This is a genomic window from Priestia aryabhattai B8W22 (assembly GCF_000956595.1).
GTDB lineage: Bacteria > Bacillota > Bacilli > Bacillales > Bacillaceae_H > Priestia > Priestia aryabhattai.
The window spans coordinates 57,672-115,342 of the sequence record NZ_JYOO01000006.1 but is presented as its reverse complement, the minus strand read 5'-3'; the positions used below and the strand labels follow the sequence as shown (position 1 = coordinate 115,342).

Here is a 57,671-nt window from a genome sequence, read left to right as displayed (position 1 = left end):
TCTAAATAATAATCCAAATCAGCAGGAGAAACTGGAAAAGATTAAAGGAAGCATTCAAGACTGGATTGAAGCTGCTGGTGAACCGACCATTGCATTAAAAAAAGAAAATAATACAAAAGAGCTTCAGCAATTTTTTGAGAAAGATCCTGGGCGCCAGTATATGGACGATATACGCAGCCAGTTTACTTCTTTTCGAAATGTAGAGAAGAAATCCACTGAAACAAGAGCAACAGAGTTAGACGAGAAAAATCAAAAAATTAAAATCGGTCTTTACGGTTTGCTGTTTTTTGTTACGCTTATTTCACTTGTTATTGCTGTTGTTTTGTCCAATTCTATTGTGAATACGATTAAAGAAGTTACGCAAACGATCAAACGAATTACGGCTTCAAAAGGCGAGTTAAAAGGAAGAATTAAAGTTAGATCTAATGATGAAATTAAAGATTTAGGGCTAGCTACGAACGCGCTGTTAGAAAATATTGAAGAGCGAAACTGGCTTCAAACGAACCTTGCACATGCTGTAACAATGTACCAAGGCATAGCATCCGTAGACAAGCTCGCGGAGAAGTTTCTCTTTACGATTTCAGAAATGACAGGAGCTTCTTTCGGGGCATTTTATGTTCGAGAGGAAAATGATAAAGGAAACCTATTCGTCAAACAAGCTGCTTTTGCAGATCAAAAAAGTGAAGCGGGAAGAGCGAGCTTTTTGATAGGCGAAGGGCTTATCGGACAAGCTGCTTTAGAAAAAAGAACCTTTGTCATAAACGATGTCCCTGACACGTATCAGCTCATTGCTTCAGGATTAGGAGACGTAAAACCTAAGAGTATTTTTATTGTACCCGTCTTGTTTGAAGATGAAGTGATTGCTGTTATTGAGCTTGCATCGCTGCACGAATTTACAGCTTTAGAGCAAGAACTTATTAGTCAAGTGATTGAAACGTTTGGTCTGACTATCAATGGTGTAATCAGACGGATGGAAATTGCTCGTTTATTAAAGGAATCTCAGGCGATGACAGAAGAGCTCCAGGCTCAGTCTGAAGAACTTCAAACACAATCAGAAGAACTGCAAATGCAGTCTGAAGAGCTTCGCATGATCAATGAACAGCTAGAAGAAAGAACAAAAGATGCAGAAGAAAAATCGTTTGAATTAGAGGCTGCAAAGGAAGATTTGGAAGAAAAAGCGCATCAGCTGGAATTGAATTCTCAATACAAATCCGAATTCCTTGCTAATATGTCGCACGAGCTTCGAACACCGCTTAACAGCATTCTTATTCTGTCTGAAATGCTTGAAGAAAACGCGGCTAAAACGCTATCTGAAGATGAAGAAGAATATGCTCGTATTATTCATTCTTCAGGAAAAGACTTGTTGGCATTAATCAATGACATCTTGGATTTATCAAAAGTAGAGTCTGGAAAACTAGATGTTTTGCTTGCCGAGATGAATATGAGTGAGCTTCCAGATCAAATTGAACGTAATTTCAGCCACGTTGCTGAACAGAAAAACGTACAATTGAAAATTAATAAAGAACAAGATGTACCGGACATCATTCACACAGATGAAAAGAGATTCCAGCAAATTGTGAAAAATCTTTTATCAAATGCATTTAAATTTACGGAATCGGGATCTGTCACAGTATCCATTCAACGAGTAGCTGACCATCGTCTTACAACAGCTATGCGTACAATTGATACGGATTGCTGGCTAGAAATAGCTGTAGCTGATACAGGGATTGGTATACCAAAAGAGAAGCATCAGCTTATCTTTGAAGCGTTTCAGCAGGCAGATGGAGCTACGGTTCGCAAATACGGAGGAACGGGACTTGGCTTATCTATTTGCAGTGAGTTTGCAAAATTGTTGGGCGGCTGGATTTCACTGAGCAGTGAAGTAGGAAAAGGAAGTACGTTTACACTCTATCTTCCTAGCCTTTCTAACGGTCTTATTGACTATGAAAAAGTGAATTTTGCATACGAAGAAGTAGCGGTATCTGTAGAAGAAGCTGAACCTGAAGCAGAAATAACTGAAATTGACCATCCTGTACAACCAGTTGAACCTTCATTGCAAGATGATGAAAATGTGTTTCAGGATAAGCGAGTGCTCATCGTAGATGATGACCAGCGCAACATTTTTGCCTTAAAAACTGCGCTAGCTAAACAAGGTATGACCATTATGACAGCTCATAACGGAATAGAGTGTCTTGAAATGATGAAGAATAGTGAACCATTTGATCTCATTTTAATGGATATTATGATGCCGCAAATGGACGGATATGAAGCGATGCAGAAAATTAGAGGAGAGCTCAAGCTTGTTGATTTACCTATTATTGCACTAACCGCTAAAGCGATGAAAAACGATCGTGAAAAATGCTTGGAAGCTGGAGCATCAGATTATATCAGCAAACCTTTAGATTTAAATCAGCTGTTCTCCGTTATGCGTGTATGGCTAGTAAATTAAGCGGGGTATGAAACATAAATGGATATGAAGCACCTAGATTTAAGTGAAGACTTAGTTATGAATAAAAAAACAGATTTGGAGATTGATTTACTGCTGACGGCTATTTATCGATTAACAGGATTCGATTTCAGACAGTACGCTAAATCTTCTATCTGTCGCCGAGTCTATAATCGAATGAAAATTGAACGTATTCCAACCGTGTCTCGATTGTTAGAAAAAGCGATTCACGAAGAAGAATTTATGAATCAGCTTTTAAATGATTTTTCGATAAATGTAACAGAAATGTTTCGCGATCCAAGCTTTTTTAAAGCATTTCGCACAAAGGTGATTCCCGTATTAAAGGATTATCCGGAAATTCGCATTTGGCATGCTGGCTGTGCAACGGGCGAAGAGGTATTTTCTATGGCGATTCTTTTAGAAGAAGAAGGGTTAATGGATAAAACGGTCATTTACGCAACCGATATGAACGAGGATGTATTAGAAAAAGCCAAACAAGGTGCCTTTTCTTTACGTAAAATGAAGTCATATACAAAAAATTATATTCAAGCTGGTGGAAAGAACGCCTTCTCGGAATATTATCAGACGGATCATCACTATGCATATTTTCATCCGTCGCTGCTAAAAAATATTATCTTTGCTCAGCATAATTTAGTCACGGATCAGTCATTTAATGAATTTCACGTCATCATTTGCCGAAACGTCCTTATTTATTTTACAGCTCAGCTGCAAAATCAAGTGTATAATTTATTTTCAGAAAGCCTGTGTACAAAAGGATTTCTTGGACTTGGTGATAAAGAAACGCTTCGCTTTTCCGAAGGGTCCGCTTCTTATACAGAGTTTGCAGGTAACGAACGCATCTATCAAAAGCAATAAGAAAAGGACCTCATGGTGAGGTCCTTTTCTTACTGTGCTTGCGCTTGAATCATGAGTACACACATATCATCAGGCTGATTTAGCTTTTGTTCTTCTGAAAAAATTTCATTCATGAATGTTTTTGGATTGGTCCACTTTTGTTCGGTCAATTTCTGCAGACGAAGAGCGGATTCAATTTCGCAAGGACCCATTGATTCGAGAGCTCCGTCAGTAAATAGTAAAATTTGCACATCGTTTTCAAAGCTGACAACAGATTTCTGCACGTCCATTTCTTCAAAAAAACCTACGGGGCAGCTGCCACGCTGAAGAGGAACAAGCGTATGTTCATCTACTAACATATAACCTTCCGGGTGCCCGGCATTCACATATTCTACCGTTTTAGCTTCCGTATCAATAACTAAATAAATAGCAGTGAAATAGTATGGAATTTCATCTTTTTCACTGTGCAATAGTTCCATGTAGCGATTTAATTCTGTAATAACCTGCTCAGGGTCTATAAGGGACTTGATAGCTTCTCTGAGCACAGACGAAATAAACATACAAACAAGCGAGGCAGAGATGCCGTGCCCCATCATATCAAAAAGAATAATTCCGTACCGGTGCTCGTCAATTTTGTGCCAATAGTACATATCACCCGCTAATTTAAAAGAAGGGTAGTATGAAACTTCCATTTGAATATCTTTTTCTCGTAAAGGGGGACTGAGTAAGTTTTGCTGTACGTGTGTAGCTAAATCCAACTCATTTTGAATTTTCTTTTCATGTTCCGTGTGCCAGTCAATTTCTGCTTTAAGGCGTAAAGCTACCCGCATACGAGCCAGCAGTTCCACTTTATTAATCGGCTTTGTTACATAATCTGTTCCGCCGGCGTCTAGAGCTTCTACTAATTTGCTGCTATCTTCTAGAGCTGTGACAAAGATAATTGGAATATGTTTCAAGCGTTCTACCTGTTGAATTCGCCTGCACGCTTCAATTCCATCAATTTCGGGCATCATAATGTCAAGTAAAATCAAATCGACTGAATTTGTTTTTAAGTTCTCATCGTTCAGGTTAAGATAGTCGAAAAGGGCATGGGCAGATGTAAGAGACACGCAGTTATCGTAGCCAGCGCCTTTTAAAATTTTTTCAATCACAAATAGATTGACTTGATTGTCATCTACTAGAAGAATGGTCATGCTTTATTTCCCCTTATTATGTTTGAAGACTAATGATTGAGTATGTAGTTTTCAAGCATCTTTATACTTTTTCTGTTTTTCTATTTATCTATTATACAGAAAAGACAGCGTTTAGGGTATTTTTTAAGATTATTCTTTTCTATTAAACAAGTCACTTGTCCCAGAAAAGGAGAGAAATGACTTTTTATAGCAATTTGTATAACGCAAATATCCCGAAGGCCAGTACAACCGCTCCCGAAATACGATTTACCCAGATCAAGCTGTTATTCGTAAACTTCGACCGAGCAAGACTAATAGCAAAACTGAGCGAAAGCCACCAGCAGGCCGATCCTAAAAATACGCCTGTAACCATTGTCAAAGCAGAAGCAGCATCAAATGCCGATTTACTAATGCCTACACCAGAAAACACGCCGATAAAAAATAAGATGGTCATTGGATTCGTAACGGTTAAAAAAAGAACGGATGTATAAGAACGAAGCAAACCCCCTCCTTTAGCAGCGGCAGCGTGCTCTGCAGGTTGAGAACGGAATGTTTGAACACCTAAATAACATAAAAATAATCCCCCAATCAGCTGAAGCCAAATCTTTTGGGTTAATAAAAAGGTTGTAATGAACGTTAAGCCAAACGCAGCGATGCATCCATAAAGAGCATCTGCTGTAGCTGCTCCCAGCCCGGATACAAATCCGTGTAATCGCCCTTTAGATAACGTGCGATTGATACATAAAATACCAATGGGACCGACGGGAGCAGCAACGGAAAAACCGATCACTAACCCCTTTAGAAAATAAAATAAGTTCATCTTTTACGTTGCTCCTATGAAGTTTTTCTTTAGTATAGTACAAAAGAAACTGTGAATGAAGCCAATTTTGAGAAAGTTGTTAACACATATTTTTAGTCTGTGCGGGTACATTGTAATGGTGTTATAAAAAACACGCTAGTAAATTTATTTTAGTCATTAAAAAGTTTAAAAACTAAATTATTTTACACAGAAAATTAAATGTAGTAAAATAATTCACTGTTACATATATAGAAAGATCTACCACTAAAAAGTAGCCATTCGTAATGAGATAAAGAGAGGTTAGTCATCATGAGTAATCTGTTTGCAAAAAAAGATGTTAACAAGCTGCTAGAGGAAAATGCAGCAAAAGAATCAACCAAGACACTAGGGTTATTTGATGTTATTTTGATGGGAGTAGGAGCAACTATTGGGACAGGAGTTCTGGTAATAGCTGGGCTAGTTGCTGCGAGGGATGCAGGGCCCTCGGTCTCCATTTCCTTTGTTATTTCTGCAGTAGCCTGTATTCTTGTTGCGCTGTGTTATGCGGAATTTGGTTCAGCTGTTCCAAGTTCAGGAGGCGCATATACATACATATATGTTTCATTAGGAAAATTTGTAGCGCATTTAATAGGGTGGTCCATTGTAGGCTGCTATACGGTATCTTTAGCTTCAGTAGCGGGCGGATGGTCATCTTATGTGAATAATGTGCTTACTGAATTTGGTATTAGACTTCCTGAATCGTTCACGGCCATACCAAGCGACGGGGGTCTTATTAATGTTCCGGCAGTATTTATTGTACTGTGCATGTCGTTTTTATTAACAAGAGGAGTAAAAGAAAGTAAAAAAATAAATAACTTAATGGTTTTAATCAAGATAGGTATTGTTCTTTTATTTGTAGCGGTGGGCGTCTTTTTTATTCATACAAATAACTGGCACCCATTTACTCCTTATGGTGTGAAAGGGATCTTTGCAGGCGCAGCTTCCGTCTTTTTTGCTTATAACGGGTTTGATGCCATTTCTACTTCGGCAGAAGAAGTAAAAAATCCGCAAAGAAACTTGCCGCTAGGTATTTTGATTGCACTAAGTGTTTGTGCAGTCATTTACGTAGTAATTGCATTAGTATTAACAGGAATGGTTTCTTATAAAGAGCTAAACGTAGGCGATGCGTTGTCATATGCGCTCAATAGTGTAGGACAAGAATGGGCAGCGCTCATTGTATCTATAGGAGCGGTTATTGGTATTATGGCCGTCGTGTTTGCTTATTTGTTTGTCGTGCCTCGCATACTGATGTCAATGAGCCATGATGGATTATTGCCGTCTCTTTTTGCGAAAGTGGACCGAAAAAACAGCGAACCTGTCATATCTACATGGCTTGTCGGGGCATTAGGCGCGGTCGTAGCTGGTTTTGTTGATTTAAAACAGCTGGCGGATTTAGCAAATATGCTAGCGATTGTTACGTTTGCTGCCGTTTCATTTTCAATTTTAGCTCTTCGACAAAGTCAGCCTAACTTAAAGCGCGGTTTCAAAGTACCTTTTGTACCGTTTATTCCAATTCTTGCTATTCTGTGCTGTATCTTTCTGATGTTTAACTTATCAATGCAAACGTGGATTTATTCAATCGGCTGGATGCTGATTGGCGTCTTTATTTACGTTGGATACGGTAGAAATAAAAAGAGCGTTTAACCAAAAAGACTCTAAGACAACGAGCTAGAGTCTTTTTGGTTTATATATTTTTCTTGAAAGTAGTCCATGCGCACAACGTAAAGAATAAAATTTTATTTGGGACATATGTCCTTTTTATTTTAGGGAGTGTTATTGTTTAATAAAAAGAAACCGTTATGATGGAGAGGAAAACATGAGGGAAATTACAAGTCAGAAACAGCTGCTGGAGTATATAAATACTTATAAATTAGAGTCAGTTTTCAAGAAAGACTTAATACCGCATTTGTCACTGTATGAGGTTGAAGCAGGAGAACGCGTTTGTTCTCAAGGAGATGCGTCTCATTGTTTGTACATATTGGTGAAAGGCAAGGTTAAAGTTTATACCATATCGCCCGAAGGCAAGACGCTTGTTCTTTCTTTTAAACAGCCCCTTGAAGTAATAGGCGATATTGAGTATGTACAAGATGTTGATATTATGAATACGGTTGAAGCCGTTTCACCTTTAGTTGTGATCGGTATACCATACAAACGATTAAAACAATATGCGAGCAATGACCCACAGCTGCTGACGTTTTTACTGGAAATGCTCACAAAAAAGTTTTGCGCAAAATCGAACTCGCTCAGCTTTAATTTAATGTATCCAGTTGAAGTGCGGCTAGCTAGCTATTTACTTTCTATTTTTTGTGAAGAATCACATTTGGTTATGAACCAAAAAACAGAAAGTTTAAAAGATATTGCTAATTTAATCGGAACGACTTACCGGCATTTAAATCGTGTTCTTCAGAAATTTGTAGCACAAGGAGTTATTGAAAAAAAGAAAGGCTCCATTATTCTCAAAGATAAAGAAAAACTGAGCTGTCTAGCAAACGACAATATATACGAGTAGAAAAAGCAATAGATTAGTTGAAGGGGAGAGAGAAGAATGAAAACATACCGAACGCTGCTATTTGACATTGATAATACGCTTTTAGATTTTAATGCAGCTGAAGAGCAGGCTTTAGAGCTTCTTTTTGCTAACCACGATATTCCGCTGACTGAGGAAAGCAAAAAACGTTATAGTTTGATAAACAAGGGATTATGGACAGCTTTTGAAGAAGATAAAATAAGCCGTGAACAAGTTGTAAATACTCGCTTTTCCATTCTATGTAAAGAATATGGAATAGAGAAGGACGGTCAGCTGCTTGAAGCAGAGTATCGAACGTATTTGAACAATGGTCATCAGCTAATTGACGGAGCAATTGAGGTAATTAAAAACCTGAGCGGTTACTATGAGTTATATGTTGTTACAAATGGCGTATCGGCTACACAATATAAGCGCCTTCAGGACTCAGGTCTATATCCTTATTTTAAAGAAGTATTTGTTTCAGAAGATACAGGTTTTCAAAAACCTATGAAGGAATATTTTGATTATGTTTTTTCACGTATAAAAGAGCTGTCCGTACATGAAACATTAATTGTTGGAGATTCTTTGAGTGCAGACATTCAAGGCGGGGAGCTGGCGGGTATTGATACGTGCTGGTTTAATCCTCAGAAAAACAAGAATGATACAAAGTGGAATTCAACCTATGAAATAAGAAGGCTTCAAGAGCTTTATAACCTGCTGAACGTAAATAATGAAGTAGCTTCGGTACAAGTGTAAAAGTGTATAAACGGTAGAAAAACTAAAAAAGCGCCAGCTCTTTTGTTAAATAAAAAGAGCTGGCGCTTTTTCTGTTTTATAGATTTCAAAGGGCTTAAAATACTCTAGGGATATCGGTCTAGGTAAAGTAATTAATACAAATTTAAACAGTTTTATCTCAAATGCAATAGGGTATTTTACCAATATCCCAGATAAAGTAAGTGACTAGGAGGTCGTAAAAGATGATTAATGGAAAAAGTTTATCTCGTTCAGGAAAGAGTTCATATAGAAGAGAAACAGCGGTTGGAAAAACAGGAATGGTAGCCAGTGCTCATCCAATTGCAACAGACGCCGGAGAACAGATACTAAGAGCGGGAGGCAATGCAATTGATGCGGCAATTGCCGTTCAGTTTGGGCTCAATGTTGGAGAACCGATGATGACCGGTATTGGAGGCAGCGGCTTTTTTATGGTATACCACAATGAAAGTAAAACAACTAAAATTTTTGACGGGCATTCTCAGGCTCCTAAAGCAGCTTATCCTGAAATGTTTCTTGATGAAAATAAAGAAGTTATTCCGTTTAGAAAGCGTTCTACTCATGCAACGGCAATTGGAATTCCAGGGATTTTAAAGGCGATGGAAGCAGCTCGTAAAGAATATGGAACAAAACCCCTTGCTGAATTAATTGAACCGGCTGCCAAAGCAGCAGAAGCAGGTGTGGAAACAAACTGGGTGCTTGGAGATATTTTAAAAACATACGCCTACCGGCTAGGAGAACATGCTAAGCAGCTATATTCCCCAAACGGCAAGCCTATGCAAGAAGGAGATATGATTAATAAAAAAGATCTGGCTAAAACATTCCGCATTCTTCAAGAAAAAGGTATCGAGGCTTTTTATGAAGGTGAAATTGCAGAAGCCATTATTTCAACGATAAAAGAGCACGGCGGTTTTATGGAACTGTCGGATTTGAAAGAATACGAGATTAAGATCGATGAGCCCGTGTGGGGGGATTATAAAGGATACCGAATTGCCTCTTCTAACATGCCTAGTGCAGGAGGAGCCACCGTGCTGCAAATCTTAAAGCTATTAGAGGACTTTGATGTGTCTCAGTACGACGTGAAATCTTGGGAAAAGTATTATTTGTTTGCAGAGGCTATGCGCATTGCATTTTCAGATAAAATTGCATTCTCAGGAGATCCAGCCTGCAGTGACATTCCATTAAAAGGGCTTTTAAATGACGAATATATAAAGGAACGTCAAAAACTAATTAATTGGAAGCATAAAAATGAGAAAGTTGATTTTGGCAACCCATGGGATTATGAGAAAGGCCAAAAAGTGAACGTTGTGCGTCAGCCTTATGAACCTGAACGTGAGCTTAGTGAAACAACTCACTTCACGGTAGTTGACCGCTGGGGCAATATTGTCGCTTGTACATCAACTGTAGAACATCCTTTTGGTACAGGAATTATGGTTAAAGACCATGGATTTTTACTCAACAACGAGCTTACTGATTTTGATGCTATTCCTGGAGGGTTAAATCAAGCGGATGCAGGAAAGCGTCCGGTTAGCTGTAAAAGCCCAACCATCGTTTTTAAAGACAGTGATCCTGTACTCACTTTAGGGTCTCCAGGCGGACCAACGATTGTAGGGTCTGTGTTTCAAACGCTTATTAATGTCTTAGACTATGGAATGGATATAAAAGAAGCGATTGAAGAACCAAGAATTTTTAATAGTACAGGATCACTTATCGGTTGGGAAGCCGGAGTGGATATGAATGCCAAAGGAGAGCTAGAAGCCATGGGGTTTAATTTTGGAGATGAACCATTCCCAATCGGAAATGTTCAAGGTATTCAAATTGATAAAGAAAACGGTCGTTTATTTGGAGCAGCTGATTCCAGCCGTGAAGGAAAAGCAACTGGCTTAGACTCTTAATATTTAAAAAATGCATCATACGCTCTCTCTTTTGTAAAAAGGGATGGCGTATGATGCATTAAAAAAGATAAAAATGAGTAGGTAAAAAGAAGGAATATTTTTTTCTGAAAACATACTTTAGACCTTTATTATTATCATTCTAATCTCCATAAAGGAAAAAGAATAGAACGTTTTCATGTCCAAATAATAAAAAAGAGTACTGATTTTTCAAGAGATTGATGAAAACACAATGATTGAAAAACATAAAAAAAGGAATAGCGCTTTCAATGCTAGAAAGATAGAGTATTTAATCATGTGAAAAAGATAAAACGCAACGGCTGGAAAACGTGGTTTGGAATGTAAAAAAGTCGTACACTTTTTTTTTGAAAAACGGTTACATAAAAAGTCTCTTACACGTAAACTTTGGTCCTAGTTACAGCTCAATGAAAAAGATGAAAATGAAAAATAGCTACATTTGGCATGTTTGACTTTCGTCATTTATCCAAGTAATCTTTTGGTTGAACGGAACCGGTTCTGTTTTCGGATTTTTGATAGCTAATTGAATTAATAAATTTATATTCTTTACTAACCCAAAAGGAGAAAACATATGAAAATGAAACGAGTTGCTAAGCATACAACTGCTGCTACACTGGCTGCAGCCCTACTAGTAGGCGGGGGATACCAAACATTTGCTAAAGGAAATGACAGCAAAGACTTTAATAATAGCTACGGAATTTCGCATATTACTCGCGATAATATGGTGAAAATTCCACAGCAGCAAAACAGTGATCAGTTTGAGGTTCCTGCTTTTGATGAATCAACTATTAAAAACATTGCTTCTGCTAAGGGAAAAGATGCATCGGGAAATACAATTGACTTAGATGTATGGGACAGCTGGCCATTACAAAATGCTGACGGAACAGTGGCGACTTATCATGGATATCAAATTGTGTTTGCCCTAGCAGGTGATCCAAAAGATTCTAATGACACGTCTGTTTATCTTTTTTATAAAAAAGCTGGAGACAAATCGATTGACAGCTGGAAAAATGCTGGAAGAGTATTTAAAGATAGCGATAAATTCGTTCCGAATGACCCGCATCTTAAAAATCAAACACAAGAATGGTCTGGTTCTGCCACATTAACGAAAGATGGGAAAGTTCGTTTATTCTACACGGATTATTCAGGTAAACAATACGGAAAACAAACGTTAACGACAGCTCAAGTGAACATGTCTCAGCCAAACGATAATACGTTAAAAGTTGACGGAGTAGAAGATTACAAGTCAATCTTTGATGGTGACGGAAAGATTTATCAAACGGTTCAGCAGTTTATTGATGAAGGCGGCTATGACACAGGGGATAACCATACGCTAAGAGATCCTCATTACATAGAAGACAACGGACATAAGTACCTTGTTTTCGAAGCTAACACTGGAACAGAAGATGGCTATCAAGGCGAAGACTCTCTTTATAACAGAGCATACTACGGAGGAAACAATCCTTTCTTCCAATCTGAAAAGAAAAAGCTTCTTGAAGGATCGAATAAAGAAAAAGCTTCTTTAGCAAACGGGGCTTTGGGCATTATTGAGTTAAATGATAACTACACGCTCAAAAAAGTAATGAAGCCGCTTATTACATCAAACACAGTTACAGACGAAATTGAACGTGCAAACATTTTCAAAAAAGATGGAAAATGGTACTTGTTCACTGATTCTCGCGGATCTAAAATGACGATTGATGGAATTGGACAAGATGATGTGTATATGCTAGGCTATGTTTCAAATACGTTAACAGGAAAATATAAGCCTTTAAATGATACGGGATTAGTTCTTCATATGGATTTAGATCCTAATGATAAAACATTTACGTATTCTCACTTTGCCGTACCGCAAACAAAAGGCAATAATGTCGTTATTACAAGCTACATGACAAACAGAGGCTTTTATGAAGACAACCACTCTACATTTGCACCAAGCTTCTTAGTAAATATTGACGGTTCAAAAACATCTGTTGTAAAAGACAGCGTTCTTGAGCAAGGTCAGTTAACAGTGGATGAAGACTAAACGCTTTGTAATAGCAACAAAAGAAAATGGTGATTGTAATCACCATTTTCTTTTGTTTTATTCGATGTAGACAAAAAAGAGAAAGGCGGGGTTTGTTTGAAGAAAAAAGGTGCTTATAAATGGATAACGCTTGCCGTTCTTTTAGTTGTAATAGCCGGACTCATTATAGCAGGCGTATCCAAAAAAGAGGATACAAAAGATCAAGGAAAAGAAAAAGGGAATAAAAGTGAATCCACTTATCGCCCGGTATATCATTTTAGCACGCCTGATAAATGGAAAAATGATCCTCAAAAGCCTATTTATTTTGACGGAGAGTATCATTACTATTACTTATACAATCATGATTACCCTAAAGGGAACGGGACGGAATGGCGACATGCAACGTCTAAAGATTTGGTTCATTGGAAAGATAAAGGAGTAGCTATTCCAAAGTATACAAATAAAAATGGCGATATATGGTCCGGATCCGTTGTAGAAGATAAAGAGAACACAGCAGGTTTTGGTAAAGGCGCAATTGTAGCGATTATGACCCAGCCTTCTGCTGATGGACAAAAGCAAGAACAGTATCTATGGTATAGTACCGATAGAGGAAAAACCTTTAAATCATATAGTAAAAATCCTATCATGCCTAATCCAGGCACCAAAGATTTTAGAGATCCTAAAGTTATATGGGATCATGAACATGACAAGTGGATACTCGTCATGTCAGAAGGTGAAAAAATCGGATTTTATGAATCTTCTGATCTAAAGAATTGGACGTATACAGGAGGATTTGTAACCAAAGATATTGGTATTACAGAATGTCCAGACCTTTTTCAAATGAAGGCCGATGACGGGACAATCAAGTGGGTTCTCGGGACAAGTGCAAATGGAAAAGAAAGCGGAAAACCAAACACCTATGCTTATTGGACTGGAAATTATGATGGAACAACATTCACTCCTGATATAGACGAGCCACAATGGCTAGATCATGGCTTTGATTGGTACGGAGGAGTCACGTTTAAGGACGGTAAAAATGAGGATTCTTTAGAAAAACGCTATGCTTTTGCATGGATGAACAACTGGGATTATCCCGATAAGACACCAACGATGAAAGATGGGTTTAACGGATTCGATTCAGTAACCCGTGAAATTACGCTTTCGAAACAAGACGACGATCAGTACAGTCTGTTATCAAAGCCTGTCGAAGAATTAAATCAGCTAATTGATTCAACAAATTCTCTCAAGCAAGTAGAAGTGAACGGGGAGAAAAAGTTAAAGATAAAAGGCGAAGCTTATCAGCTTGATACAGATATTTCGTGGTCGGACGCAGAGAATGTAGGCTTAAGGCTAAGAGAATCCACAGATCAAAAGCGGCACATTGATGTGGGCATTTTTGCAAAAGATAACGTCTCATATGTGAATAGAAGCTATAGTAATCAGCCTGATCAAAGCAAAAAATATGTAGAAAGCCGCGATTACTTTGATGCAGGCAAGAAAAATGTTCATTTGAAGATACTGGTAGATAAAACAAGTATTGAAGTCTTTATTGATGATGGAAAAACAGTGCATTCTAGCGAGGTATTTCCGCGTCACAATGACCAAGGAATTACGCTTTTTTCCCAAGGGGGAACGTCTTTCTTTAAGAATATAGAAATCAAACATTTTCGTTCCAGTCAGTAAATTCCCTATTTTCAAAAAGAAGGAATAGAATATCACCTTATTATGGTTTAGGACTCGTTCAAAAGGGTACATGTCTACTAACAGTAAATGAAAGGGTGTTTATTCAAATGGAAGAGAAAATGAGACAACTAATAGAGGGACTTAATACCGATTTAGCGGGTGAATATTCAGCGGTTATTCAGTACACTTACTATGCGTCTACAGTAACCGGCCTAGAATATCAAATTTTAAAACCTTTCTTTGAAGGAGAAATTCCTGATGAGCAAGGACATGCCCTTTATTTATCAGAAAAAATTAAAAACCTTGGCGGTGAGCCAACAACAAAGCCGGCTGAGGTAAAGCACGTCTCAAACGTGACGGAAATGCTTAAAGAAGCAAGCAGAGCTGAAAAAGAAACTATCGAGCGCTATGAAGAGCGAAAAAAGCAAGCAGAAGAGTTAGGATTAACAGAACTTGTTGTCAAACTTGAGGATATGATTGCAGATGAAACAAATCATATGGAAGAAATGGAACGTTTATTAAAAGATCCGCGACTAAGTTAATCATACAAACCATAGAAAAAGCATCCCGTAGCATCTGTTGCGGGATGCTTTCTTGTGGTTTGAAAAAGAAATAAAACATCGTTTACGCATGTTTTTATAAATGAGAGTAAAGTCATATTTTTGAAATTCTCTATCGCTTTGAAAAAATTTATAGTAAAATAATTATTTGGCTGCATATGGCAGTAACTATATGCGGAGCATCACATACATATAAAGGCTAAAAGGGTATAAGTATATTGAAACCGCTTTTATCTTCTGTAAGAAAAACGATGGTATGCCCGCAGTTGCAAGGAGAGAAAAAGATGAGGAAACGAATCATGACAGCGCTGCTGCTTGTCACTGTTTTAGCTGCAATGGAAGGAACCATTGTCAGTACGGCTGTTCCAAGAATTACAAGTGATTTGTCAGGTATTGAGCTAGTTAGCTGGGTGTATGCCATTTATATGCTGACAACCGCTGTATCTACACCTATATACGGAAAGTTAGCAGATTTATTCGGCCGCAAAAAAGTTATGCTTGTTGGAATTATTATTTTCTTAATCGGATCGATACTTTGCGGACTTAGCTTTTCGATGCAACAATTAATTGTCTATAGAGCAATTCAAGGGCTAGGCGCCGGGGTCGTTATGCCGCTTACAATGATTATTATTGGCGACTTGTATGAAGAAGCAAAAGAAAGAGCTAAAGCGCAAGGATGGATTAGTGCAGTGTGGGGAGTTGCTGGAGTTCTCGGTCCTCTTCTTGGGGGATTTTTAGTCGATACGCTGTCTTGGCGCTATATTTTCTTTTTAAATATACCGTTTGGCCTAATGGCTTTTATTGTTCTTCTAGTAAACTATAAAGAAGAAGTGGTAAAAGAAAAACGCTATATCGATTACATTGGAGCGGTGACGTTTTCAGTTGGAACCATTGCATTTCTATACGCGCTTTTAACCGGAAGCCAGCATCAAAACTGGGGAGATCCGGTCATTATAGGATTATTTGTTCTAGCTGTTCTGACATTCATTGGCTTTATTTATATCGAAAAGAAATCGCCGGAACCTCTTATTCCGCTTGAGTTGTTTTCCATTCGAAGTGTATCTGTTATAAACTTATTAACACTTCTTGTCGGATCAGTAGTTATTAGTATTACGGTTTACCTTCCAATTTGGAGCCAAGGAGTGATGGGAAAAAGTGCAACCGCTGCTGGTTTTGTCTTAATGCCCATGCCAGTATGCTGGACAATTGGTTCACTGCTTTCAGGGAATTTAGTAGGGCGTCTTAAAACGCACTCCATCCTTACGCTAGGAACGGCAATCGTAAGTACGGCATGTTTTATGCTGTTTTTAGTCTCCACGCACTCACCCGTATTTTTAATTTATGTAGCCGTTGGGGTTCTTGGGTTAGGAATGGGGATTATTACGCCTATCTTTATGTTGGTTATTCAATCAGCAGTCCCAGCTAGCAAAAGAGGAGTAGCGGTGGCTCTTAATACGTTTACAAATACATTCAGTCAAACGCTAGGTTCTGCGGTGTTTGGTACAATTTTTAACTTAGTGACGCTTTCACAAGCAAAGAAATTAGGGCAAGAAAATTTGAATGCTTCGTTTGAAACAGGCGGGGTACCAGCAGAAGAACTGTCAAAGCTTCATGAAATTCTTGCATCAGGTGTTCACATTATTTACAGCGGAACGTTTTTAGCTGCTTTGCTAAGCTTTGCTGTCTCATGCTTATTAGTAAAAAACGGACATAAAAAAATAAAGAACATATCTGTGCAAAAGTAACGGAAGAGACTGCTACAAAAGTATTTTAATTGAAGGAAAATCCGAACGAGTTTGATTAAGGACCAAACTCGTTCGGATTTTTTTATTGGTATGGTGAATGTAGGTTTCATGTATGGAGGTGCTTTTAGCTGTTGATTCAGTTATGTATCAGTCTCTTTTTTAAAAGAATTATCAAAGAGAGAAAAGAAAAAAGATATTGTCTAATAACGTTCCGGAAAAATCGTTAACAGAAGGAAGAATTTTTATTATTGCCGAAAATTTCTTATTTTTTGTATTTTTAGTATGGACATTTACTGGGTTGTTGATTATTATAAATTCTATAAGTGTTGAATTTTAAGCGCTTACAAAAGAAACATTTGTCTTTCTCAGGAATACACTTGATTTTTAATTCATATACTATAAGTGCTTGAATTAATCTTTTAATGGGGAAAAGAGAAGTTTATAAGACGTGTTGAACAACAATGAGGGGGTATGGAAGATGACAAGCAGACGTTTAAAAGAATTCTTGAATAATAATTTAGAAGATTTAAAAGATAAAGGGCTATACAACGTCATTAATCCAGTAGAGGGACCAAACGGACCTGTTATTCAAATTGATGGAAAACAATTAATTAATTTATCATCCAACAACTATTTGGGGCTTGCTACAGACGAAAGGCTTATTAACGCGTCCAACCAAGCCACTGAAAAATACGGAGTGGGAGCTGGAGCTGTCCGAACGATTAATGGAACTCTAGATATTCATATTAAGCTAGAGGAAAAGCTTGCCGAGTTTAAGCATACGGAAGCAGCTATAGCTTACCAATCTGGCTTTAACTGCAATATGGCAGCCATCTCTGCAGTTATGGATAAACATGACGCGATTTTATCAGATGAGCTGAATCACGCTTCAATTATTGACGGATGTCGGCTATCAAAAGCAAAAATTATTCCTTACAAGCATTCGGATATGGAGGATCTTCGTGCAAAAGCAGGCGAAGCACAAAAGTCCGGTGCCTATAATAAAATAATGGTAATTACCGACGGTGTATTCTCAATGGATGGAGACATTGCTAAGCTTCCCGAAATTGTAGAAATTGCAGAGGAATTTGATTTAATCACATACGTAGATGATGCTCACGGGTCGGGCGTATTAGGTAACGGTATGGGCACAGTCAAACATTTTGGCTTATCTGAAAAAGTAGACTTCCAAATTGGAACCTTGTCAAAAGCGATTGGAGCTGTAGGTGGATACGTAGCTGGAAAAAAAGACTTAATTGACTGGTTGAAAGTACGAAGCCGCCCGTTTTTATTCTCGACTGCTATTACACCAGGCACGGCTGCTGCATGTATGAAAGCGATTGAAATTCTAAGCACAAGTACGGAGCTGCAGGATCAAATGTGGGAAAACAGCCGTTATTTAAAGCAAGGATTAAAAGAGCTGGGCTTTAATACCGGCGAAAGTGAAACACCTATTACTCCGTGCATTATAGGAGATGAAAATCAAACGCAGGTTTTTAGTGAGAGATTAATAGAAGAAGGGGTATACGCTAAATCAATTGTTTTCCCTACCGTTCCAAAAGGAACAGGACGCGTGCGCAATATGCCAACGGCTGCTCATACAAAAGAAATGTTAGATGAAGCACTTCGTATCTACAAAAAAGTAGGCAAGGAAATGAAATTAATCTAATCGTTGAATTTAGGCAGTACATGAGGAGGATATTGAGATGAAAAAAGTATTAATAACGGGGTCTCTAGGACAAATCGGTTCTGAATTAACAATGAAAATGAGAGAGATGTACGGTTCAGAAAATATTATTGCCACTGATATTCGCAAGACGGCGAGCGATGTTGTGACTTCAGGTCCATTCGAGATTTTAGACGTAACGGATCAGACTGCTTTATTTGCGATCGCCGAAAAGCATAAAGTCGATACGATTATTCACTTGGCTGCGCTGTTATCAGCGACAGCCGAGCAAAAGCCGCTTCTGGCGTGGAATCTCAATATGGGCGGATTAGTAAACGCGCTCGAAGTAGCGCGTGAGCTGAAGTGCCAATTTTTCACTCCAAGTTCAATTGGTGCATTTGGTCCAACGACTCCAAAAGACTGGACCCCTCAGGATACGATTCAACGTCCTACCACGATGTATGGTGTTAATAAAGTAGCGGGTGAATTACTTTGCGATTACTATCATCATAAATTCGGAGTCGATACACGAGGGCTGCGTTTTCCAGGCTTAATTTCATACGTAACGCCTCCAGGTGGAGGGACAACGGACTACGCTGTTGAAATTTATTATGAAGCCGTTAAACATAAGCGTTATACGTCTTATATCGACAAAGGAACATATATGGATATGATGTATATGCCTGATGCACTAAACGCTGTTATCCAACTAATGGAAGCAGACGGTTCTAAGCTGAAGCACCGAAATTCATTTAACGTTTCTGCTATGAGCTTTGATCCAGAACAAATGGCAGCGGAAATTCGAAAAACGATTCCGGAATTTGTGCTGAATTACCAAGTAGATCCTGTTCGACAAGCAATTGCTGAAAGCTGGCCTAACCATATAGATTCCAGCTGTGCTAAGGAAGAGTGGGGGTTTAAAGCAGAATATAACCTAGAAAAAATGACGAGAGAGATGCTGGGAAAGTTAAAAGTTGAATCACAGCTTGTCTTAACGTAAGCAGAGAAAAATGATTTCTTCCTCGAAAATAAAGTAAGCGCTTACTAAAAGGCAGATTGCTTGTTTATGCAAGTTCTACTTCGTAACAGTGGTGGACAGTACACATAGATCTTCTGCCCCTTTAAGTGAGCGCTCGTTCGTTGAATAATCAGCACCCTTTTAGGTATTCGTCTGTTAAAATAATAAGGGGATAGAAGGGAGGGAATGACAGTTGAACAATAAATTTCAACAAGTTAATGATTTTTCAATGGGAAGATTAACATCTTTACTCGTTCTTTTACACAATACGGAACTAGCTGAAGGTATTGAAAAGGAAATCAATGAGAGAGGATATAGCTACACAGTAGGAAAAGTCGGAGCGATGGAACTGTCTAAAGTCGTGGCGGCAATTGAAACGAGCGCCAAGACAAACAAAATTATTAATGCCCAGTCGTACCGGGAAGTTCACGCTCTTTATCATGCTATACTTGAAGCCATTCAAGGAGTGAGTCGAGGAACGCTGCAGCTAGGTGATATTTTACGGACAGTAGGACTCACATTTTCAATTGTGCGCGGAAAAATTGAGTTCTCAGGATCAAGCGAGGAATGGATTAGTGTTTGTGTGTATGGAACAATAGGTGCGCCTAAAAAAGGCTTTGAACATGATACGTTAGGCTTTGGTTTTAACCATATCTAAAGAGTAATTGATGAAATAGTATGATAATAAAAAGCGAGTAGCAGATGTACATAGCTGTTTTAAAGAAGATATTTTTCTTATTGAAAGGTTCTGTGCGGCGTGTTAACATAGTGATTAATATAATAACTGCCTTTAAGACGGTCCAGAGAGGCCGAAAAGGACGGATAACTTGTTTGCTGCTTCTATGCCTATCTGTGCCCTTTTGCCCTCTGCGACAAAAGGGCTTTTATGCGTTACTTACCTCTTTTAAACGAAGTCCAGAGAGGCTTCAAAAGAGAATGGACATATATTATTTATCCATTCCTTCAAAAAAGAAAGAGCGTTTATACAGACAGAATACAGTGGAGGGTGGAACAACATGAATTATCGTAACAAGACAGTTGTAGCATCAGTAGCAGGTTTGACGTTAGAAGGGATGGACATTATGTTTATCTCGTTTGCTATGTCAATGATTATTGCTGAATTTCACATTGATTTAGCAACAGGTGGACTTATTTCTTCTATTACAAATATAGGAATGCTCATAGGCGGCGTAATCTTCGGAATTTTAGCAGATAAGTTTGGAAGAGTGCGGGTTTTTACCTACACGGTTCTTTTATTTGCAGTCGGAACGGCATTAACAGGTTTTGCAGCAAATGTGGAACAAGTGTATGCTTCACGATTTATTGCCGGAATTGGGGCTGGAGGAGAGTACGGAATCGGTATGGCTCTTGTTGCAGAAGCGTGGCCGAAACATAAGCAAGGAAGAGCCTCATCTTATGTTAGTATTGGCGCACAATTTGGAGTTATTCTTGCGGCGCTTTTAAGTTCTCTGATCCTGCCGATGTTCGGATGGAGAGCCTTATTCTTTGTCGGAATTATACCCGTCATTTTTGCTTTTATCGTACGAAAAAATTTAAACGAATCTCCTGAGTGGCTAAAAACTCAAAAAGAGAAAACAGCGGTTGCTAAAAACAATGGCAAGCTTCGCCAACTATTTGCTACGCCTAAGACAGCGATGACAACCATTTCGCTGGCAGTGATGGCTACCGTTCAAATTGCAGGCTATAACGGACTCATGATATGGCTTCCGTCTATGCTTCAGCAATCACAAGGCCTCTCTGTTTCAAGTTCAGCTCTTTGGACAATCAGTACAGCCGTTGGAATGATTATAGGCATGCTAACATTTGGGCAATTTATGGATCGTTTTGGATCCAAACGTACCTTTGGAATCTTTCTTCTTGCTTCTGCTTGTGCGGTATTTTTATACTCGTATGCCGAAGGAAGTGCAGGGCTGCTTATAGGAGGAGCTGTGGTCGGATTTTTCTCAAATGGAATGTTTGCGGGATACGGAGCATTGATAAGCAGCCACTATTCAGTAGAAGTTCGCAGTACTGCAACGAACACCATTTTTAACTTTGGGCGAGCGCTCGGAGGCTTATCACCAATTCTTGTCGGCTATCTTTTGCAAAGCTATGATATGACGGTAGCGATGACGTACTTGGCAGGGCTGTACTGTATTTCGTTTGTTTTTATGGTGAGTCTTAAAAAAACGGGAGAAAAAAAAGTAAAACAAATGAACGCTCAGTCTGCTCTTTAAAATAAAAAATAGATTCTATGCTTTTCTGGAAAAACCGCGCTTACTCAAAAGGGCGGTTTTTTGAGTGTATAAAAAAATAAGTTTAGATGTTGTAACGTTGTTTCTTTCGCAGATGCTTTATTAACAAAGATGTCTACATTATCTATAAAAATATTTATGGATAAGCAGATATTTTCTAATTTGTATTATAGTAATTCCTCTCTTACAATATGGTGTGTAAGGCGGAAACAGAAAATACTATCTTTATTTGCAGGAGGACGTTACTATGTCTAAACATATATTAATGGTCGTAACAACGGCTGACAAAATGAAAGAAAATCATCCAACAGGCCTTTGGCTTTCAGAATTTGGTGAAGCGTACGTAGAGTTCGAAAAAGCTGGATTTACGATTACTGTAGCAAGTCCTCTAGGAGGAAAAGCGCCGGTGGATGCTCGCAGCCTTGAAGGAGAGACTTCTCAAGAAATCTTAAATACAGCTAGGCATCTAGAGAATACCCTAAAACTTGATACAATTACAGACAGTGCTAAATTTGATGCTGTTTTCTTACCAGGCGGTCACGGCACAATGTTTGATCTGCCAGATAATCAAACGCTCCACGCTTTAATTCGTGAACTATACGAAGGAGACAAAGTAGTAGCCGCTGTATGCCACGGACCCGCAGGCTTAGTAGGTGTTACATTATCAGATGAAAAGCCGTTGGTCGAAGGAAAAGATGTCGCTGCGTTTACAGATGGTGAAGAACGTGAAACAACATTGGATCGCTTCATGCCGTTTCTTTTGGAAACACGTCTGCGTGAACTTGGGGCAAATGTAGTAACTGCTCCAAACTGGACAGATAATATACAAGCAGATGGAAACTTGATAACAGGTCAAAATCCTCAGTCAACAATCAGTGTAGCAAAAGCAGTCGTGAAAAAATTATTGAAATAAGATGTAAAAAAGCCTGTAGGCTTATAGCCTACAGGCTTTTTTATGAACAGCATGAAGAAAGAACGCTGTAGATAATGTGTATGTTTTGCTGTCTTGCACTAGAGAGATTAATCATCGTACAAAAAAATGATGGTTAGTGTAATGAATACCAAAAGAGGGAAGCTTTTTATAAAGAATATTTTTTAAAAGAAATGAGGAAAAACGATGTCAGAAATTATTGTTAACGCCATTTTGCAAGCCAAGCCAGGAAAAGAAGAAGAGCTTCGATCAGAGTTAGTAAAAGTTATTGAACCATCAAGAAAAGAAAAAGGATGTATTCAATACACTCTCCACCAGGATACAGACAAAGCAGGCACATTTGTTTTTTATGAGAAATGGGAAAGCAAAGAAGATGTTGAAGCTCACATTGAAACACCTCACTATCAAGAATACAGACAGCAAACAGAACCGTTAATTGAAAGCAGAGCGGTACATCGTTTACAAGAAGTACTTTAATACAAAAGAGGCTGGAGCAAAAGTGTTTTAGTTGAAGGAAGATCCGAACGAGGAATCAAGATTCTTGATGGAGAATCAAACTCGTTCGGATTTTTTTGTGGTAATGGTGAATGTGAGTTTCATTTAGTGAGACCAAACAGGAGCGTAAGCGAGGAGGCTCATCGACCGCCTACAGAAAGAGAAGGCTTGCAGGGAAACCAGCAGCGGTATCACAAACAATCCATACTAGCTCCTTTATCCAATTTGTTCATCTTTTAGATGTGATTGATTTCGCTATGACTCCATCCCTGTTTGTTATAAAGAACTAAAAAACTTCAGGGGGAAAATAATTTCAGCTGCGAAAAGCCGATTGGAGCAGTGAAAGAAACAAAAAATAATAGAAGCGGCGTTTGAGAAGCAGACAGGCGGGTAGATAAAAACTAGATGACATAGTTCAACAATTAACAAACTAAAAGGAGAGATCAAATCAATGCGTACAAATTTAAAACACTTTATTAACGGAGAATGGGTTGAATCAACAGGAAACGAAACGTCAGATGTGATCAATCCTGCTACTGAAAAATCAATTGGTAAAATTAGCTTAGGTACAAAAGAAGATTTAGATAAAGCCGTGGCAGCAGCTAAAGCAGCGCTTCCCACATTTTCAAGAACAACAAAAGAAGAGCGAATTAAAATGCTTCGCAATATTGCAAAAGGGTATGAAAAGCGTAAACAAGAGCTTATTGAAGTTATGACTGAAGAGCTTGGCGCTCCTTTAAAAATTTCAGAAGAAGTGCACTATGAAATGGGACTTAGCCACTTTAAAGAAGCAGCTAATGCACTTGAAGATTATACATTTGAAAAAGATCATGGAAGCTACAAGGTCGTAAAAGAGTCTATTGGAGTAAGCGGACTTATTACACCATGGAACTTCCCAACAAATCAAACGTCTACTAAAATTGCAGGAGCTATCGCAGCAGGAAGTCCAATGGTATTAAAACCATCAGAACTTACACCGTATGCAGCGATGATATTAGCAGAAATCATTGATGAAGCTGGTGTACCAAAAGGTGCCTTTAACCTTGTAAACGGAACGGGAAGCACAATCGGTGACGGTATTAGTTCTCACCCGGACATTGACTTTGTATCATTTACAGGGTCAGGTGCTGTAGGCGAGAAAATTATGCAAAACGCGGCTAAAACAATCAAAAAAGTAGCCCTTGAGCTAGGCGGGAAATCACCGCTAGTTGTATTAGAGGATGCGGATGTAGAAGAAGCGGCTAAAATAGCAGTTTCACACATTGCAATGAATACAGGACAAGTATGTACGGCAGCAACGCGCATTATCATTCCTGCCTCTATGAAAGAAAAATTTGAAGAAGCAGTGAAGAAGGTTCTACCATCATTCCCGGTTGGTGATCCATTAAATAAAGACAATGTAACTGGACCGCTCGTAGCGGAAAAGCAGTGGGATCGCGTACAGGATTATATTAAAAAAGGAATGGACGAAGGTGCAAAACTTCTTACTGGCGGAACGGGCAAACCAGACGGCTTAGAGACAGGATACTTTGTTAAACCGACAGTCTTTACTGACGTTTCAAATGATATGGTTATTGCACAAGAAGAAATCTTTGGACCTGTAACCACTATTATTACGTATGATGATCTAGAGCAAGCTCTTGAAATTGCAAACGATACAATTTATGGACTTGCAGGCTATGCGGTCGGAAAAGACCAAGAAACACTTGACTATGTTGCTAAAAACATTAGAGCTGGTCAAATCATCGTCAACGATGCCGAGCAAGACAGAGCTGCCCCATTCGGTGGATTCAAACAATCTGGTATTGGACGCGAGTGGGGAGCATTTGGTATTGAAGAATATCTAGAACCAAAGGCGATCATGGGCGTTAAAGTTCCGGCAAAAGTATAATTGATGTAAAAAAGAAAGGAGTTTTTCTCCTTTCTTTTTTTATGGATACATAAAAGAGAGCCAGTTAAAGAAAGAATAACGAAAGCAAAGGTGGATAGCATAAACGTGTATCACATATATGAAGTGACACGTTAAAGGAGGGAATTATAAATTGAATAGAGAGATGCACGGAAGTTCATCAACGGAAAGTTTCATTCCCATGAGCTCTATAGCCAGTGGAAAAGGAGTCGAAGTGGCACCGGATATCTACAGCTACACTACACAGATTGTTAACGTATGTTTTATAGGAAATCCAGACAAAGAAAATAGTTTTGTACTTGTGGATGCGGGAATGCCTAATTCGGCTTCTATGATTATCAAAGAGGCAGAAGAAAGGTTTGGAAAAGAAAAAAAACCAAAAGCAATTATTCTTACACATGCACATTTTGATCATATTGGATCTATTATTGAACTAGTGGAGAAGTGGAACATACCGGTATATGCACATCCACTTGAACTTCCATATGTGACGGGTAAAAAAAATTATCCTACACCAGATGGCACAGTGGAAGGCGGGCTCGTGGCAAAGCTTTCTCCACTATTTCCAACGGAAGCCATTGATTTAGGCTCTCACGTGCAAGCTTTACCAGCCGACGGCTCTATACCTCATATGCCGGAATGGGAATGGATTCACACCCCTGGTCATTCTCCAGGACATATTTCTCTTTTTAGAAAGCAGGATCTGGCGCTTATCGCAGGAGATGCTTTTGTTACCACTAAGCAAGAATATTTACTGGATGTACTAGAGCAAGAATTGGAAATTAGCGGTCCTCCTCGTTATTTAACTACGGACTGGGCATCTGCCAAAAAATCAGTTGAAGTGCTTCAGTCACTTCATCCATCTGTGGCGGTGACAGGACATGGAAAACCGGTTTCCGGCGAATGGCTTTCAACTAATTTATTGAAGCTTACGAAGAATTTTGATGAGATTGCTCGTCCTGATTACGGAAAGTATGTATAAGGCTAAAGAAAAAAGTTTACTCTTTAAGCAGCTCTTAAAAGCTGCAGGTGAAGATCAAAAGCTCTACGAACTCAGTGAGTTCGTAGAGCTTTTTAGTTTTTCGTATAAAAGTAAAAAAAGTTATAACTACCCTTATTAAAAATTTTGCTGAATAGCCTGCTGCGCTTCGCGTAAGTGTCTTAAGTGTTCTTCCATTCGTCTTAATTCTTTATCACCAGACGCCGCTTCTTTTTGTTCATTAATTTGCTGCTGAACGATATTCAAATGCATTTGAGCATTTTGAAAATTAGCTCCATTCAAATTCATCTGTCCTTGATAAACAGCCTGCTCAGCTAATTGTAGTGCTTCTTTAATATGAGTGTATGAATTCATGCCTCTCATCCTTCTGTATAGTATTTACAGTTAACATGCGCTGGTTTTTCGCAGCTATACAAAAGGATTTAGAAATAAAATAAAAATTACGTAGTACAAGCTAAGTAGGCTGCATACATTTATCATAGTTCAATTTATAAAACCTCAGAAGCAGGGAGGGATACATGTGGGAGCTTTTTTCAGCTATATGTTGTTAGGGCTATCGTTAGCCGCACCAATCGGCCCTATCAACGCCGCTCAGCTTGACAAAGGAATTAAAAATGGTTTTTTACATGCTTGGTTCTTAGGGATAGGAGCAACATCAGTTGACGCTCTTTATATGCTTGTAGTTTATTTTGGGTCCGTTCATTTTTTAAGCAGCGATTTTATGAAAACATTTCTTTTTTCGTTTGGATGCTTCGTATTAATTTATACCGGTATTGAAGGATTAATGAGCGCAGGGAAAATTACACAGCATCGGAACGCAAAAGGAGATTCGGTAGTAAAGTGTTTTTTTTCAGGTTTTTTCATTTCATTAACAAATCCGCTTACTATTCTTTTTTGGCTTGGTATTTATGGCTCTGTTTTAGCCAAAACAGCTAATACATACGAAACAGAACAGCTTATTTTATACAGCTGTGCTATTTTTACAGGGATTTTATGCTGGGATATTGCTATGGCAGCTTTAGCAAGCACTTTTCGAAGGTATTTAGCGGCGACGTTTTTGACTGCAGTCTCCGTTATATCCGGCCTTTCTCTAATAGGATTTGGTATATATTTCGGCTGGCAAGCTGTACAGCAATTCATTATTTAAAAGAGGAGAAAGCAGAACTGAATTTAAAGCGTTTTCTATCTGCTGAAAAATAGTAGAAAGCTGTCTCTTTTTGCGCATAAATTTTTCAAACTATCACACACTACATCAAGGTATAAGGAGTGATAGTATGAAAAAGAAAATAGGCTGCGGAAGTCAAGTTGAAGGGAAATTAAAATGGTGGCAACTGTCTTTAATCGGAGTAGGGTGCATAATCGGTACAGGCTATTTTTTAGGATCAAGTATTGCAATAAAAGCCACGGGTCCCTCTGTATTAATTGCTTTTTTACTAGCAGCAGTATGTACATTTATTGTATTTGATGCTCTTGCTAAAATGAGTGCTCAAGATCCTCAAAAAGGTTCGTTTCGCTCCTATGCTAAAAAGGCTTATGGAAGATGGGCAGGTTTTAGCAGCGGATGGGTGTACTGGAGTTCAGAGATGCTGATCATGGGGAGTCAGCTCACGGCTTTATCTCTTTTTACACGTTTTTGGTTTGAAGATATTCCACTGTGGGTCTTTGCCTCTATTTATGCTGTTTTAGGCATTGCTGTTGTATTAATCGGAACAAAAGGCTTTGAACGAATGGAAAATGTATTTGCTGTCACAAAAGTGGCTGCTATTTTAATGTTTATTGTATTAGCTAGTCTGGCTTTATTTGGATTTCTTGACGAAGGTGCCAAACAAGGAGTGCCGCGAACGATAAGTGAAGTATTTCCGCACGGGTTTTTAGGTTTATGGGGCGCTTTGCTTTATGCTTTTTATGCTTTCGGCGGCATCGAAGTTATGGGGATCATGACGGTTCGTTTAGAAAAAAAAGAAGACGCACCGAAAGCGGGAAGAAGTATGCTTATTCTCCTTGGAATTATTTATATTGTTTCACTGAGTTTAGCTATTTTAATTGTGCCATTTCATGATTTTCATGGAAATCAAAGTCCATTTATAACGGCTTTAGAAACATATCATCTTCCATTTTTCCCTCATGTTTTTAATGGAGCAATGATTATTGCGGGTTTCTCAACAATGTCAGCGTCTTTTTTTTCCGTAACAACAATGATTGTCACTCTTTCAGAAGATGGGGATGCTCCTGCATTGTTTTCAAAACAAAAACAGAAAAAGCTCCAGTTTCCTTTACCGGCTTTACTTTTAACAACAGCAGGATTAATTGTTTCTATTGTTCTTTCCTTGCTATTGCCCGGGAAAATTTATGAGTACATTACAACAGCAGCTGGACTGATGCTAATTTATAATTGGTTCTTTATTTTAATTTCTTTTCATCGCTTAATCAAACAAACCGTTTGGGATAAGGTAAAGCAAGCTGTTGGTCTCTTATTAATCCTGCTAGCAGTAAGCGGTACGCTGTTAGAATCTGCAAGCAGGCCAGGTTTCTTTGCAAGCTTAGGCTTTTTAATTGTTATAAGCCTTGTTATTTTAAAACTGCGCCATAAGTGGAAAGAAGAAGAAGCCGCTAGCTAACATATATTTAATCTTTATGAGGGACACTATGCACGTTGTACAATTACAAAAACAAAAGGTGGTTATGAACATGCCAAAAAACAAGCAGACTCCTTCTTCACAAGTAGATCAAAAACAAGTAGTAGATGACAAAGCGAAAGCGCTACGAGAAAATAATTATGAAGATGGTCATATTCGCAAGATAACTCAAAGCGGAGCAGACGGCCAATAACAAAAAAAGACGCGTTCGCGTCTTTTTTTGTTGAAGTGTATCATCCTTACCAACGATGAGCTTTTGCATTACTTCGCAAGATGATGTTCGTTTGAGACATCTCTGTATGTCCATTTACTTGGGACTTTGAACGCTTCGGTCTCGTCCAGTTGTGGCGGAATAGTTCTGAATGCTGATCTACCTGATTTTTATCATTCATCATAATCACCTCAAGGATAGGATACTTTCACAAGATATTTACGGTGAAATATCTCTCTTATAGAATGGGATAAAAAAGAAGAAATACACCTAACACTTTTAACCATACATATAAAGGGAGTGCCTATTCATAAACTATAAAGGGCAACTTCTCACTTTGGGTTAAGCTTCGGATTTATAAAGTAAAACTGCCTTAGTGGGGACTAAGGCAGTTTTTTAGTGGAGTAATCAAACTTCAATAATGACAGGAAGGATCATAGGTCTTCTTTTGGTTTGGTTATATAAAAATTGGCCAAGTGTTGTCTTGATTTCTTTTTTCATAATGCTCCATTGGTGAACATGAGATTTTTGTAATTGATTTACAATTTTAGTCACTTGTCGGTTAACATCTTTTAATAACTGCTCTGAATCTCTGGTATAAACAAAGCCTCGTGAAATGGTATCTGGACCAGACACAATTTTCCCTTCCGCTTTATTCAGAGTAATAACAATAACCAGCATACCATCTTCTGAAAGCTGTTTGCGGTCACGTAAAATCGCGTTGCCAACATCTCCAATGCCAAACCCATCTACATATACATTACCTGCAGGGATTTTTCTTGTTTGAACAGCTGCTCCGCCCTTGATATCAACAATATCACCGTTATTTATAATGAAAATGTTCTCTTTTTCCACCCCGACGGATTCTGCTAATAAGCTGTGGTGATGAAGCATTCGAAACTCGCCGTGAATCGGGATAAAATACTTTGGCTTCATCAATGTAGCCATTAATTTTAGCTCTTCTTGATAGCCATGTCCTGATACGTGCATACCTGTTGCGCTTCCTGACCCGTAAATCACATGAGCTCCGAGTGTGAAAAGACTGTCGACAATACGAGAGATATTACGTTCATTACCAGGAATAGGCCCTGCTGATAAAATGACCGTGTCTTCAGGAAGAATCTCTACTTGTCGGTGATTTCCGCTGGCTAATCTAGATAGAGCGGCCAGCGGCTCGCCTTGGCTTCCAGTACAGAGAATAGCGACTTGTTCAGGCGCAAGTGAATGTACTTCATAAGGTTCAATTAGCATCCCTTCAGGAATGGTTAAATACCCTTTCTCTAACGCAACTGATACAACGTTAACCATGCTTCTTCCTAGCAGCGCAAGTTTTCTGTTCGTTTTAATCGCTGCATCTACAATTTGCTGTACGCGGTTAACATTCGAGGCGAAAGTAGAAATAATCACTTTTCGCTTTGCTTTACGAAAAGCTTCTTCTACATGTTTACCAACTAGCTTTTCTGAAGGCGTAAATCCAGGGCGCTCAGCATTTGTGCTTTCTGATATTAAAGCCAGTACACCTTCACTTCCTATTTTTGCCATTTTATGAAGATCTGGATATTGGTCGTTAACAGGAGTTAAATCAAACTTAAAATCCCCGGTATGCACAACAGCTCCTTCAGGCGTATGAAAGACAATGCCAAGACAATCTGGAATGCTGTGATTCGTTTTAAAAAAAGAAAGCGGAATATTGCCTAATGTAATTTCTGATTCTTCGTTGATTTCAATAAGCTCCGTCTCAGCAGATAATTGATGTTCCTGCAGTTTAATGTCGATTAATCCGAGTGTAAGGCTTGTTGCATAAATGGGGAGGCTTAACTGTTTTAGAAGATAAGGAATACCTCCGATATGATCTTCATGACCATGCGTAACAACCAGTGCTCGAACTTTTTCTCGATTCTCTTGTAAGTATGTAATGTCAGGTATAATCAAATCAATTCCTAATAAACTTTCGTCAGGAAATTTAGAGCCGCAGTCAATTACAATGATGTCATCATCATATTGAACGGCATACATATTTTTTCCTATTTCATTAATGCCGCCTAAAGCAAAAATGGATAGTGTGTTTCTATTTGTACTCACGCTTGTTTCCTCCTATATTTTCAAAATGGATATACAGAATTTCTACTCTTAGTATGAACATTTATTTCTGGTGCATTCTGTTAAATATGGATATTTTGTTTTTTATTGGATATGAGGATGCAAGTAAAAAGAAAAGAAGGTCATTTTCCTAATACTACCTCTTATTTTCTTTTTATAACTCCATAAAATATAGACGTTACACATGGAGGTGGATGGAATGAGTAAACAAAATAAAAGCAAAAACCAAGGAGTCAGCAGCAGTGCAGCAGCTGTCGATAATGTGAATAAAAGTATTTTATCAAACGATATTCATACAGATGAGCTTCAAAAAGCAAAAGTAAGTCGTCATAATAAGTAAAAGAATGACAGACAAAAGAGCAGCTTTGAGCTGCTCTGAATAAAATAGAGATAGGGAAGTGAAAAACGTGTCAGAACACAAAAATTCTCAGTATAAAGAAGAAAATAAGTCAACGCCTAGTCGTCCTCTTGAATATAAAGAACGGGCGAACGAATCAAAAAGTACACGTCAAATGCTGCGCAGTATTCTCGAATATTCGAGTCGATATCGTTAATAAAATTTTACATATAAAACTGTAAGGATAAGTGGGCAATTTAAAAGTTGAAGCACCGCTTTACTACATAAAAAGCAAGCGGCTATGCTTGCTTTTTTGATATATAGCCCTGTACATATTGAAAAAAAACCATACATACGTTATTTTAGATAAACGTATGTATAATGGTAAACCTGTACATTTATTTTGGGGAAAAAATTAAAGTTTGGAGAAAAGAAGTGGGGGATTTTATGAATTTACATGATTTTGTTCATGGAGTAGATCCAACAATAAAGCTAGTTATTGAAGATGAGTTTCCTGGAACGCGGTGTGTAGGCGGAAAGTACGTTCCTAGCACGCATTCTATTTTTTTATATGAAAAAGATATTAAAATACAGTGTCGGCACTTGTTTGGTTCAAATGAGTGTTTAGAATCTTATCAATGGATTATTTTAGCTCATGAATTAGGCCATGCGCTAGATGAAGACCTTTTGTCTTTGAGTAAAAAGTTTGATGAAACAGAAGATATATGGCTTCTGTATCAAATTGAATGTAATGCTTGGGAGATAGGAGAGAAATTGATTCCTTTTATTGATTCAGAGCTATTCTCATCCATAAAAGATGAATCGTTAGCCCATTATCATAAAGAGATGGAAAAGATTAGTTAGAAGAAGAAAAGTTCCAGTGGCTTGTACTATAAGGAACTTTTCTTCTTCGAGTTGTTTATATACTTCAAATACTAGTTAATTATTACGCTGGCTGCTGCTGGATCTGCCGCCTTTTTTTCCAATTTCCTCGTAAAATTCTTTACCTTGATTTTTGGAAGTAGCTTCTCCGCCTTTTTCACCAATTTCTTGATAAAACTCTTTGTCATGATTTTTGGAAGTAGCTTTTCCACCTTTTCTTCCTGCTTCTTCACGACTCATTTTTTCATTCTTTTTATTAGTTGCCATCTTGCATCCCTCCTAATAAATTTGAATTCATAGTCTGTCTTCCCGGTCAAAAAAGGATTAAACTGGTTATTTTTTATTTTTTCTAAAAATTAGATTTTTCTCAAAACTAGCAGATCGCAAAGCGCTGTATAGCAGTATTTATTAAGTTGAAAATAATCTTAAAAAAAATTATATGAAATATGATATGGTTAATAGAAATAAGAAAAAGGAGCTTAGAAACATGTCAAAATATGTAGAAATGGATAACGCTTCGCTGCGACGGAAAATACAAGAATACAAAGAATTAATTTGGAGAGTAGGGCCAGGAAGTGAAAGAACTATAGAAGCTGTTCAAGAGATTCAAGGAATGGAAAAAGAGTTAAAAGCACGCAACGCAGAATTTGAAGCTACGGATTGGAAAGCTTTTACTCGGGAAATAAAAGAAAACTACGATTTTACTTACTAAGAAGACACATTCATAATAATGTGATTGAAATAAATGTCTCCAAGTAGAAGGCTTTCTCTTTTCTACTTGGAAACGATAGAAGTAGTATGAAGACGATTAAGAAAAATGATCCAGTATCAGTGAAGCAAGTAATCCAAGTGCAGCAATCAATCCTGTAATAGATCCTCCTTCTTCATAGGCCTCTGGCATCATTGTAGAACCTACCATAGCAATAATGCCGCCGCCGGCAAAAGCAGCAATAGCAGCCATAAGTGTCTCAGATGCATGATCTAAAAAAACAAAGCCTGTCCATGAGCTAAAAGCTGAAATGAACAAAACAGCTGCCCATAGTAAAAAAATTTTCTTTTTAGAGAATCCGCTTTTTACTAGACCGGTCGTACTGGACAGTCCTTCAGGAATATTACTTATAAAAATAGCGATAACAAGAAGCCAGCTAACGGTTGCATTTTCAATTAAGCTAGCTCCAATCATAATGGACTCTGGGATTGCATCCATTACGGTTCCTATAAATATAGCAATTCCAGAACTATTCGCGGCCATTTGTTTTGTAGACCTCTTTCTTTTATTCGCTCCTTGACGTGAAATTAGATAGTCTAAAAAAGTAAAAACGAGAGCTCCCGCAAGGAACCCAAGAGAAGTAGCTTTTAACCCTCCGGTATGAACCGATTCTCCAAGCAGCTCATAGGTAGATGCTCCAATCAATACACCTGTCCCAAAAGCCATAATATAACCAATTATCTTTTTGCCAATAGGCAAAAAAACTGCTGCCAAAGCACCAAGAAGGACAGCTGATCCTGAAATTCCGCCCCACATCGCAGCTTGCCACATGAAAAATCCCTCCTCATCTCTATTTTCTATGGATACTTTCCCTAAGAAGAGAAAGTGAAAACGTAAAAGGAGAAGAAAGGAATTTATTCGATTAAGTAGTGGTTTCATTTCGTTATCCTTGAGAAAGAGAGTATTTCAGCATCCAAGCTGAGCCTGTATTTATTTTTAATATTCATAAAATTTTAATTATACTGAAATAAAAAACTATTTCACGGAGATGACTGATTTGACAAAGGTAAATGGTTTACTAAAGTGTTTTTCTGAAAAAAACAATTGTATTTCTGAGGAAAATTTATTATTATAAAATAAGTAATTATACAGTCGAATAGCTAAAAATAGAAAAATAGTTTAGTTGTAAAGGTACTAGGTAAAAATGGAATGATTTAAACACGACAGCTGTTCCATCAGAAACAGAAAGTATCTTTCCTAACAGAGCTATAACAAGTTTAGGAGGAGGAAATGGAATGGCAGACAAAGAGCTAAAAAGAGGCTTAGAATCTCGTCACATTCAAATGATCGCGCTTGGTGGAACAATTGGCGTTGGATTATTTATGGGATCAGCAAGCACGATTCAATGGACAGGTCCATCGGTATTGCTTGCTTACGCAATTTGCGGAATGTTTATTTTCTTTATTATGCGTGCTATGGGCGAAATGCTCTACATGGAACCAAGCACAGGTTCATTCGCTACATTTGGCCACAAATATATTCATCCATTAGCAGGTTATATGGCTGCGTGGAGCAACTGGTTTCAATTTGTAATCGTAGGGATGTCCGAAATTATAGCGGTAGGAGCATATATGCATTACTGGTTCCCTCATTTACCAGCTTGGGTGCCTGGTATGATAGCTATGTTGATTTTAGGCGCAGCAAACTTAATTTCAGTAAAATCATTTGGAGAGTTTGAATTTTGGTTTGCGATGATTAAAATTGTAACGATTATTTTAATGATTATCGCAGGACTTGGATTAATTTTCTTTGGATTTGGAAATGGTGGAGACGCCATCGGATTATCAAACCTTTGGGCACACGGCGGCTTCTTTACAGGCGGATGGTCAGGCTTTTTCTTTGCACTATCTCTTGTTATTGCAGCTTATCAAGGAGTCGAGCTAATTGGGATTACAGCTGGTGAAGCAAAGGATCCTAAAAAAACGTTAACAAGCGCGATTCAAAGTATCATTTGGCGTATTTTAATTTTTTATATTGGAGCTATTTTCGTCATCGTGACGGTATATCCTTGGAATGAGTTAGATTCTTTAGGAAGTCCATTCGTATCTACATTTGCTAAAGTTGGTGTTACGGCAGCAGCAGGTGTCATTAACTTTGTAGTCATTACGGCAGCGATGTCAGGCTGTAATAGCGGAATTTTTAGTGCAGGACGCATGCTTTATACGCTTGGTGTAAACGGTCAAGCACCTAAACTCTTTACAAAAATTTCTCGCAACGGCGTTCCAATTTACAGTACACTCGCTGTTATGATTGGATTAGTAATTGGTGTTATTTTAAACTACATCGCTCCACCTAATGTATTTGTTTATGTATACAGTGCTAGCGTGCTTCCTGGAATGATTCCTTGGTTCATTATTCTTATCAGCCAAATTCGTTTCCGTAAAGCTAAAGGTGCTGAAATGGATAGTCATCCTTTCAAAATGCCCTTTGCACCTGTAACGAACTATGTAACCATTGCTTTTCTACTAATGGTGCTTGTAGGCATGTGGTTTAATGATGAAACGCGTATTTCACTTATTGTAGGAGTTATTTTCCTCGCTCTCGTTGTCATTAGTTTTTACGCATTCGGAATAAATAAACGTATGATACCTGATAAAGAGAACGATCAAATTAACAAATAAATATGCTTTTTCATAATCGAAAAGCAAAACAAAAAAACGGCTGATAAAAGTCGTTTTTTTGTTTTGTTTAAATAAAAGACATAAGAAAAAATGTCATTGTGTACTGATAGTTTGGATAAACTATATTCGTTCATATAACGTAAAGGAGCGAATGTCATGAGAAGTCACAGATATATTATCAAAGATTCACTAAAAGCTGATGAAGTTGCCAAAGATTTGGAACTGCAGCTGGACATAAACCGAATGTCGGATGTCAGAATTCTTTCGGTAAATGCACAAAACGAAATACTCGTTCAAATGCAGGAGGAGAACGAGGAAGCAGGAGATGTTATTGATGTATTTATGAAAGAGTATAAAACAGGAGAAATTATTGAATAGCACGTAATTGAGAAGAATATTGAGTGGTTTTGTTGAATAAATAAAAAGAAAACACCTTTATTTTTTATTGAAAAAGAAACGGACGTAAGAAAACTTCTTGTTTATCAAGAAGTTTCTTTTGTATCTGAACAGTAGTTTGTATACGTAGGGGAGAGGTGATGAAGGTGAAAAAAAATGGTGAAGGTCACGTCCTTTTTATTATTCTCGGAGGCCTGTTTATTTTAATAGGTACACTCTTTGCAAATACCTCCGTTTATTTTCTCATCTCCGGATGGATAGCAGCTGTCTGTTGTTTGGGAATCAGTGCTGTACTAAAGAAAGGAAAAACAAAATCAGTCAGTAAAGAGGATGAGCAATAATAATTTTTATATAAAGATGGAAATTAAATATATGAAAAGGAAGAATGGATATCCATTCTTCCTTAAGTCATGGTGTGTATGAAATTGTCTTAGAAACGTCCGCCGCCAAGTTGTTGCTCAGCTAATTGTACAAGACGTTTTGTGATTTCGCCGCCTACTGATCCGTTTGCACGTGCAGTAGTGTCAGCTCCTAAATTTACTCCGAACTCGCTAGCGATTTCATATTTCATTTGATCGATTGCTTGTTCAGCTCCGTATACTAATAATTCATTATTATTGCTGCTTTTATTGTTTGCCATTGTATTCAACTCCTTTCTGTAACGTTAAGGTGTGAATAAAGGAAGAAGAATATGCAACAAACTGATATTTATTTTATAAAAAACGTATTTTTACGTTGTTTGCCCTTCTAGAAGTTTAACTGGAAGACAGATTTCACGGGGGACATTACTAAATTCTCCTTCAATTTCTTTTAGTAAAATATCAATGGCTGTTTGAGCAATCGATTCAATGGGCTGTTGAATTGTAGTTAGACCAGGTAACAAAGTCTGACTGGCTTCCGTTCCGTCATAGCCCACAATTTTTAAATCTTTTGGGATGCTTTTTCCTCTTTTTTGTGCTTCAGCAACTACTAAAGCTGCAAGTAAGTCATCGCTTGCAAAAATACCATCTACTTCCGGATGTTCTTCAAAAACCTTAGAAATAGTTTCTCGCTGAATGTTGCGGTCAAAGGTATTTGAAATTTCATACGTGATAGGCTGTTTTCCGTACTGTTTCATCACGTTTTCATAAGCTTTCCTTCTTAAGTTAGCTGGAGTTTCAAGTTTAAGGGGACCGTTAATATGAATAATATGCTTACAATCTTTTGAAATAAGCAATTCCGTGGCTTGTTCTCCTCCAGAATAGTTATCAGAAGATACGGTAGGAATACCTTTTGATAAATAATGATCCACTGCTACTACAGGAAGGCTTTGACTTTCGGAATCAAAAATACCTCTATTATAAGTAACGGCAATAACACCGTCTACCTGATTTCTGATAAGCATTTCTACATATTTTTTTTCTTTATCAATGCGATTCAGACTGTTACAAAGAAGTACTTTGTAGTTGAGGGAAGCACATATACTTTCAATATGAAAGGCTAACTCTCCGAAAAAAGGGTTGCTTGTTTGCGGGACAATCATACCGATTAAATTTGTTCGCTTATTAAATAATGAACGCGCAATATCATTTGGGAAATAATTAATTTCTTTCATTGCTTTATAAACATTTTCTCGCGTTTCTTTGCTTATGTAACCACGGTTATTTAATACACGAGAAACTGTAGTCGGTGAAACACCTGCAATTTTTGCTACATCACTAATTTTGGCTTTCATCTAGTTTCCTCCTAATTTCTCCAAAACCTTGCTTTACCAGACATGTAAAAGTCTTAAAATAAATGCAATCAAGCAAGCAGCTTTCCAGTCGCTACGTTTTATTTTGATACATAAAAATCTATGTAAGGATTGTAAACGGTTTATTGAACAATTTAAACATACCATAAAGCTCACTTTTACGCCTAATACAATCTTTTTGCCATATAAAATGTGAAACCGGTTGACATATGAAACCGGTTGACATAAAATCAAATTGAAAGTGCTTTCATTTTGTTAGATAAAAGATTTTATATCTTAAGCTAAAGGGGTAACTAAAATGAAAAGTTCAAAAAGTTTATATTGGAAGCTGAGTGCATATTTTTTCTTCTTCTTTTTTACGTGGTCGTCGAGCTACTCTTTATTTTCTATCTGACTAGGGCAAGAGATTAAGTTGAACGGATCAGCTACAGGCTTAATCTTTTCTGTAAACGCTATCTTTGCTTTGTGTATGCAGCCTTTGTACGGATATATATCTGACAGGATAGGTTTAAAAAAACACATTTTATTTTTTATTAGCTGTCTTTTAGTGTTTGTAGGACCATTTTATATTTTTGTTTATGGGCCTTTGCTTCAATACAATGTGTTGATAGGAGCTATTATTGGAGGCTTATATTTAGGAGTAGCGTTTTTGGCGGGCATCGGAGCGATTGAAACATACATAGAGAAAGTCAGCCGGAAATATAAATTTGAGTACGGGAAATCTAGAATGTGGGGGTCATTAGGCTGGGCTGCAGCTACATTCTTTGCAGGACAACTATTTAATATTAATCCTCATATTAATTTTTGGGTGGCATCCGTTTCAGCGGTTATCCTAGTGGCTATTATTTTTTCTGTGAAGGTAGAAATGAGCAGCTATGAAATGGAAAAAGCTGAATCCGTCACGCTGAGAGATGTAGGTAATTTATTCTTATTGAAGGAATTTTGGCTTTTTATGATTTATGTTGTTGGCGTTACGTGCGTGTATGGAGTATACGATCAGCAATTTCCTATCTATTATGCATCTTTGTTTCCTACTGAATCGATAGGTAACCAAGTATTTGGCTACTTAAATTCATTTCAAGTATTTTTAGAAGCTGGAATGATGTTCGCAGCACCGTTTATTGTAAATAAGATTGGTGCAAAAAATAGTTTGATTTTAGCAGGATTTCTAATGGGATTTCGTATTATTGGGTCAGGACTTGTGGTTGGTCCAATTGGAATATCTTCAATGAAGCTTATTCATGCATTAGAACTTCCTATTATGCTCATTGCCATCTTTAAATATTTGGCAGCTAACTTTGACACGCGCCTATCTTCTATACTTTATTTGGTTGGATTCCAATTCGCTTCACAAATAGGTGCTTCAGTCCTTTCACCCATAGCGGGAGGATTATATGATAGCGTAGGTTTTTCCCGTACCTATTTAATTATGGGAGGTATGGTTTTGGTATTTAACGTTATTTCCATGTTTACACTACTAAACTCTAAAAAACATAAGTTTATAAGAAAAGATGTACAAGAAAACACGCAGATTATATAGGGGGATATGATGATGTTAACGATAAATAAAATCGAGCAAGCTCAAAATTCATTAAATGAAGCAGAGAAAAAGATAAATCATCAATATCGGTTGGGGTATCATATTATGGCGCCAGCGAACTGGATTAATGATCCGAATGGATTGGTTCAGTACAAAGGAGAATATCATGTTTTTTATCAACATCATCCTTATGACGAGAATTGGGGCCCGATGCACTGGGGACATGTAAAAAGCAAAGATCTTGTTCATTGGCAGCATTTACCGATTGCTTTAGCTCCTGGAGATGCATTTGATAAAGATGGATGTTTTTCTGGAAGTGCCGTGGATAACGAAGGAGAGCTTACGCTAATTTATACAGGACATAATTATATAGACAAAGAACTGGATACTTTTTTTCAAAACCAAAATATAGCTGTTAGTAAAGACGGCATTACCTTTGAAAAAGCAGAGGTCAACCCAGTTATTGCTGAGCCGCCGGCAGATAGCTCTCATCATTTTCGAGATCCTAAAGTATGGAAGCACGAGGATTTCTGGTATATGATTCTAGGAAACTCAACAAAGAAACAAGAGGGACGTGTTATCTTATACAGGTCTTCAAATTTACGACAGTGGGAATATGTTGGCTTCCTTGCTAAAAGCGATGGAGATCTAGGATACATGTGGGAGTGTCCGGACTTCTTTGAGTTAGACGGAAAGCATGTGTTAATGATTTCTCCTCAAGGGATAGAAGCAAAAGGTGATTCCTATCACAACCTTTTCCAAACGGGATATTTAGTTGGAGAATATAGTTATGAAACCAATACATTTCATCATGGGTCATTTACTGAATTAGATCATGGCCACGATTTTTATGCTGTTCAAACGCTTTTAGATGATAAAGGAAGACGAATTGCAATTGGATGGATGGACATGTGGGAAGCTAATATGCCAACGAAAGAGGATGGATGGTGCGGTGCGCTAACGCTTCCGAGAGAACTAACTTTAAGAGAGGATAAAGTGTTAATGAACCCCGTCCAAGAGCTTACATCACTTCGGAAAACTCAGTATAATATGCTAACCAATAAAGCTCTTTCTAACAGCTATGTAGTAGAAGTAAATGAAGACTTGCTAGAGATACAAGCTGTATTTGATTTAGCGGACTGCCAAGCTTCATCGGTAGGAATAAAAATTCGTGGAATAAACAATGAAGAAACGCTTATGTGTTATAACCTTAATGAGCAAAAGCTATTGCTTGACTGTACTCACTCGGGAAAAGAAGATGGAGTTAGGAAAGTAGCGTTACAAGCAGGTGAGACACTAGCTTTACGAATATTTGTGGACCGTTCTTCCATTGAATTATTTGCAAACGAAGGACAAGCGACCATGACGAGCCGTATTTATCCAAAAGAAAGCAGGCTCGGAATTGAATTATTTACTGAAGGAGGAAACGTAATCGTAAAAGAGTTAACGTATTGGAATTTAAAAGATATTTGGGGGTAAAATACAGAGGAAGAAGTATATTAATACTTCTTCCTTTTTTGAGCATTTAATAGCTCGTCAACAAAGTGGAGGTATACAAATGGATAAGGCACTTTAGATTAAAAGTATAAGCAAATACGATATAATAGTAAAAGAGAAAATAAAATGAAAGAGAAACTGTCCTGCTCTAAGACGCCTCGAAGAAAGCAGGACAGAGCAGCGCTGCTGCGCGTATAAAACAGCGATCAGTAAAGAAAAGAATTATGTTTTAAGACACAAAAAGAAAAGGAGATACGATGACTAATCAAAAAGAAACAGGATGGAATTTACGTAATAGCTATGCGGAGTTACCAAACATCTTTTTTACCCCTCTTGATCCTAATCCAGTGAGTTCACCTAAAATAGTTAAATTTAACGACTCTTTAGCCGCATCTCTAGGGTTACAAAAAGAACAGCTGCAAAGCCAAGAAGGAGTTAGTATTTTGGCTGGAAACAGTTTTCCAAAAGGTGCTTTCCCCCTTGCACAAGCTTATGCAGGGCATCAATTTGGCCACTTTAACATGCTAGGTGACGGCCGGGCTTTGCTGATAGGGGAGCAAGTTACGCCTTCAGGTGAACGAGTGGATCTTCAGCTTAAAGGCTCAGGCCGAACTCCGTATTCCCGAGGAGGAGACGGTCGGGCAGCTCTAGGACCTATGCTGCGTGAGTATATTATTAGTGAGGCTATGCATGCTCTTGGTATTCCAACTACTCGGAGCCTAGCAGTCGTAATAACAGGCGAATCCATTGTTCGTGAAAAAGAACTGCCGGGGGCGATTTTGACGCGTGTAGCTTCCAGTCACCTTCGTTTTGGCACATTTCAATTCGCTGCAAAATGGGGAACGGTCGAAAACCTTCAAGCGCTAGCTGACTATGCATTAGAACGACACTTTTCCCATATAGAAAAGAATGAAAAAAAATATTTATCATTGCTTCAAGAAGTGATTAAGCGGCACGCTACCCTAGTTGCTAAATGGCAACTTATTGGTTTTATTCACGGCGTCATGAATACGGATAATATGACAATTAGTGGAGAAACAATTGACTATGGACCATGTGCGTTTATGGATACCTATGATCCAGAAACTGTATTTAGTTCAATTGATGTACAAGGGCGCTACGCTTATCAAAATCAACCAGGCATTACAGGGTGGAATCTTGCGAGGTTTGCTGAGGCTTTATTACCGCTGTTGGATCAAGATATAGAAAAAGCAGTTGAAATAGCTCAAAGCGCCGTGACGGAATTCCCAAAATTCTATCGAGAAAACTGGCTGGCAGGTATGCAGGCTAAACTTGGACTTTTTAACGAAGAAAAAGAAGATGAAGCATTATTCCAAGAGCTTCTTACCATGATGAAAACCTATAAAGCTGACTATACAAATACGTTTCGTGCATTAACTTTCGATAAGCTAGGAAATAATGACCTGTTTGAAAGCGAAGAATTTGCACAGTGGCAGGAGTTATGGCAGAAAAGACTAGGTAGGCAAAAACAATCTAAAGCGGAGTCGGAAGAGCTTATGAAAAATAACAATCCGGCTGTCATTCCTCGAAATCACCGAGTAGAAGCAGCACTAGACGCAGCACAAAAAGGAGACTACAGCGTTATGGAAGATTTTCTAAAAGTGCTTTCTAGCCCATATGAATCGCCTTATCAGTCAGAGTACTGTACACCGTCTGCTCCGTCTAATCAGCCTTATCAAACGTACTGCGGAACTTGATTTATTTAGATAAGAACAGCTATTTAAAGACAGCGTAAATGACATCAAAAAGAGCTCTTTATAAAGAGCTCTTTTTGATTTTCTGAAAAATGTATGATTGATTCATTAAAATGATAGCGATTCCTTAGGAAGAGCTGGATAAAATTTAGCAGTATAAAAGAATCAAAATAAAAAGAGATTACCTAATTCTTTTGTCTCTTATTATTACCAGTAGAAACTATTATATAATAAATTATTCCACTATTTCACAAAAAATACATTAACGATATTTTTTTGAAAATGGTCTAATTTAATAGCTGTAGAAGAACTTATAAAAAATAGCAGGTTAAATATGACGATCAATTTGCCTACTTAATCAAAAAGTTAAAGATTTAAGACTTTATAACTAAATTAAAAAAATAAAGGGAGAAAAAAGGGTATGGGCACTCCATTTTACCTATTTGACTTTTTAATATTATGCAAGTAATCTTGGAAAGGTAATGGAACCGGTTCTGTTATTTCGCCAGATTGATATGACTTCTCGATACATAGAAAATGAATTGCTTGTGAGTGACACAAGAAAAAGTATTATACAAAAGGGAGAAAAACAGATGAATATTAAGAAAATCGCAAAGCAAACTACAGCTTTATCTTTTGCTACAGCTCTGTTAGTAGGTGCTGGATCTCAAACATGGGCTGCTGAAAGCAATCATAAAGATACTAATAATAATTATGGAGTTTCCCATATTACGCGTGATAACATGCTGAAAATTCCTCAGCAGCAAAAAAGTGAACAGTTTAAAGTTCCAGCTTTTGATAAATCAACAATCAAAAATATTGCCTCTGCAAAAGGGTATGATAAATCGGGCAATTTAATTGATTTAGACGTATGGGACAGCTGGCCTCTGCAAAATGCTGACGGAACAGTAGCCAACTATCATGGTTACCAAGTTGTATTTGCGCTAGCAGGTGATCCGAAAGATGCTGATGATACATCTATTTATGTGTTTTATCAAAAAATAGGTGAAGATTCGATTGACAGTTGGAAAAATGCAGGAAGAGTGTTCAAAGACAGTGACAAATTTGTACCGAATGATCCTCATTTGAAAAAGCAAACACAAGAATGGTCAGGATCTGCTACTTTAACATCAGATGGAAAAATACGCTTATTCTATACTAACTTTTCAGGTACAAACTATGGAAAACAAACCTTAACAACAGCTCAAGTAAATGTATCTCAGCGAAGTGCAGATACGTTAAAGATTGAAGGTGTTGAAGATCATAAATCCATTTTTGATGGTGATGGTAAAAAGTATCAAAATATTCAGCAGTTTATTGACGAAGGCGCATATGGTTCAGGAGATAATCATACGTTGAGAGATCCTCACTATGTAGAGGATAAAGGGCATAAATACCTTGTGTTTGAAGCAAACACAGGAACTGAAGATGGTTATCAAGGTGAAGATTCCCTTTACAATCGAGCTTACTACGGTGGAAATAATCCATTTTTCCAATCAGAAAAAGAGAAATTACTGCAGAGCTCTAATAAAAAGAAAGCCGCTTTAGCAAACGGTGCGTTAGGCATTGTTGAATTAAATAACGATTTTACCTTGAAAAAAGTAATGGATCCACTGATTACTTCAAACACGGTGACAGATGAAATTGAACGCGCAAATGTATTTAAAAAAGATGGGAAATGGTACTTATTCACAGATTCTCGCGGATCTAAAATGACTATTGATGGTATCGGCCAAGATGACGTATATATGCTAGGATACGTATCAAATACGCTGACAGGAAAATACAAGCCGCTAAATGATACAGGACTTGTTTTACATATGAACCTCGATCCTAATGACAAAACGTTCACGTATTCACACTTTGCAGTTCCACAAGTGAAAGGAGACAATGTCGTAATTACAAGTTACATGACAAACAGAGGCTTCTATTCAGAGGAACACTCTACGTTTGCTCCTAGCTTCTTGTTAAATATTAAAGGATCGAAAACAGCTGTTGTGAAAAATAGTATTTTACCACAAGGACAATTAAGTACGGATAGATAATTTTTAAAACCGAAAGAAAATGGCGGCAACTGCTGCTGTTTTCTTTCGGTTTATTATGTAATCACAAATATGCTGTAACTGCAGTGCTGATTAAAATAAAAAAGTAGTATATACAGATTCACAGTTATTTTATTTAAAGAAAATGAAACATTCAGACAGACTATAACTTTAAGAATGAAACCGGTTGACATGTAAGGTTGACTAACTTAATATATTTACATATAATGGCTTGAAACGCTTTCGTAGATTAGTATGACATGATGATACTTATAGATGAAATAACTTGTAGTAGTAGGGAATGTTTCATTTCTTTGAAAGAGAAAATCCCGTTCGTTAACTGAAAATAAAGAAGGTGCTTCTTAATGAAACGAATTGATAAGGTATATAATCAGCTGTTGAGTAATTTTCAGGAGTTTACAGAAGTAGAACTTTTACATAAACAAGGAAGCTCAGCGATTGAAATTGCTGAACAGTTAGATTTAGAGAGATCTAATGTAAGTCTTGAACTGAATAAACTTGTCCGTATGCAAAAAGTAATCAAAATTAAAATGTTCCCCGTTCGCTACGTTCCGCTAGAGGTTGTCGAAACAATTTTTCGTCAAAAGTGGGATACGAATAAGATGGAAGTGGAAAAACTAGAGCAGCTATCTAATGGAGGAAAAGAAGAAGCACTTCCTGCTAATCCTTTTGAATTGATGATTGGGGCCACAGGCAGTTTAAAAAAATCGATTTCTCAAGCAAAAGCTGCTGTCCTTTACCCGCCCAATGGGTTACATATGCTGCTATTAGGTCCCACGGGATCAGGCAAATCTCTTTTTGCAAAACAAATCTATCAATTTGCTTTATATTCAGAGAGGTTAAAAACAGGGGCCCCGTTCATTACCTTTAACTGCGCTGATTATTATCACAATCCTCAATTACTTCTTTCTCAGTTATTTGGTCATAAGCAAGGGAGTTTCACTGGAGCAACTGAAAGTAAAGTAGGTTTAGTAGAACAAGCAAATGAAGGCATTCTCTTTATGGATGAAATACACCGGCTTCCTCCTGAAGGTCAAGAAATGCTTTTTTACCTCATTGATCAAGGTACGTACAATCGCCTAGGGGAAACAGATCATAAGCGAACGTCTAAAGTATTAATTATTTGTGCTACAACTGAAAATCCCGGTTCAGCCTTACTGCAAACTTTCTTAAGAAGAATTCCGATGACTATCCATATTCCCTCATTAGAAGAGCGATCTCTAAAAGAAAAGCTTCGTCTCACAACGTTTCTTTTAGAACAAGAAGCTAAACGAATTAATAAAAAGCTAAGTGTCCACATTGATGTATTAAATGCTTTAATCCACACTGAAAAATTCGGGAATGTAGGGCAGTTAAAGTCCAATGTACAGCTCGTTTGCGCACACGGATTTTTAAATAACCTTGATAGTAAACATATGGTGGAACTTACAGTGAGAGATTTGCCTGATGATATTAAACGAGATTGGATTTCGAATAGTAAAAATATGGAGCGCAGCAGAAAAATTTCTGAATATGTAAACCTCAAAACGATTATTTCTCCGGCTATGGAGAGCCAAGAAATAAAAATGGAGGAAGAAGTATCATTTAATTTATATCAGTTAATAGAAGAAAAAGTAGATGTTTTAACAAAAGAAGGTTTATCTCAGGAAGACATCAATCAATATATTCTTACCGACATTCATTTGAATGTTCGGAGCTTTTTTAATCAAAAAAATGGCCAGAGTTCTAATTTAATGAAATTCGTAGAAGACGACGTGATTCAGCTTACAAAAGAATTAAAACATTTAGCAGAAAAAGAATTGAGCTGTAAATTTGATCGCAGATTTATTCATTTTTTAAGTATGCATATGGAATCCTTTTTAAAGCGAAAAAAACAAGTAGACGTATTAAATACAAAGGAAATAGATGAAATTCGCGAAACATATCCAAAAGAATATGCGGTAGCCCTGCTTTTTAAAAATCGAATTGAAAAGTGGTTTAACATTGTCGTGCCAGAAATAGAAGTCATTTATCTCACAATGGTTATTCAATCCATTCGAACGTTAGAAGAAAATAAGCGAGTGGGGATTGTAGTTGCTGCACATGGAAACAGCACGGCAACTTCTATGGTAGAAGTGGCTAAGGAGCTTTTAGGGAGCACTCCTATTATAGCTATTGATGTACCTTTGACGGTATCTCCAGTCGAAATTGTAGATAGGTTAGTCCAGGGAATTAAGAAAGTAGACGAAGGAGAAGGCGTATTAATGCTTGTGGACATGGGCTCGCTTGCCATGTTAGAAAGCAAGTTGGAACAAAAAACAGGGACTAAGATTAAAACAATTAGCAACGTGACGACGTCTATGGTGTTAGACACCGTTAGAAAAGTAAATTATTTAGACTTAAATTTATATGCCATATTTGATTCGGTGCAAAAAGACTTTATGGAATTTATAGATAAGCAGCATGTGCTTGGAAAAAAGAAAGCCCTTGTTTCTATTTGTACAACAGGAAGCGGTACAGCAAAACAATTAGAAAAAATCTTAACGATTATTTCACGCAAAGTATCTCAAGAGCCTATTAAAATTCTAACCGTTTCTTCTATTAAATTAGCAGCAAACATTCGGGAAATTCAAAAAGAATATGAAATTGTGGCAACAGCAGGTACCAAAAACCCTAAGATTGATGCGCCTCATGTATCGCTAGAAGTCCTTATTGAAGGGCAGGGAGAGCGGATACTTCAACAGGCAATTACAAAAGAAACGATATGCTATGATGAGGAGCAGACAGAAGGGAATATTGTAGTGCGTGAACTTTGTGAAGAAAACTTGCGAAAGTATCTTCTATTTATTAATCCGTATCTCATAAGTGAAATTCTGTTAGAGTGGTTACGTCACGTACAAGATGAGTTAGAAATGGAATTAAGCAACACCGTTATGATTCGGATTGTGATGCATACAGCCTTTGCTTTAGAAAGAATGATAAAAAATGAACCTCTTGCTTTTCCGAAGGATGAAGAAATCACTCATCAATTGGAAAATATTTATCAAAAAACGGAAAAAACATTACAAGCCGTCGAAAAAAAGCTGAAACTTACCTTAACAAGAGATGAAAAATTATTTATTTCCACTATTTTTGCGGATGAAATGTAAAAATCATATTATAATCCTAAGAAACTAGTTTGATTTATATGCCACTAGTTTCTTTTTTTGTCTCACTTTTCAAATAACAGAAAAACCTGTATTAAAACGCATTGCGTTTTGATACAGGTTTATTTATTTTAAAAAACCTGTATCAATAACAAAGAAAAAGGTATTGAAAAATAAATGAAAGCGCTTAATACTCTTTGTTGGCACGATACTTGCAATAAATAAGTGTAGAACGCAAAAGAGAGGAGCAAGTGTACATGATTTCAGTCATTATTAGTGGACATGGTGATTTCGCACCAGCATTAGAAGGGTCTTCCAAAATGATATTCGGTGAAGAGAATCACGTAGTAGCCGTACCTTTTCTAAAAGGAGAGGGTATCCAAACCCTTGAAGAAAAATATAAGCAGGCACTAGAGGAAATCCCTTTAGAAAATGAAGTGCTTTTTCTAGTCGATATTTTCGGAGGTACACCCTACAATGCAGCTACTCCCTATATCCTTAAAAATAAAACAGCGGATATGGTGTCGGGAGTTAACTTGCCTATGTTACTAGAAGTGTTAGCCATGCGAGAACACGTTACATTAAAAGAGATGCTAGGAAGATTAAAGCAAGTGAATGAAGAAAGTTTTCAAGTGTGCAGTGAACATTTAGAAAAAATTCAGCAAACAAACCAAATCGGAGAGGATGGATTATTATGAAAATCGTTTTAGCAAGAATTGATGACCGCTTTATTCACGGGCAGGTATTAACAAGATGGATTAAAACAAATGCAGCAGATCGAATTATCATTGTTTCAGATGAGGTGGCAGCGGACGAAATGAGAAAAACGCTGATTCTTTCTGTAGCTCCTTCGAATGTAAAAGCAAGTGCTGTCTCGATTTCTAAAATGACAAAAGCCTTTCATAGTCCGCGTTACCAGGATACAACAGCCATGCTGCTGTTTGAAAGTCCCGCAGATATTGTTGCTCTTGTTCAAGCTGGAGTGCCTATTGAGACAGTGAATGTAGGCGGCATGCGTTTTGCTAATGACCGAAAACAAATCACCAAATCTGTAAGCGTTACCGAAAAAGATATCGATGCTTTTGAGAAACTGCAGGAACTAGGCGTAAAGCTTGAACTGCGCCAATTACCTTCAGATTCTAGCGAAAATTTTATTCAACTACTGAGAAATGAAACAAAAATCAAATAAGGAGATGAGTTTATGTCTTCCATACAAATTATTTTATTATTAGTCATTGCAGCGGTAACTGGCATCGCAAGCGTGTTGGACGAAGGGCAATCCCATCGTCCTCTCATTGCCTGCACGTTAGTAGGGTTGGTGCTTGGAGATTTAAAAACGGGCATTATTTTAGGTGGAACGCTGGAATTAATGGCTCTTGGATGGATGAATGTTGGATTGGCGATGGCACCTGATACGGCTATTGCTTCTGTTATTTCAACTATTTTAGTTATCACAGCTGGTCAGGGCATTGGTGAAGGCATTGCGGTAGCTATAGCTTTAGCAGCCGCAGGGCAAGTACTCACCATTTTTGTTCGTACCATCACAGTATTTTTAATTCATCGAGCTGATAAGTACGCGGAAGAAGGAAACTTTAAAGGAATTGAAATTATGCATATTACTGCTATGGGTTTTCAGGCTCTCCGCGTTATGATTCCAACTTTAATTGTTACATTAATCAGCGTAAGCGCCGTGCAAACTTTCCTCGGAAATATTCCGGAAGTTATTACAAAAGGTCTGCAAATTGGAGGAGGCATTATCGTGGTCGTAGGATATGCCATGGTTATCAATATGATGAACATTCCTCATTTAAAACCTTTTTTCTATATCGGGTTTTTATTAGCGGCATTTACAGGGTTTAACCTGGTAGGATTTGGGGCGTTAGGTCTTTGTTTAGCCCTTCTTTATCAGCAAGTAATGCAGCAGCGAAATCAAATGCAGCCGGCAGGCGTTCCCGCAGCTACAGGGAGCGAACAAGTATATGATGATGACGATGATGATTTAGATGCCTAAACGGCGAACTTAAGGGAGGGATAGAGATGGAAAATGAAAAAAGATTAACGAAAAAAGACATCTTTAGCATGTTTATTCGCTCGAATTTTTTACTCGGTTCATTTAACTTTGAGCGTGTTCAGGCAATGGGCTACTGTTATGTTATGATTCCAGCAATCAAACGTTTATACGGACCAGGGGCACAGCGAAATGCAGCATTAAAGCGACATTTAGAATGGTTCAATACACATCCATGGATTTCCGCACCTATATTCGGCGTCACGGCAGCAATGGAAGAAGAAATGGCAAATAAAAAAGATTTTGATGAAAAAGCCATCAGCGGAATGAAAATTGGATTAATGGGACCGCTTGCTGGCGTAGGAGACCCTATTTTCTGGGGAACGCTGCGACCAGTCCTCGCAGCACTAGGCGCATCTCTTGCGTTAGGCGGGAATATTGCCGGGCCACTGCTGTTTTTCATCTTAATTAATGCAATTCGATTAAGTACAAAATATTATGGGTTAAAATATGGCTATTTAAAAGGAACAGAAATTTTAAAAGATTTAGTAGGCAATCGAATTCAAAAACTGACGGAAGGTGCGTCCATTTTAGGACTCTTTGTAATGGGAGCATTGGTTTCGAAATGGACCACTATTAATATACCAGTGGTTGTTTCTAGGATCAAAGATGATTCTGGTAAAGTTGTCGTAAAAACCGTTCAAGACGTACTCGATAGTATTTTACCGGGATTGCTACCTTTAGCGCTAACTCTATTAGTAGCATGGATGCTTCGAAAAGGTACAAATCCGCTGCTTATTATTTTCGGTATTTTCTTAATCGGTATAGGAGGTTATTGGATCGGCTTTTTAGGCTGATAAATAAGAGGGAGTCATCTATTCTTCTAGCATCTGCTGGTGAAAATGTTTTACATAGCCAGTATGCCAATAAAGGAGGAAAGAAAGATGAAAAGAACCGTCAAAAAGTTATTGATGATTGGAGTCGCTTGTTCCATAAGCTTGTTTTCTGTATACCCTGTATTAGCTGATAATACAGGGTATTATCAAGAAAAATACCGGAATCAATTTCATTTTTCTCCAGAAGCGAACTGGATGAACGATCCAAATGGAATGGTCTATTATAACGGGGAGTACCACCTGTTTTATCAGTATTATCCTTACGGTACCACCTGGGGACCTATGCACTGGGGGCATGCAGTTAGTACAGACTTAGTGAAATGGAAACACCTGCCGGTTGCTCTTTCTCCAGATGAGAACGGAGAGATCTTTTCAGGAAGTGCCGTTATCGATTGGAATAATACTGCAGGGTTTGGAAAAGAAGCGATGGTAGCTATCTTTACGCACTCGGGCAGTAAAGGGCAAGTTCAAAGTCTAGCATACAGCACGGACAGCGGAAGAACATGGACCAAATATGAAGGAAATCCTGTTATGCCAAATCCCCCAGTTCCTGACTGGCGCGATCCAAAAGTGTTTTGGCACGAGCAAACCAAGCAGTGGGTGATGTCTTTAGCTGCTAAAGATAAAATCATGTTTTATACATCACCTGACTTAAAAAAGTGGGAATACGCAAGTGAGTTTGGATCTGACGGAGGGATTCAAGCAAACGGTCAAAGCGGTGCCTATTCATATACTTTGTCTGAACAAAAAGGTCAATCCTTTACTCTAGAGGGAGAAATTACGCTTGTAGAAAAGAATGGACGCGAAGGTGCAGGAGGCCTTGTTTTTCATTCTAATAAAGATGCAACAAACGCATATACCGTCAATTTAGATGCTGAAAAGAACCTCTTAACACTTAACAAAGTAGAGAAAGGAAGCGTAACGACTGTTGTTTCAAAGCCAATGAGGCTTGATACGTCACAAGCGTATCGTGTGAAAGTAGAAGCAAACAGTCATCACTTTAAGATACTGCTAAATGGGAAACAGGTTTTAGAAGGCAGTGATGCATCTTTTGAAAACGGTCAGTTTGGACTAACAGCATGGAATTCCACAGCTGTCTTTCGTCATGTTAAATTTACGAATCAATCTAATTTCATAACCAATCTATCTAACTGGAAACCTGTTACGGGAACATGGAATGATACTACTGATGGAAAAATCGGTAAATCTGACAGCGACGGATATATTATGAGTGAAGAACAGGGAGATCAGTTTATTTACGAGTCAAATATGACATTTTTAGATGAAAACCATGGTTCAGGTGCACTACTTTTTCGAGCAGACGCGGAAGCCAAAAACGGATATATAGCTAGCGTGGATGCTTCTAAGGATACAATCAAACTAGTAAAGCTTCAAAATGGCATTTCAACTGTCCTTGCCGAAACAAATGAAAAAATTGATACGAGCAAATCACATCAAGTAAAAGTAACTGCATCGGGAAATGAACTTGATTTGCATATAGACGATAACTTCACCCTTACTGCAAAAGATGAAACTTTTTCAAAAGGATTGTTTGGACTACACGTTAATCAATCTTCAGTCCGGTTTCAAGACGTTAACATGACCAAGTTTATTGATACAGATGAAAAAGAAATTAAAAATAAAAGTTTTGAAACAGGAGATCTCACCGGCTGGAAAACGATAAATGGAAATGCATTCACAAACGATCATGTAACGGATGCAACCGCAAATTGGAGCGGTCCTTTTGAACAAAAAGGAAAGTATCATTTATGGGGTTTTTCTGATAAGCAAGATGGAGATAATGCCACTGGAGAATTACATTCGTCTTATTTTAAATTGAGCGGATCAGGTGAAATCAATTTGTTAATGGGAGGCGGAAACGACCCCACAAACCGCTATGTAGCCTTAGTCCGGGCATCTGACGACAAAGAATTGATTCGTCAAGCGAATACAAAGTTTGCAGATGAAAAGTATCAGCGCTACGTATGGGATGCTTCTAAGTATATAGGAGAAGTACTGTACATTAAAGCCGTTGATCAAGCTGTAGGCGGATGGGGGCATATTAATCTAGATGATGTGAATGTATTTAATACAGAAAAAATGCCGGATAAAGTAGACAATGTAGCAAAAGAACCAGAGGAAGCTAAACAAAGAGAAGGCGGAGAGATTTCAGATTGGAACACAGTGTCAGGAGAATGGGTGAATTCAACTCACGGAAGCAACGGAGGCATTTGGGAGTGTCCTACTTTACTCGAACTGCCGGTTGATGGAGACAGTACGAAGAAAAAATGGGTGCTGCAAGTCAGCATCAATGATGGAGCGGCAGCTGGAGGGTCAGGGATGCAGTACTTTGTTGGGGATTTTGACGGGAAAACATTTAAAAATGAAAACCCACCAGAGGAAGTGCTTTGGACAGATTATGGTGCCGACTTTTATGCCGCTGTAGATTGGAGCGGAGTTGAAGGAGATAACGGAGAAAAGTATTGGCTAGGCTGGATGAGCAACTGGCAATATGCAAACAATACTCCCACTACTACTTGGAGAAGCTCTATGTCAATCCCAAGAAAAATAGAACTCACCAACACAGCAAAAGGGCTTCGTTTAAAACAAATACCTGTTTCAATTGATTCAATCCGCAATAAGCAAGAAAAAAAGATATTGAAGAATCTCATGGTTACTGAAAATGGAAATCTTCTTTCAGGCATACAGGAAAACAAATATGAAATCATTGCAGAATTCGATGTTTCTACTACAGATGCACAAGAATTTGGTTTTCAAATTCAAAAAGAAGGCAGTGAAAATACGAAAGTCAGCTATAACATAAACAAACAGCGATTATCTGTTGATCGAACAAACTCTGGAAGTTTTGATTTTGGTGAAAATGTGAAAGGCAAACACTCTGCTTCCATGCTTCCAAAAGACGGAAAGGTTAAGCTTCATATGTTTGTAGACCAGTCGTCTGTAGAAGTATTTGGTAATGACGGCACGGAAGTAATAACAGACCAGCTCTTTCCAACGCTTTCAAGTAATAAAATAAAGCTTTATAGCAAAGGAGGCGCTGTAAAATTAAATTCTCTTAAGATGTATCCGTTAAAATCTATTTGGAATAAAAGTCCTGTTGATACAAACTTATCTGGATGGAAGAATATTAGCGGACTATGGGCCGATACGATTAACGGGAAACAAGGACGAAGCAAAGAAGATTCCTTTACCTTATCATCAAAAGAAGCAAAAAATTTCACATATGAGGCAAAGATAAAGGTGTTAAAGGAGGCTGTTTCAAATTCTACAGGAGCAGGAGCGCTAGTATTCCGTTCGGATGAACAGGCAAATAACGCTTACGCTGCGAATGTAGATATGCTTAATAATCAAGTGAAACTCATTGCGTTTAGAGATGGAATAGGAAAGGATCTCATGATTTACGACGATGGGGGAAAGCTGGATTTAAAACCAAATACAGATTACCATCTAAAAGTAAGGGCTGAAGGAGAGCACATTCAAGTTTATCTCGATGGCAAGCTGGTGATCGATACAATGGACCCTACCTTTTCGGAAGGTTATGCTGGGCTGAATGTGTGGAATTCTACTAGTTTGTTTAATGAAGTGAAATTTGAAATAGTGAAATAACGGATTGTGAGAGCTGCCGCTTACTAAGGCAGCTTTTATATAACATAAAAAAGTATGCTGCGGTGAAGTAGCATGCTTTTTTGAATTTCATAGGTTAATGAAGAGGATTTTTACATATGATAAATATCTTACTAATCTAATTAATCATACATTTTAGTTCTTAAAAGGTCTTTTGAAAAATCCTCATAAAAATATGATAAAATCGGATAGGATATATATTTCGAGGAAGGAAAGTGTTTTTTTATGATTATTGGTAACGAACAAGATTTAGAAAGTTTACGCAAAATTGGACGCATCGTTGCACTTGCGCGCGAAGAGATGAAAAGCCAAGCAAAAGCAGGTATGACAACAAAAGAGCTTGATATGATCGGTAAAAAAATATTGGATGAACACGGTGCTATTTCTGCACCTGAAAAAGAATATGATTTCCCAGGTGTAACGTGTATTAGTGTAAACGAAGAAGTGGCTCACGGTATTCCGGGAGATCGCGTATTAAAAGATGGCGATTTAGTAAATGTGGATGTATCTGCCGTACTTGATGGCTATTATTCAGATACAGGCATTTCATTTGTTATCGGGAAAGATGAAGAAAAAGAAAAGCTGTGTCAAGCTGCAGTAGATGCATTTTGGGCAGCTATGAAAAAAGTAAAAGCTGGTTCAAAACAAAACCAAATTGGTCGTGCTGTTTCTAACTTTGCACACCAAAACGGATACGCGGTTATTGAAAATTTAACGGGTCATGGTGTTGGCCGCAGCTTGCATGACGCTCCTAACCACATTTTAAACTATTATGATCCAATGGATAAAGCACTTTTGAAAAAAGGTCTTGTTATTGCTGTAGAACCGTTTATCTCTATGAAAGCTGATCATATCATTGAACGTGGAGACGACGGCTGGACGTTTGTTACACCTGATAATAGTCTTGTAGCACAATGTGAACATACGATTGTTGTAACAAACGGTGAACCGATTATTTTAACTGAACTATAATCAAGTTTCGCACATCTTCTTATTTCTATAGATTCCATTAATTAATAAAAAGCTACTTCACGTAGCAATGTTTTTTCATTGTATTAATAGTGAGGTAGCTTTTTTATTATTGTGTAATGAATGAATTTCATATTGAGTCGCTTTGTTTATACAACGTTTGAAAGATAGTGTAATTGAATATGCTCAAGGGAATGCTAAGTATAAATCAAAATGAAAAGGGGTATGAAATGTGGAATATGTAGGAAGAGAAGCGATTGTAAGTGAACTGACTCATCATATGGATGACATTTTAAACAAATATAACCTTCAAGGCGTTTCTGTATATGAAGAAGAAGGAGAAGGGAATCATTATTATCTTGGCTATACAGTAAAGAAGAATGATCAGGTGTTTATGGTTAACAAACCTTATATAAAAGATAAAGACGGGAAACTAGCAGTAGAAAAGCAAGAATGGACCGTTCAAGGTAACGAAGAAGAAACAAATGGATATGCTTCACTTGAAGATGCATTTCAACAAATTGATCAAATGATACATTAAATAAATTTGATCAATTTCACTGCGGATGCTTTTCTTTACCTGCGTGAGAATGAGCAGAAGAGGCACTGATAGCTGGCGCGCTTTTTTCGCTTATAGGATCTAAATTTTCTTTGCTATAAAGTCTAAAAATTTGTTTTTTTAGGTTTTACTATATAAATAGGGGGTACACATATAATACAGCAGCTATCATGCAAATGGTTGTTGTGGAAGGTTAAATACTTAGCGTTTGAAGGGACTGATTAGTTTTGAAAGGCTTAACAGCGACTTCAGCAAATGTATTACCGCAAATTGAAAGCAGATATTCGTATCTGACACAAGGCACTTTGGTTATGAACCGATATACGTAACGAAAGGGCCTGACTAGGCAAACAAAGGAAAGACTGAATCAACGAGAAGAAGCCTGCATCTAAACATGTAGGCTTCTTCTTTTTTACAGATGAAAATAAGACGATGAGTGCGTACATAACGGGTATAAATTAAAAAGATTCACATTCAGTCCATTTTCCGTACACGTTTTTCTTGAAAAAAGGTCATAAGTTGAAGATACTGTATATAACTATGTAAAAGAATTTTTGAAGAAAAAATAGTAAATCTGCTTGAGGTGAAAATGATGAGAAAAGCAAATAAAAGTGAATTTCTGTGGAATACGTTAGACGGCTGGCTTTTTATCCCTAGGAACATTCCTTTACTATTTCTTTTTGTATTTCTCTTAGGGGTTTCTTACCTAGGTTGGGTTAAGCTGTTTCATAAATTCGTTTAGATACACCAATGAGCTGAAACAAAAAATTGTTTCAGCTCGTTGGCGTTTTTATTAATTATATATGCACCGTCATTCACATAGATTATTCGTTCCATCCTTTGCACACATCAACCCATTTTAAGCATTTCGAAAATTCTTCTAGTTCGGGTATTGTTAATTCGATTGCACTATTTCCACTTCCACAGGCAGGAAAAACGGTAATAAAACGTTTCAGAGATTCATCTAGATACACGTGGACACCTTCATTAACGGCAAACGGGCATACTCCGCCTACAGCATGACCAATCAGCGTTTCTACTTCACTTGCTCCAAGCATTTTTGCTTTGGTTCCGAACTCTTCTTTATATTTTCGGTTGTCAATTTTTGCATCTCCCGCTGCCACAATCAATAAAACGGTTCCTTCGGCGTTAAAAGAAAGACTTTTTGCGATTCGTTGCGGCTCGCATTTTAAAGCTTGCGCTGCCAGTTCTACAGTAGCACTGGACTCATCCATTTCAATAATTCGATTCTCCATGCCATATTGTTTAAAATATGCTTTTACTTTTTCAATCGCCATTTTTTATATCCATTCCTTTCATTGACTCTCGCAAATATGTATGATTGCCCTACAGAGAATGTACAGTTGTTCTTTAAAGTGAAAAATTCTTATTATTTTAATATACAGAAATTATACACAACTTTGGAGTTAAAAGCACATATTCGTTTTAATTAAAAAAGTTACGTAGGTAAAGTATTTTTAACTGATTAAAGCAGGATTACGGAACCCTTTGAAGAATGTAACTATGTCGGCTACGAAAACATAGGCATTAGAACAAAAGATAAATGATGAAATTGAAAAGGCGCAAACGTTCTAGTGAAATGAGGAGAAGTAATGCCAAATTTACACACTGTCGTCAGTTTTTTTAGCAGTACATGTATGGCAACGATGAGTATGATTTATTTGTTTTCCCTTGTGCCGCGCGCATGGTCTTTTAAATTTCGATTTGGAGCCATGGTTATAGGAATCCCAGTCGGCATTATAATGGGACAGGTTGCTATGCTGATCGGCTGGCACCATCATTAAAACTTTGAACTTTTTAACAAAAAAGGAGACATGTAAAATGAATATTATTACATTAAACAACGGCTTAAAAATGCCTCAGCTTGGATTTGGCGTATGGCAAGTAGAAGATAACCAAGCAGCAGCTGCAGTGTCAAAAGCAATTGAAGTGGGATATACGTCTATTGACACAGCCATGATCTATAAAAATGAAGAAGGAGTAGGTCAAGCGATTAAAGAATCTTCTGTTCCTCGAGAACAGCTGTTTATTACAACAAAAGTTTGGAACAGCGACCAAGGCTATGAAAATGCATTGCGTGCATTTGATGAAAGCTTAGAACGATTAGGACTTGATTATGTCGATTTATATTTAATTCACTGGCCTACGCCTCAATATGATGAGTATGTGGAGACGTATAAAGCA

The 57,671-nt window shown here is 37.7% G+C and carries 50 protein-coding genes and 2 pseudogenes (2 of these 52 cut by a window edge); 42 read left to right on the top strand and 10 right to left on the bottom strand.

What is annotated here, in order from left to right:
* Window positions 1-2,449, top strand: partial view of a CHASE3 domain-containing protein gene (locus tag N178_RS06755; protein WP_045291439.1) — the 3' portion only. It extends 305 nt beyond the left edge of the window; only the last 2,449 of its 2,754 coding nucleotides appear in the window; its start codon lies off the left edge, out of view; it ends in the stop codon at window positions 2,447-2,449.
* Window positions 2,450-2,467: 18 nt separating this feature from the next.
* Window positions 2,468-3,322: a CheR family methyltransferase gene (locus N178_RS06750; RefSeq protein ID WP_045291437.1), complete on the top strand. Its 855-nt coding sequence runs from the start codon at window positions 2,468-2,470 to the stop codon at window positions 3,320-3,322.
* A 29-nt stretch (window positions 3,323-3,351) separates the two neighbouring features.
* Here N178_RS06750 and N178_RS06745 read toward each other — a convergent pair whose 3' ends face one another.
* Together N178_RS06745 and N178_RS06740 are read right to left on the bottom strand one after the other, a co-directional pair.
* Window positions 3,352-4,494, bottom strand: coding sequence for a SpoIIE family protein phosphatase (locus tag N178_RS06745; RefSeq protein ID WP_045291434.1), 1,143 nt, complete (start codon window positions 4,492-4,494; stop codon window positions 3,352-3,354).
* 184 nt (window positions 4,495-4,678) lie between these two features.
* Window positions 4,679-5,293, bottom strand: coding sequence for a LysE family translocator (locus N178_RS06740; protein WP_045291433.1), 615 nt, complete (start codon window positions 5,291-5,293; stop codon window positions 4,679-4,681).
* 288 nt (window positions 5,294-5,581) lie between these two features.
* Here N178_RS06740 and N178_RS06735 point away from each other — a divergent pair, with 288 nt between their 5' ends.
* The 16 genes from N178_RS06735 (at window position 5,582) to N178_RS06660 (ending at window position 25,747) form a co-directional block, all read left to right on the top strand.
* On the top strand, window positions 5,582-6,955 hold the full coding sequence (locus N178_RS06735) for an amino acid permease (protein ID WP_045291432.1): 1,374 nt from the start codon (window positions 5,582-5,584) through the stop codon (window positions 6,953-6,955).
* A 172-nt stretch (window positions 6,956-7,127) separates the two neighbouring features.
* Window positions 7,128-7,820: a Crp/Fnr family transcriptional regulator gene (locus tag N178_RS06730; RefSeq protein WP_045291431.1), complete on the top strand. Its 693-nt coding sequence runs from the start codon at window positions 7,128-7,130 to the stop codon at window positions 7,818-7,820.
* 36 nt (window positions 7,821-7,856) lie between these two features.
* A complete protein-coding gene (locus N178_RS06725) occupies window positions 7,857-8,573 on the top strand; it encodes a YjjG family noncanonical pyrimidine nucleotidase (protein WP_045291429.1) in 717 nt (238 codons plus the stop codon).
* Between the two features lie 221 nt (window positions 8,574-8,794).
* Window positions 8,795-10,483 carry a gamma-glutamyltransferase gene (gene ggt, locus N178_RS06720; RefSeq protein WP_045291428.1) on the top strand — a complete coding sequence of 563 codons (1,689 nt, stop codon included), beginning with the start codon at window positions 8,795-8,797 and terminating at the stop codon, window positions 10,481-10,483.
* A 586-nt stretch (window positions 10,484-11,069) separates the two neighbouring features.
* On the top strand, window positions 11,070-12,524 hold the full coding sequence (locus N178_RS06715) for a glycoside hydrolase family 68 protein (protein WP_045291427.1): 1,455 nt from the start codon (window positions 11,070-11,072) through the stop codon (window positions 12,522-12,524).
* Window positions 12,525-12,620: 96 nt separating this feature from the next.
* A complete protein-coding gene (locus N178_RS06710) occupies window positions 12,621-14,186 on the top strand; it encodes a glycoside hydrolase family 32 protein (protein WP_045291426.1) in 1,566 nt (521 codons plus the stop codon).
* 107 nt (window positions 14,187-14,293) lie between these two features.
* Window positions 14,294-14,728, top strand: coding sequence for a ferritin-like domain-containing protein (locus tag N178_RS06705; protein ID WP_045291424.1), 435 nt, complete (start codon window positions 14,294-14,296; stop codon window positions 14,726-14,728).
* Between the two features lie 302 nt (window positions 14,729-15,030).
* Window positions 15,031-16,491 carry an MDR family MFS transporter gene (locus N178_RS06700; RefSeq protein WP_045291423.1) on the top strand — a complete coding sequence of 487 codons (1,461 nt, stop codon included), beginning with the start codon at window positions 15,031-15,033 and terminating at the stop codon, window positions 16,489-16,491.
* A 478-nt stretch (window positions 16,492-16,969) separates the two neighbouring features.
* Entirely contained in the window at window positions 16,970-18,160 is a 1,191-nt protein-coding gene (locus tag N178_RS06695) for a glycine C-acetyltransferase (RefSeq protein ID WP_045291421.1), read from the top strand.
* Window positions 18,161-18,197: 37 nt separating this feature from the next.
* A complete protein-coding gene (locus tag N178_RS06690; RefSeq protein WP_045291418.1) occupies window positions 18,198-19,157 on the top strand; it encodes an L-threonine 3-dehydrogenase in 960 nt (319 codons plus the stop codon).
* Between the two features lie 211 nt (window positions 19,158-19,368).
* A complete protein-coding gene (hutP, locus tag N178_RS06685) occupies window positions 19,369-19,833 on the top strand; it encodes a hut operon transcriptional regulator HutP (RefSeq protein ID WP_045291416.1) in 465 nt (154 codons plus the stop codon).
* A gap of 358 nt (window positions 19,834-20,191) precedes the next feature.
* Window positions 20,192-21,412 (top strand): MFS transporter, encoded by a 1,221-nt coding sequence (locus N178_RS06680; RefSeq protein ID WP_045291415.1) that lies wholly within the window; start codon window positions 20,192-20,194, stop codon window positions 21,410-21,412.
* 265 nt (window positions 21,413-21,677) lie between these two features.
* On the top strand, window positions 21,678-22,343 hold the full coding sequence (locus N178_RS06675) for a type 1 glutamine amidotransferase domain-containing protein (protein WP_045291413.1): 666 nt from the start codon (window positions 21,678-21,680) through the stop codon (window positions 22,341-22,343).
* Window positions 22,344-22,547: 204 nt separating this feature from the next.
* Window positions 22,548-22,838 (top strand): putative quinol monooxygenase, encoded by a 291-nt coding sequence (locus N178_RS06670; RefSeq protein WP_045291412.1) that lies wholly within the window; start codon window positions 22,548-22,550, stop codon window positions 22,836-22,838.
* A gap of 469 nt (window positions 22,839-23,307) precedes the next feature.
* Complete coding sequence (locus N178_RS06665; protein ID WP_025749256.1) at window positions 23,308-24,747, top strand: aldehyde dehydrogenase family protein; 1,440 nt, start codon at window positions 23,308-23,310, stop codon at window positions 24,745-24,747.
* A 151-nt stretch (window positions 24,748-24,898) separates the two neighbouring features.
* A complete protein-coding gene (locus N178_RS06660) occupies window positions 24,899-25,747 on the top strand; it encodes an MBL fold metallo-hydrolase (RefSeq protein WP_045291409.1) in 849 nt (282 codons plus the stop codon).
* Window positions 25,748-25,882: 135 nt separating this feature from the next.
* Here N178_RS06660 and N178_RS06655 read toward each other — a convergent pair whose 3' ends face one another.
* The gene (locus N178_RS06655) at window positions 25,883-26,119 is read right to left on the bottom strand and encodes a hypothetical protein (protein WP_014460820.1); all 237 of its coding nucleotides are present in this window, start codon (window positions 26,117-26,119) and stop codon (window positions 25,883-25,885) included.
* Between the two features lie 166 nt (window positions 26,120-26,285).
* On the opposite strand from N178_RS06655, the gene N178_RS06650 reads away from it, so the two are divergent.
* The 3 genes from N178_RS06650 (at window position 26,286) to N178_RS26955 (ending at window position 28,594) form a co-directional block, all read left to right on the top strand.
* Window positions 26,286-26,912 (top strand): LysE family transporter, encoded by a 627-nt coding sequence (locus tag N178_RS06650; RefSeq protein ID WP_045291406.1) that lies wholly within the window; start codon window positions 26,286-26,288, stop codon window positions 26,910-26,912.
* A 127-nt stretch (window positions 26,913-27,039) separates the two neighbouring features.
* Window positions 27,040-28,383, top strand: coding sequence for an amino acid permease (locus N178_RS06645; protein ID WP_045291404.1), 1,344 nt, complete (start codon window positions 27,040-27,042; stop codon window positions 28,381-28,383).
* Between the two features lie 70 nt (window positions 28,384-28,453).
* Window positions 28,454-28,594 (top strand): hypothetical protein, encoded by a 141-nt coding sequence (locus tag N178_RS26955; RefSeq protein ID WP_013082476.1) that lies wholly within the window; start codon window positions 28,454-28,456, stop codon window positions 28,592-28,594.
* 46 nt (window positions 28,595-28,640) lie between these two features.
* On the opposite strand, the gene N178_RS25760 is transcribed toward N178_RS26955, so the two are convergent.
* The gene (locus tag N178_RS25760; protein WP_013056278.1) at window positions 28,641-28,793 is read right to left on the bottom strand and encodes a YpzG family protein; all 153 of its coding nucleotides are present in this window, start codon (window positions 28,791-28,793) and stop codon (window positions 28,641-28,643) included.
* Between the two features lie 227 nt (window positions 28,794-29,020).
* Window positions 29,021-30,694, bottom strand: coding sequence for a ribonuclease J (locus N178_RS06640; protein WP_045291402.1), 1,674 nt, complete (start codon window positions 30,692-30,694; stop codon window positions 29,021-29,023).
* 217 nt (window positions 30,695-30,911) lie between these two features.
* Here N178_RS06640 and N178_RS26950 point away from each other — a divergent pair, with 217 nt between their 5' ends.
* From N178_RS26950 to N178_RS06635, 3 genes are all read left to right on the top strand, one after another.
* A complete protein-coding gene (locus tag N178_RS26950) occupies window positions 30,912-31,052 on the top strand; it encodes a hypothetical protein (RefSeq protein ID WP_013082478.1) in 141 nt (46 codons plus the stop codon).
* Between the two features lie 67 nt (window positions 31,053-31,119).
* Window positions 31,120-31,266, top strand: a complete 147-nt coding sequence (locus N178_RS26700; RefSeq protein ID WP_155017158.1) for a hypothetical protein — start codon at window positions 31,120-31,122, stop codon at window positions 31,264-31,266.
* A gap of 230 nt (window positions 31,267-31,496) precedes the next feature.
* Window positions 31,497-31,913, top strand: a complete 417-nt coding sequence (locus N178_RS06635; protein WP_045291530.1) for a hypothetical protein — start codon at window positions 31,497-31,499, stop codon at window positions 31,911-31,913.
* An 81-nt stretch (window positions 31,914-31,994) separates the two neighbouring features.
* On the opposite strand, the pseudogene N178_RS06630 reads toward N178_RS06635, so the two are convergent.
* Window positions 31,995-32,198, bottom strand: a pseudogene (locus N178_RS06630) (KGG domain-containing protein); the annotation flags it as partial.
* 220 nt (window positions 32,199-32,418) lie between these two features.
* Here N178_RS06630 and N178_RS06625 point away from each other — a divergent pair.
* Window positions 32,419-32,643, top strand: a complete 225-nt coding sequence (locus N178_RS06625; RefSeq protein ID WP_025749248.1) for a hypothetical protein — start codon at window positions 32,419-32,421, stop codon at window positions 32,641-32,643.
* A gap of 96 nt (window positions 32,644-32,739) precedes the next feature.
* Here the strand turns inward: N178_RS06625 and N178_RS06620 are convergent, their stop codons facing one another.
* A complete protein-coding gene (locus tag N178_RS06620) occupies window positions 32,740-33,471 on the bottom strand; it encodes a ZIP family metal transporter (RefSeq protein ID WP_045291398.1) in 732 nt (243 codons plus the stop codon).
* A gap of 464 nt (window positions 33,472-33,935) precedes the next feature.
* Here N178_RS06620 and N178_RS06615 point away from each other — a divergent pair, with 464 nt between their 5' ends.
* From N178_RS06615 to N178_RS06605, 3 genes are all read left to right on the top strand, one after another.
* A complete protein-coding gene (locus N178_RS06615; protein ID WP_045291395.1) occupies window positions 33,936-35,321 on the top strand; it encodes an amino acid permease in 1,386 nt (461 codons plus the stop codon).
* Between the two features lie 156 nt (window positions 35,322-35,477).
* Entirely contained in the window at window positions 35,478-35,699 is a 222-nt protein-coding gene (locus tag N178_RS06610) for a hypothetical protein (RefSeq protein ID WP_016763596.1), read from the top strand.
* A 158-nt stretch (window positions 35,700-35,857) separates the two neighbouring features.
* On the top strand, window positions 35,858-36,058 hold the full coding sequence (locus N178_RS06605) for a hypothetical protein (protein WP_045291392.1): 201 nt from the start codon (window positions 35,858-35,860) through the stop codon (window positions 36,056-36,058).
* Between the two features lie 89 nt (window positions 36,059-36,147).
* On the opposite strand, the gene N178_RS06600 is transcribed toward N178_RS06605, so the two are convergent.
* Complete coding sequence (locus tag N178_RS06600) at window positions 36,148-36,357, bottom strand: alpha/beta-type small acid-soluble spore protein (protein WP_013058452.1); 210 nt, start codon at window positions 36,355-36,357, stop codon at window positions 36,148-36,150.
* Window positions 36,358-36,447: 90 nt separating this feature from the next.
* Window positions 36,448-37,431 (bottom strand): LacI family DNA-binding transcriptional regulator, encoded by a 984-nt coding sequence (locus N178_RS06595; protein ID WP_045291391.1) that lies wholly within the window; start codon window positions 37,429-37,431, stop codon window positions 36,448-36,450.
* 316 nt (window positions 37,432-37,747) lie between these two features.
* On the opposite strand from N178_RS06595, the pseudogene N178_RS06590 reads away from it, so the two are divergent.
* The 12 genes and pseudogenes from N178_RS06590 (at window position 37,748) to N178_RS06535 (ending at window position 55,448) form a co-directional block, all read left to right on the top strand.
* A pseudogene (locus N178_RS06590) lies at window positions 37,748-38,989 on the top strand (oligosaccharide MFS transporter).
* A gap of 21 nt (window positions 38,990-39,010) precedes the next feature.
* The gene (locus N178_RS06585; protein WP_045291529.1) at window positions 39,011-40,468 is read left to right on the top strand and encodes a glycoside hydrolase family 32 protein; all 1,458 of its coding nucleotides are present in this window, start codon (window positions 39,011-39,013) and stop codon (window positions 40,466-40,468) included.
* A 275-nt stretch (window positions 40,469-40,743) separates the two neighbouring features.
* Window positions 40,744-42,204, top strand: coding sequence for a protein adenylyltransferase SelO (locus tag N178_RS06580; RefSeq protein WP_045291389.1), 1,461 nt, complete (start codon window positions 40,744-40,746; stop codon window positions 42,202-42,204).
* A gap of 590 nt (window positions 42,205-42,794) precedes the next feature.
* Window positions 42,795-44,246, top strand: coding sequence for a glycoside hydrolase family 68 protein (locus N178_RS06575; RefSeq protein WP_045291387.1), 1,452 nt, complete (start codon window positions 42,795-42,797; stop codon window positions 44,244-44,246).
* A gap of 362 nt (window positions 44,247-44,608) precedes the next feature.
* Entirely contained in the window at window positions 44,609-47,392 is a 2,784-nt protein-coding gene (locus tag N178_RS06570) for a sigma-54-dependent transcriptional regulator (RefSeq protein ID WP_045291386.1), read from the top strand.
* A 254-nt stretch (window positions 47,393-47,646) separates the two neighbouring features.
* Complete coding sequence (locus N178_RS06565) at window positions 47,647-48,087, top strand: mannose/fructose/sorbose PTS transporter subunit IIA (protein WP_045291384.1); 441 nt, start codon at window positions 47,647-47,649, stop codon at window positions 48,085-48,087.
* Window positions 48,084-48,578, top strand: a complete 495-nt coding sequence (locus N178_RS06560; RefSeq protein WP_028413929.1) for a PTS sugar transporter subunit IIB — start codon at window positions 48,084-48,086, stop codon at window positions 48,576-48,578. Before N178_RS06565 ends, N178_RS06560 begins: the two co-directional genes overlap by 4 nt.
* Window positions 48,579-48,590: 12 nt before the next feature.
* Window positions 48,591-49,400: a PTS mannose/fructose/sorbose transporter subunit IIC gene (locus N178_RS06555; RefSeq protein WP_028408130.1), complete on the top strand. Its 810-nt coding sequence runs from the start codon at window positions 48,591-48,593 to the stop codon at window positions 49,398-49,400.
* Window positions 49,401-49,426: 26 nt separating this feature from the next.
* Window positions 49,427-50,254, top strand: coding sequence for a mannose/fructose/sorbose PTS transporter subunit IID (locus tag N178_RS06550; protein WP_013056298.1), 828 nt, complete (start codon window positions 49,427-49,429; stop codon window positions 50,252-50,254).
* Window positions 50,255-50,341: 87 nt separating this feature from the next.
* Complete coding sequence (locus tag N178_RS06545) at window positions 50,342-53,920, top strand: glycoside hydrolase family 32 protein (RefSeq protein WP_045291383.1); 3,579 nt, start codon at window positions 50,342-50,344, stop codon at window positions 53,918-53,920.
* A gap of 243 nt (window positions 53,921-54,163) precedes the next feature.
* Window positions 54,164-54,910, top strand: coding sequence for a type I methionyl aminopeptidase (gene map / locus N178_RS06540; protein WP_045291382.1), 747 nt, complete (start codon window positions 54,164-54,166; stop codon window positions 54,908-54,910).
* A 229-nt stretch (window positions 54,911-55,139) separates the two neighbouring features.
* On the top strand, window positions 55,140-55,448 hold the full coding sequence (locus N178_RS06535) for a DUF5634 family protein (RefSeq protein WP_045291381.1): 309 nt from the start codon (window positions 55,140-55,142) through the stop codon (window positions 55,446-55,448).
* Window positions 55,449-56,290: 842 nt separating this feature from the next.
* Here N178_RS06535 and N178_RS06530 read toward each other — a convergent pair.
* On the bottom strand, window positions 56,291-56,764 hold the full coding sequence (locus N178_RS06530) for a YbaK/EbsC family protein (protein ID WP_045291379.1): 474 nt from the start codon (window positions 56,762-56,764) through the stop codon (window positions 56,291-56,293).
* Between the two features lie 315 nt (window positions 56,765-57,079).
* Here N178_RS06530 and N178_RS06525 point away from each other — a divergent pair, with 315 nt between their 5' ends.
* A complete protein-coding gene (locus N178_RS06525) occupies window positions 57,080-57,271 on the top strand; it encodes a hypothetical protein (protein WP_034653208.1) in 192 nt (63 codons plus the stop codon).
* Window positions 57,272-57,308: 37 nt separating this feature from the next.
* Window positions 57,309-57,671, top strand: the 5' end (the start) of a protein-coding gene (locus tag N178_RS06520) for an aldo/keto reductase (RefSeq protein ID WP_045291377.1). 462 nt of this gene lie beyond the right edge of the window; the window shows 363 of its 825 coding nt (coding positions 1-363); its start codon is at window positions 57,309-57,311; the stop codon falls past the right edge of the window.

Excerpts from the sequence above, each read along its gene's own strand:
- N178_RS06525 (WP_034653208.1), top strand. The coding sequence starts at position 57,080 with ATGCCAAATTTACACACTGTCGTCAGTTTTTTTAGCAGTACATGTATG.
- N178_RS06580 (WP_045291389.1), top strand. The coding sequence starts at position 40,744 with ATGACTAATCAAAAAGAAACAGGATGGAATTTACGTAATAGCTATGCG.
- N178_RS06570 (WP_045291386.1), top strand. The coding sequence starts at position 44,609 with ATGAAACGAATTGATAAGGTATATAATCAGCTGTTGAGTAATTTTCAG.
- N178_RS06655 (WP_014460820.1), bottom strand. The coding sequence starts at position 26,119 with ATGAATTCATACACTCATATTAAAGAAGCACTACAATTAGCTGAGCAG.
- N178_RS06750 (WP_045291437.1), top strand. The coding sequence starts at position 2,468 with ATGGATATGAAGCACCTAGATTTAAGTGAAGACTTAGTTATGAATAAA.
- N178_RS06600 (WP_013058452.1), bottom strand. The coding sequence starts at position 36,357 with ATGGCAAACAATAAAAGCAGCAATAATAATGAATTATTAGTATACGGA.
- N178_RS06635 (WP_045291530.1), top strand. The coding sequence starts at position 31,497 with ATGAATTTACATGATTTTGTTCATGGAGTAGATCCAACAATAAAGCTA.
- N178_RS06735 (WP_045291432.1), top strand. The coding sequence starts at position 5,582 with ATGAGTAATCTGTTTGCAAAAAAAGATGTTAACAAGCTGCTAGAGGAA.
- N178_RS06555 (WP_028408130.1), top strand. The coding sequence starts at position 48,591 with ATGTCTTCCATACAAATTATTTTATTATTAGTCATTGCAGCGGTAACT.
- N178_RS26955 (WP_013082476.1), top strand. The coding sequence starts at position 28,454 with ATGCCAAAAAACAAGCAGACTCCTTCTTCACAAGTAGATCAAAAACAA.
- N178_RS06730 (WP_045291431.1), top strand. The coding sequence starts at position 7,128 with ATGAGGGAAATTACAAGTCAGAAACAGCTGCTGGAGTATATAAATACT.
- N178_RS06615 (WP_045291395.1), top strand. The coding sequence starts at position 33,936 with ATGGCAGACAAAGAGCTAAAAAGAGGCTTAGAATCTCGTCACATTCAA.
- N178_RS06595 (WP_045291391.1), bottom strand. The coding sequence starts at position 37,431 with ATGAAAGCCAAAATTAGTGATGTAGCAAAAATTGCAGGTGTTTCACCG.
- N178_RS06690 (WP_045291418.1), top strand. The coding sequence starts at position 18,198 with ATGAAAAAAGTATTAATAACGGGGTCTCTAGGACAAATCGGTTCTGAA.
- N178_RS06560 (WP_028413929.1), top strand. The coding sequence starts at position 48,084 with ATGAAAATCGTTTTAGCAAGAATTGATGACCGCTTTATTCACGGGCAG.
- N178_RS06625 (WP_025749248.1), top strand. The coding sequence starts at position 32,419 with ATGTCAAAATATGTAGAAATGGATAACGCTTCGCTGCGACGGAAAATA.
- N178_RS06665 (WP_025749256.1), top strand. The coding sequence starts at position 23,308 with ATGCGTACAAATTTAAAACACTTTATTAACGGAGAATGGGTTGAATCA.
- N178_RS06610 (WP_016763596.1), top strand. The coding sequence starts at position 35,478 with ATGAGAAGTCACAGATATATTATCAAAGATTCACTAAAAGCTGATGAA.
- N178_RS06605 (WP_045291392.1), top strand. The coding sequence starts at position 35,858 with ATGAAGGTGAAAAAAAATGGTGAAGGTCACGTCCTTTTTATTATTCTC.
- N178_RS06700 (WP_045291423.1), top strand. The coding sequence starts at position 15,031 with ATGAGGAAACGAATCATGACAGCGCTGCTGCTTGTCACTGTTTTAGCT.
- N178_RS06670 (WP_045291412.1), top strand. The coding sequence starts at position 22,548 with ATGTCAGAAATTATTGTTAACGCCATTTTGCAAGCCAAGCCAGGAAAA.
- N178_RS06740 (WP_045291433.1), bottom strand. The coding sequence starts at position 5,293 with ATGAACTTATTTTATTTTCTAAAGGGGTTAGTGATCGGTTTTTCCGTT.
- map (WP_045291382.1), top strand. The coding sequence starts at position 54,164 with ATGATTATTGGTAACGAACAAGATTTAGAAAGTTTACGCAAAATTGGA.
- N178_RS06645 (WP_045291404.1), top strand. The coding sequence starts at position 27,040 with ATGAAAAAGAAAATAGGCTGCGGAAGTCAAGTTGAAGGGAAATTAAAA.
- N178_RS06575 (WP_045291387.1), top strand. The coding sequence starts at position 42,795 with ATGAATATTAAGAAAATCGCAAAGCAAACTACAGCTTTATCTTTTGCT.
- N178_RS06675 (WP_045291413.1), top strand. The coding sequence starts at position 21,678 with ATGTCTAAACATATATTAATGGTCGTAACAACGGCTGACAAAATGAAA.
- N178_RS26950 (WP_013082478.1), top strand. The coding sequence starts at position 30,912 with ATGAGTAAACAAAATAAAAGCAAAAACCAAGGAGTCAGCAGCAGTGCA.
- N178_RS06680 (WP_045291415.1), top strand. The coding sequence starts at position 20,192 with ATGAATTATCGTAACAAGACAGTTGTAGCATCAGTAGCAGGTTTGACG.
- N178_RS06550 (WP_013056298.1), top strand. The coding sequence starts at position 49,427 with ATGGAAAATGAAAAAAGATTAACGAAAAAAGACATCTTTAGCATGTTT.
- N178_RS06530 (WP_045291379.1), bottom strand. The coding sequence starts at position 56,764 with ATGGCGATTGAAAAAGTAAAAGCATATTTTAAACAATATGGCATGGAG.
- N178_RS25760 (WP_013056278.1), bottom strand. The coding sequence starts at position 28,793 with ATGAATGATAAAAATCAGGTAGATCAGCATTCAGAACTATTCCGCCAC.
- N178_RS06565 (WP_045291384.1), top strand. The coding sequence starts at position 47,647 with ATGATTTCAGTCATTATTAGTGGACATGGTGATTTCGCACCAGCATTA.
- ggt (WP_045291428.1), top strand. The coding sequence starts at position 8,795 with ATGATTAATGGAAAAAGTTTATCTCGTTCAGGAAAGAGTTCATATAGA.
- N178_RS06715 (WP_045291427.1), top strand. The coding sequence starts at position 11,070 with ATGAAAATGAAACGAGTTGCTAAGCATACAACTGCTGCTACACTGGCT.
- N178_RS06725 (WP_045291429.1), top strand. The coding sequence starts at position 7,857 with ATGAAAACATACCGAACGCTGCTATTTGACATTGATAATACGCTTTTA.
- N178_RS06620 (WP_045291398.1), bottom strand. The coding sequence starts at position 33,471 with ATGTGGCAAGCTGCGATGTGGGGCGGAATTTCAGGATCAGCTGTCCTT.
- N178_RS06545 (WP_045291383.1), top strand. The coding sequence starts at position 50,342 with ATGAAAAGAACCGTCAAAAAGTTATTGATGATTGGAGTCGCTTGTTCC.
- N178_RS06745 (WP_045291434.1), bottom strand. The coding sequence starts at position 4,494 with ATGACCATTCTTCTAGTAGATGACAATCAAGTCAATCTATTTGTGATT.
- N178_RS06695 (WP_045291421.1), top strand. The coding sequence starts at position 16,970 with ATGACAAGCAGACGTTTAAAAGAATTCTTGAATAATAATTTAGAAGAT.
- N178_RS06705 (WP_045291424.1), top strand. The coding sequence starts at position 14,294 with ATGGAAGAGAAAATGAGACAACTAATAGAGGGACTTAATACCGATTTA.